The sequence below is a fragment of the Verrucomicrobiota bacterium genome, assembly GCA_037139415.1.
GTDB lineage: Bacteria > Verrucomicrobiota > Verrucomicrobiia > Limisphaerales > Fontisphaeraceae > JBAXGN01.
Genome location: JBAXGN010000015.1, coordinates 1 through 57,671 on the forward strand (window position 1 = coordinate 1; position 57,671 = coordinate 57,671).

Genomic DNA, 57,671 nt, shown 5'->3' on the forward strand with positions numbered 1-57,671 from the left:
GGCCAATCCGTATTTCGGCACCGTCGTTTCGGAGAGCGGCGGCGCCTACACTTGGGTCGAGAACAGCCACGAGTTTCGGCTGACGCCTTGGAACAACGACCCGGTTACGGACGCCACCGGGGAGGCCTTTTACATCCGGGACGAGCAGACGGGACAGTTCTGGTCGCCCACCCCGCTGCCCGCGCGCGGCGCGACGCCCTACGTCATCCGCCACGGTTTTGGCTATTCCGTGTTCGAGCACACCGAGAACGGCATTGCCTCCGAATTGACCGTGTATGTGGCCCTGGATGCGCCGGTGAAGTTTGCGGTTTTGAAACTGCGCAATCTCTCCCGTCAGCCCCGCCAGCTTTCCGTCACCGGCTATTGGGAATGGGTGTTGGGAGATCTGCGCTCCAAAAGCCTGTTGCACCTGCAAACCGAAATGGACCCCAAAACCGGGGCGCTCCTGGCGCGTAATCCTTACAACTCTGAGTTTGCCGAACGAATTGCGTTCATTGATGTCAACGACGCCAACCGCACCTTCACGGGAGACCGCAAGGAGTTTCTCGGCCGCAACGGCAGCCTGTCCCATCCGGCGGCGCTCAAGCGCGTGCGGCTTTCCGGAAAAATCGGGGCCGGGTTGGATTCCTGCGGCGCGGTGCAGGTCACTTGCGAAGTGCCGGACGGGCAGGAGCGCGAGATTATCTTCCGCCTCGGCGTCGGGCGGAGCGCTGCGGAAGTGCAAACCTTAATTCGTCGTTTTCGCGGTGCTGACGCCAGCCATCTGGCGCTCGAAGGCGTCTGGCAGTATTGGAAGCAGACCCTCGGCGCGGTGCAGGTTGAAACTCCCGATCCGGCGGTGAATGTGTTGGCCAATGGCTGGCTCTTGTATCAGACTTTGAGTTGCCGGTTGTGGGGGCGGACCGGGTTTTATCAATCTGGCGGGGCATACGGGTTTCGCGATCAATTGCAGGACGTGATGGCGCTGGTGCATGCCGCGCCGGCCCTTACACGTGAGCATCTGGTGCGCGCGGCCGCCCATCAATTCCGCGAGGGGGATGTCCAGCATTGGTGGCATCCGCCAACGGGGCGCGGTGTGCGCACCCATTTCTCGGACGACTATTTGTGGCTGCCTTACGCCACCTGCCGTTACGTCGGGTGCGTGGCGGACACCGGCGTGCTTGACGAGGCGATTCCCTTTCTCGAAGCCCGGACGGTCAAGCCGGAGGAGGACGCCTACTATGATTTGCCGAACCGCTCGGAGGATTCGGCGACGCTTTACCAGCATTGCGTGCGCGCGATTGAGCGCGGGTTGAGCTTCGGTGCGCACGGCTTGCCACTGATCGGCTGCGGGGATTGGAATGATGGCATGAACATGGTGGGTAAGGATGGACGCGGCGAAAGTGTCTGGCTGGCTTTCTTCCTCTACGATGTGCTGACGCAGTTTGAGGTGCTGGCGCGTGGCCACCACGATCCGGTCTTCGCCGAACGCTGTCTTGTGCAAGCCAGCCAACTGCGGCAAAACATCGAACAACATGCCTGGGACGGCCAGTGGTATCTGCGGGCCTGGTTCGATAACGGCGAACCGCTCGGTTCGCGGACCAATTCGGAGTGCCAGATTGATTCCGTGCCGCAAACGTGGTCGGTCCTCAGCGGAGCCGGGGATCCGCAGCGCTCACGGCAGGGCATGCAGTCGGTGCAGGAGCGACTCATTCATCGCGAGGCTGGCCTGATTCAAGTGCTGGATCCGCCGTTCGATCATTCCCACCTTAACCCGGGTTATATCAAAGGCTACATTCCGGGTGTTCGCGAGAATGGCGGCCAATACACCCATGCCGCGATCTGGACGGCCATGGCCTTCGCACAATTGGGAGAAAATGAAAAGGCCTGGGAGCTATTCGCGCTGCTGAATCCCATCCACCATGGCACCACGCCGGCGCAAATCGCCACCTACAAGGTGGAGCCGTACGTCGTCGCGGCGGACGTTTACGCCGTCGAGCCGCATCAAGGCCGCGGTGGCTGGACCTGGTACACCGGGTCCGCCGGTTGGATGTATCGGCTGCTCCTGGAAACGCTGTTGGGCTTGAACCTGGAGGGAGAGCAATTGCGGTTGACCCCGCGTCTGCCGAAGGCTTGGCCCGCCTTCAAGATTCACTACCGCTATCGGCAAACGTCGTACCATATTACCGTCACCCGGCAACTCGGGGATCAGCCCACTACCGATCAACTTTCCCTCGACGGACAGGTGCTAACGGGGAATACGATTCCTTTGCGGGACGACCGCAGCGAACATCTGGTTGTGTTCAAAGTCCAATGACCATCGCTGATGCTGGCAGCAGACTTCGGCAGGGCCCCGCACTCATCTCTCTGGCCAAACTCAAGTAGGGTTACACCCCATAGCAAAGACCTGCCGGAAGGCCTATTGTAAAAGGTTCAAACGTATGAAATCGAACAAACACTTTCAGGGTTAGAATGCGTTGAAGGACGCGCTCTGAAGTGGGGAAGATAATTTTATGAATCGAACAAAGTACTCAAAAATCGGATTGGTATCAGGCGTTGTGCTCTTGGGAACCCTGACCGGATGCATCGGCTACGTGGATGGAACACGCGCCAGGCGTGTGTATGTACAGCCCCCATCGGTTCAGGTGGAGACCGGGGTCATGGTGCAGGATGACTATGTGTATTATCCTGGTTACGAGGTGTATTACAGCAGCAACCGGCGTCAATACGTATATTTGGAAGGTAATGCGTGGGTATGGCGACCCGCGCCACCGCGGGTCTCGGTGGACGTGCTGTTTGCCTCGCCGTCGATCCGGCTTGGCTTCCACGACTCCCCGGCACTTCATCACACAACGGTGGTCCGGCAGTACCCGAGGCATTGGGCACCACCGGGATCGGGCCGTGGTCACAAGGGTGGCCGCGATTAAAACCACGTTCAAAATCGAAGGTAGGGTTACACCCTATTGTGCGGCGACTGCCCAGGGCGTAGTGTGGATATATTAGGTAATACAAAATTTTTAATTTTCTAAAAACATGAAGAATAATGTAAAAAGCAGTAAACTGGCTAAAACTTTAAAGGAAATGGGATGGCTGATCGCCTGCGGCGCCTTGGGGTTTAATGCACTCGCCGCAGAACCACCTTCCCATGAACAATTTCGCGCAAAGCAACGATCGGTATTCATCATTGACATGCCGGTCAAGGATTCGCAAAACCAAAAACTGGGGCGGATCACGGATCTCGCCCTGGACTTGGAACAGGGACGCTTGGTGGAGGTGCTCGTCACCTCAGGCGGCTTTCTGGGTTTTGGCCAAAGGACTGTCGCCGTGCCACCCGGAGCATTTACGCGCGACGCAGCAGGTAATGGATTCCACCTGAACGTGGACCGGGAGATGTACCAGGCCGCGCCAGATTTCAAAATATCAAAGTGGGCCGAGGAATGCCAGAGTTTGCCCGTGGCGAAAAATTATCGTTTCTTCGGTCAGGAACCATATTTCGCCGCCGACGGCGCGAATACCAAGTCTGGCAACACGGACACCGAGCCGTTAGGCTATGTCCAAAGCGCCAGCAAACTACTGCACTTCCCCGTCAGAAACCTGCAAAACGAGCCGCTTGGGGTCATCGACACCTTCCAGTGCGACCTGACGAGTGGCCGGGTCTTCCACCTGATCGTCCTATCGGCCGGATTTCCCCAAACCAGGAGCGTCATTCCGGCGAGTGCGCTACGCTTCAATGCCGCTCACGACGCGCTGCAACTGGATATGACTCTGCAGGCGTTCAAAAACGAGCCGCGGTTCAAGTGGACCGATCGTGACAGTGGGGACTTCCGGCAGGAAACTTACTCCAATGCGAAAGTGGCGGCTAATGATGGGGTTAATACGCGACAAAATGTTCATGAAGGGACCGTTAACAGCTATATTCCGCTCGGGCAGGGTGCCAGTTTTGCCGATGTGGACATCACCTACCGGATTTATGCGGCTATGCGGGCCGACGTCAGCCTGTCACAAAACGCCCAGAACGTGGAGGTCGGCACCCTCAACCGCCGAATTACCCTGCGCGGACATGTCAACACAGCCGCGGGGAAACGGGTCATCGGCGAAATCGCAGGCAAGATTGGGCGACCGGAGAACGTGAGTAACCTGCTGGAAGTGAGGCTGGATCCAGGCACGATTAACTTGGCTGACCAAGAGGCCAGTCAGAATCGAGATGCTTCATTCTTAAAGAAGAAATACATCGGCGACAAATAACACCCTCACAGAGAAGAGTGAACGCGAGCGTGCAAGGTGCGCCTGTTTAATAATTTTATCGGAATAACCAAAACGAAACAACCAACCAAAAATATATGGCAAAAGTACTCGGCATTGATTTAGGAACAACCAACTCCTGCATGGCGGTCATTGAAGGCGGCGAGCCGGCGGTGATCGAAAACTCGGAAGGCAAACGCACGACGCCTTCGGTGGTGGCATTCACCAAAACCGGTGATCGGCTCGTGGGAGAGGCCGCCAAACGGCAGGCCGTGACCAACTCCCGCAACACGATCTATTCGATCAAGCGGTTTATGGGGCGCAAATTCGACGAAGTGCAGGAAGAAATCAAACGTGTCCCCTATAAAGTCGTCCGAGCCGCCAACGGTGACGCCGCCGTGGAAGTGGAAGTGGACGGCAAGCCCAAGCAATTCACCCCGCCGGAAATTTCGGCCATGATTCTCGCAAAACTCAAAACAGATGCCGAAACGCGGCTGGGGGAAAAGATCACCCAAGCGGTGATCACCACCCCGGCCTATTTCAATGACGCGCAACGGCAAGCCACGAAGGATGCCGGACGGATTGCGGGGCTCGAAGTGCTCCGCATTATCAACGAGCCCACCGCCGCCTCCCTGGCTTATGGTCTGGAAAAAAAGAAAGATGAAAAAATCGCCGTTTACGACCTCGGCGGCGGCACCTTCGATATTTCGGTGCTGGAACTTGGCGACGGCGTGTTCCAAGTCAAAGCGACGAACGGTGATACGCACCTTGGCGGGGACGACTGGGATAATCGCCTCATGGATTGGATGCTAGACGAGTTCAAACGGGATCAAGGGATGGATTTGCGCAAGCATCCGGATGCCTTGCAACGCATCAAGGAAGAGGCGGAAAAAGCCAAGATCGCCCTCTCCAGCGCGCTGCAATACGATATTAACCTGCCGTTCATCACCGCCGACGCCAGTGGTCCCAAGCATCTCAGCCTGAAACTCACGCGCGCCAAGATGGAGCAGCTCTGTGAGGCGTTGTTTGAGCGCACGATCGCGCCAGTGAAAGCGTGTTTAAAGGACGCTGACATCGCGGCCGCGAAAATTGATGAATTAGTGTTGGTCGGGGGCATGACCCGGATGCCACGGGTGGTCGAAACGGCGCATACGCTGGTCAATAAGCCGCCGCATCAGGGCGTCAACCCGGATGAGGTTGTGGCGGTGGGCGCCGCGATCCAGGCGGGCGTGCTCAAAGGCGAGGTCAAGGACGTGGTGTTACTCGATGTGACGCCGCTGTCGCTTGGCATTGAAACACTGGGCGGGATATTCACCAAGCTGATTGAGCGCAATACTACCATCCCGTGCCGCAAGTCCCAAACCTTCTCCACCGCCGCGGACAACCAGTCCGGTGTGGAAATTCATGTTTTGCAGGGTGAACGCCAGTTTGCGCGCGACAGCAAGACCATTGGCAAATTCAAACTCGAGGACATTCCGCCCGCCCCGCGAGGCGTACCGCAAATCGAAGTCGGGTTTGACATTGATGCCAATGGCATTCTGCATGTCGGCGCCAAAGACTTGGGAACCGGCAAGGAGCAGAAGATCACCATTACGGCCAGCAGCGGTCTCTCCAAGGCGGAGATCGAAAAGATGCGCCAGGATGGGGAACTCCATGCTGAAGAAGACCGGAAGCGGAAGGAAGAACTTGAAGCGCGCAATGAGGCTGAAAACGCCGTGTATCGCACGGAAAAACTGTTGAAGGATAATCAGGCTAAAATTTCCGATGCCAACCGGAACAAAATCGAAGCCGCCCTGAACGAGGTGAAGGAAGCCCTCAAGGGCAGCGACGCTGCCGCCCTCAAGACGGTCAGTGAAAAGCTGAACGAAACCTGGCAGGCGGTTTCGACGGAGCTGTATCAGGCCGCTTCAGAAAAGGCCCACGCGAGCCAGGGCCCGACCGGCAGCCAACCTGGACCGCAGCCGGAAACGAGCGGCGCACCGGAAGGTGGCAAGAAAGCGGATGGCCCGATCATTGATGCGGAAGTGGTGGATGACAAGAAAGCGGCGTAAGGGGATGGGATTACCTACCGCATAACCGGCGGATATTTCCGGCGCGCACAATCATGCGCGCCGGATTCAATAGACTTGTTTGACAATGAAAAATAATCGACATGCGGGTTCAGAGGCGCGGCTGGTTGCTCCAGAGCACGATTGGGCTCGCATTCAAAAGCACCTGGCGCTTGTCGCGCTCCTGGCAGTCGCTGCGCTGGCCAGCGGTTGTGCCGCAGTGGCTGCGTTGCCCGTGGCGTCGCTGATCGGGTCACCCAATGCGTCGTCCCTGGAGATTCACACTCAGACCGACATCCGGTTGCAAGCGGCGAATTTCGTGGTGACCAAAACCAACGTAATCGGAGAAAGCAAAGGGTTTTCGCTGCTTGGTATTCTGACGATTGTCCCTGCAAAATTTACTACCGCGATGAACCGGCTTTACACGCAGGCCGAAATGCAACCGGGGAGGGCGCAGACGCTGGCGAACCTGATCTTGGAAAAAAACAGTGCGTATTACATTCTATTTTCCTTTCCGCGAACCGTGGTCCGTGCCGACGTTATCGAGTTTATTCCGGCAAACACCACGAATCCCCCTTCACAGCCGCAGTTGACTGAGTAGTCAAAGGGTAAATTGAGAGGAATCATGCTTCCGGGTTGTGGGTGTGACGGAGAAAAACTTTAGTCGGAAGATCCGGCGAAACGTAGCGGTAGTGCCGTCGTCTTTGTCAAAACTCCAGGTTACATCTTTGCGTGTGCCTATCCGCTGCACGTCAAATGGGGTCAACACCCCATAGCGATCAGATGGCCTCGGCGCGTATTATATGGGTATTGGGATCAGAAGACTTTTTCCCAGAGGGGAAACTCGGGGACACATGGAATCAGAGGTGTCGTTGTCTGGTTTCGATGGCAGCTCGCGCAATAAACAAAAGGAATTAATTATGTTACAAAGTATCAAGCAGTTATACGGTGTCAAACTCGGTGCGACCGATGGTGAAATTGGCCACATCAAGGATTGCTATTTTGACGATCAAACCTGGGCGGTTCGGTATGTGGTCGCGGACACGGGTTCCTGGTTATTAGGGCGACAAGTGCTTCTCTCGCCCTATGCCTTCGGCAAGTTTTATCAGGCGGGGAAACTTCTGTTGGCGAACCTGACCCGGAAACAGATTGAGAATAGCCCTTCCATTGAGTCGCATAAACCGGTGTCGCGACAGTACGAAGAAGAATATTATCGGTATTACAGTTGGCCCTATTACTGGGAAGGTACCGGGCTGTGGGGCACAAGCGGATATCCGATGTTGGAGGTGGCACCTCCGCTAGCGGCCGCACCGGATGGCGAAACCAGCCCGCAACCCGAACGCGCCGATGCGCATTTACGCAGCACGCAAGCGGTGAACGGCTACCGCCTGGAAGCAACAGATGGGCCAGTCGGTCATGTGTGTGACTTTATGATGGACGACCAGAACTGGGCGATACGTCAACTCGTCATCAAAACCGGGCACCGACTTTCTGGAAAAGAGGTGCTGATCACGACCAAAAACGTGACCCGGATCAGCTATGAAGAATCCACCGTGTTTGTAAGTTCAACTGCGGCGGAGGTTGAGCAAAGTCCTGAACACCATTTAGTTCCAGTCGGTGTGACCAGTTGACGTCGTCGGAAAAAATCCACCACAAATACACATAAACAAATTCGCAGTACGCTGCAGATTCACCACGATCTCTCGTTCCACCAGGGGGGCATGATGAATGCGATGCAAGTCAAATACAGAATACGGCGGAATAGATATGAAACAAAAAGCCATTCTTGATGGGGCTCCCGGTGCCGTGGGGAACGTTACCGAAGTCCGGCGCGAAGAGGTACTGCTCGAGGCAGGGGCCCTACAGAGCGCCATCTTCAACAGCGCCAATTTTTCGAGTATTGCCACGGACGCCAAGGGTGTCATCCAGATCTTCAACGTCGGCGCGGAACGCATGCTTGGCTACGCCGCCGCTGACGTGATGAACCAGATCACCCCGGCCGACATTTCCGACACGCAGGAAGTGATCGCACGCGCCAAAGCCCTAAGTGTCGAACTGGGAACCTCGATTACGCCGGGCTTCGAGGCCTTGGTGTTCAAGGCCTCTCGCGGCATCGAGGACATCTACGAACTGACCTACATCCGCAAAGATGGCAGCCGCTTCCCGGCCGTGGTCTCGGTCACCGCGTTGCGCGACGCTCAAGGTGGAATCATCGGCTACCTGCTGATCGGCACCGACAACACCGCTCGCAAGCAGGCGGAAGCAGCGCTGCTCAAGGCTGGAGCCCTGCAGAGTGCAATTTTCAACAGCGCCAATTTCTCAAGTATCGCCACGGACGCCAAGGGTGTCATCCAGATTTTCAATGTCGGCGCGGAACGCATGCTTGGCTACGCGGCCGCTGACGTGATGAACAAGATCACCCCGGCCGACATTTCCGATCCGCAGGAAGTGATTGCGCGCGCCAAAGCGCTAAGCGTCGAACTGGGAACCCCGATTACGCCGGGCTTCGAGGCCTTGGTGTTCAAAGCTTCTCGCGGCATCGAGGACATCTACGAGCTGACCTACATCCGTAAAGATGGGAGCCGCTTCCCGGCCGTGGTCTCGGTTACCGCGCTGCGCGATGCTGAAAACGCGATCATTGGCTATCTCCTGATCGGCACCGACAACACTGCGCGCAAGCAGGCGGAAGCAGCGCTACTCAAGGCTGGAGCCCTGCAGAGCGCGATCTTCAACAGCGCCAATTTTTCGAGTATTGCCACGGACGCCAAGGGTGTCATCCAGATCTTCAACGTCGGCGCGGAACGCATGCTTGGCTACGCCGCCGCTGACGTGATGAACCAGATCACCCCGGCCGACATTTCCGACACGCAGGAAGTGATCGCACGCGCCAAAGCCCTAAGTGTCGAACTGGGAACCTCGATTACGCCGGGCTTCGAGGCCTTGGTGTTCAAGGCCTCTCGCGGCATCGAGGACATCTACGAACTGACCTACATCCGCAAAGATGGCAGCCGCTTCCCGGCCGTGGTCTCGGTCACCGCGTTGCGCGACGCTCAAGGTGGAATCATCGGCTACCTGCTGATCGGCACCGACAACACCGCTCGCAAGCAGGCGGAAGCAGCGCTGCTCAAGGCTGGAGCCCTGCAGAGTGCAATTTTCAACAGCGCCAATTTCTCAAGTATCGCCACGGACGCCAAGGGTGTCATCCAGATTTTCAATGTCGGCGCGGAACGCATGCTTGGCTACGCGGCCGCTGACGTGATGAACAAGATCACCCCGGCCGACATTTCCGATCCGCAGGAAGTGATTGCGCGCGCCAAAGCGCTAAGCGTCGAACTGGGAACCCCGATTACGCCGGGCTTCGAGGCCTTGGTGTTCAAAGCTTCTCGCGGCATCGAGGACATCTACGAGCTGACCTACATCCGTAAAGATGGGAGCCGCTTCCCGGCCGTGGTCTCGGTTACCGCGCTGCGCGATGCTGAAAACGCGATCATTGGCTATCTCCTGATCGGCACCGACAACACTGCGCGCAAGCAGATCGAGGCCGATCAAAAGCAGCTCGCTCAGCGCCTGCGCGACCATCAATTTTACACACGCTCCCTGTTTGAATCAAACATTGACGCATTAATGACCACTGATCCGTCCGGGATCATCACCGACGTCAATAAGCAGATGGAGGCACTCACCGGCTGCACCCGCGATGAACTGATCGGCGCGCCGTTCAAAAACTACTTCACTGATCCGGAGCGGGCGGAGACGAGCATCAAATTGGTTCTGAGTGACAAAAAGGTTACCGACTACGAACTCACCGCGCGTGCCCGGGATGGTAAGGAAACCGTGGTATCCTTCAACGCAACCACCTTCTACGATCGTGACCGGAGGCTGCAGGGTGTGTTCGCCGCTGCGCGCGATGTTACGGAGCGCAAACGCCTGGACCATGTGCTCCAGGAAAAGAACGTCGAACTGGAGAACTCCAAATTTACGGCGGAGAAAGCCAATCTTGCAAAATCGGATTTCCTTTCCAGCATGAGCCATGAACTGCGCAGCCCGCTCAATGCGATTCTCGGCTTCGCCCAACTGATGGAGTCGGCCTCCCCGTTGCCGACGGCTGCCCAGGCGGAAAACATTGCCCAAATTCTCAAAGCGGGCTGGCATTTGCTAAAGTTGATCAACGAAGTGCTCGATCTCGCGGTCGTCGAATCCGGAAAAGTGTCGCTTTCTACGGAGCCGGTGTCGTTGGGCGAGGTCATCTCCGAATGCCAGGCCATGATGGAGCCACAGGCGCAACAGCGTGGCATCTGCACGAACTTTCCCAGATTCGACACCCCCATCTTCGTCAAGGCCGATCGGACTCGCTTGAAGCAGATTCTCATCAACTTGCTTTCCAACGCGATCAAATATAACAAGGAGCAAGGAACCGTGGTCGTAAACTGCACGCTGAGCACCGCAGAACGCATTCGCATCAGCGTCGCAGACACTGGCGAGGGTTTGGCACCGGAAAAATTGGCACAACTATTCCAGCCGTTTAATCGCCTCGGCCAGGAAGCCAGCAGTGTGGCCGGCACTGGCATTGGTCTGGTGGTGTCAAAACGATTGGCGGAACTGATGGAGGGTGTTCTCGGCGTGGAAAGCAGCGTCGGGGTGGGCAGTGTTTTCTGGATCGAACTGCCATTGACTTCAGTACCAAAACTTGAGGTTGCAAGCGCTGATTTCATGATCGTTGACCAGGTGCCATCGCCAATCGGCACACGGCAGCGTTCCTTGCTCTATGTCGAGGATAATCCGGCAAACATGAAGCTGATCGAACAACTCATCGCGCGATATCCGAACATTCGGCTGCTAGCCGCGGCAAATGCAACGCTCGGCATCGAGATGGCACGTGCCTCTCAGCCGCAGGTAATCCTGATGGACATCAACCTGCCGGGCATAAGCGGGGTCGAAGCGCTCAAAATTCTGCGCAAAGACCCGCTGACGGCGCACATCCCTATCATTGCCCTCAGTGCCAATGCGATGCCCCGCGACATCGAAAGGGGGCTAAAGTTAGGCTTTTTCCGCTACCTCACCAAACCCATCAAGGTTAACGAGTTTATGGGGACGCTGAATGAGGCGATGGAGTTCTCGGAAAAACACCGAAAAACCCATAATGGAGGATCCCTGCCATGATCAGTTCATCCGACATCCTGCAAGCCAGTATTCTGATTGTTGATGATCAGGATGCCAATGTGGTACTGTTGGAGCGAATACTGCGAGGCGCTGGCTACGTTTCCATTGAGACAACCAGTGATCCTCACGCGGTCTGCATCCTGCATCGCAAGAACCGCTACGCGCTGATCCTGCTCGATCTGCAGATGCCCGGCATGGATGGCTTTCAAGTCATGGAGGGACTGACCGCCATCGAAGCCAACGGCTATCTGCCAGTGCTGGTGATCACTGCGCAGCCGGATCACAAACTGCGTGCGCTCAAAGCCGGGGCAAAGGATTTCATCAGTAAACCGTTTGATCTCGCAGAGGTATTGCTGCGCGTGCGCAACCTGATCGAAGTTCGCCTGTTGCATCGGGAAGCGGAGGCACGGACGGAACAGGCGGAGCGGCAGTTTATCCAAGCACAAAAGATGGAAGTGATTGGCCACCTGGCCGCCGGCGTGGCTCACGATTTTAACAACATCCTGATGGTCATCCTGGGGCAAAATGAGATGATCACCGCGATGCTGGGTGCGGACCATCCGCTACTTAAAAAAACCGAGCAAATCCGACATGCGGCAGAACGCGCTGTTGGGTTGACCCGGCAACTGCTCATCTTCAGCCGCAAAGAAACGGTGCAACCGGTGGTGCTCGAACTCAATCTGGTGTTGAAAGATTTGGCGGAGATGTTGCGTCGGCTGATTGGCGAAAATATCGAATTGGTAATTATTCCAGGAAAACAAATTCACCGCGTCAAAGCCGATTCTGGCCATGTGGGGCAGGTGCTCATGAACCTGGCTGTCAATGCTCGTGATGCCATGCCTAACGGTGGCAAGCTCACGATCGCCACCGAAAATGCGACGCTGGATGAAAACTACACACGTATGCATCCGGGTGCAATTCCCGGCGATTACGTGATACTTAGTGTCAGCGACACTGGAACCGGCATGACCGAAGAAGTCAAAGCACGCCTGTTTGAAGCATTTTTTACCACGAAACCCAAGGGCACAGGTACTGGTTTGGGCCTGGCGATCTGCCAGACCATCGTTCAACAATCCGGTGGCCACATCAGTGTTCATAGTGAATGGGGCAAAGGCACAACCTTCAAGGTATATTTTCCGCACGGCAAGCAGACGCGGGAGGTCGCAACCAGAGCGAGCCTGACCGGGCCGCCGCCACGCGGAATGGAAACCTTGCTGTTTGTGGAAGATGATCCGTTCGTGAGGCATCTGGCCTGTGAGGTGTTGGAAGCACAAGGCTATTCCGTGTTACGCGCTGGTAACGGCCAGGAAGGATTGCATATGGTTCACGGCCACAAGGGATCACCGATCCGTTTGGTGGTCACCGACGTCATCATGCCACTGATGGGCGGAAAAGTGATGGTGGAGTGGCTGAAAACAATTTATCCCGGTCTGAAAATCCTCTTCACATCGGGATACACCGATCATGCAATTGCGCAACTGGATACACAGGAGCCGGGAGTTGCATTTCTGCCGAAACCTTACACTCCAGCCGACCTCGCCCGCAAAGTGCGCGCGATGCTGGATAATTCTCAAGCGCCCATCACGTCGTCCACATAGCCAACTCACGTCGCCATGGAAATCTCCGACGAGATAACGACACCCAAACTCTAACCATGGGAAAAGCGTTCACGCATCAGAAACTGACGACCTTCACGCGCGTGGTGGAATTCATGGCGTTATACTTCGTCGGGGGATTGATCGGCAAAGAGACCACGTTTCTTTCTGGGAGCATGGCCTTGGTCTGGCCGCCGGCGGGCATTGCGCTTGCCGCCATCCTACTGTTCGGATACCGGTTTTGGCCAGGCGTGGTTTTTGGTGCGGTGCTTTTGTCGTTCATGAACGGGCTACCGCTGGGAGTTTTCACGCTCGGAACGGTCATTGGCAATACGATCGGGGCAATCGCTTGTGCTTACCTGCTTAAGAAGTTCATCACCTTCGACAATGCCATGGAGCGCACTCAGGATGTGGTCGGTTACGTTGCCTTGGCATGTTTCCTGGGTTCGACGGTCAATGCGGTGTTCAATGTGGTGAGCCTGGCGTACAGCGGTGCGGTGGCGTGGGACGATTTATTTGGAAACACCCTGGAGTGGTGGGTGCCGAATGTGCTGGGCAGTTTGGTTGTGGCGCCATTGATCATCACGTGGGCAACGCCATCCACCACGCGCTGGAATGCCCGGCTGATAACCGAAGCCATCTTCTGCGGTGCTGGGTTGGTGGGCGGCACGTTGATCTCTTTCAATTCCTGGTATGTGTACGGGATTCAAAATTACCCGATGGCCTATCTGCCTTTTCCTTTTCTTGTCTGGAGCGCATTGCGGTTTGGTCAGCGTGGCGCAACCACGGGAACCTTGCTCGTGGCGGTGCTCGCCATCTATTCCTTGCTCCATGGGACCGGACCATTCGTTACGAATTCCGTTAAGGACAGCTTGATGCTCATGGGCAGCTACATAGGCATTCTGGCAATCACCAACATGCTGCTAGCCGCCGCTGCCGCGGCCCGACGCACCGCGGAGCGGGCGGTTTCGGAAAGCGAAAAACGCTTTCGTGCCGTGGTGGAAAACCAGACTGATTTGATTTGCCGCTTTAATCCCGATGGATGCCTCACGTTTGTCAATGACGTATTCTGCCAGTCCCATGGTAAAAACAGTGCTGAATTACTCGGCACAAATTTTTTTCAAACTCTTTCCGATCCGCATGCTGCCTTGGCGTTAAACTACATCAATTCATTGCCAGCGGATGAATCGGCCGTATCGTTCGACCTCAGCTCGCAGGTGATGGCTGGTCAGGTAGTATGGCAGCAATACCGGGTTAGGCGGCTGTTTCAAGAGCAAGGCGACACGCGCGAGTATCAAGCAGTGATTCAAGACATCACCAAGCGCAAACAACTTGAAAGCCAGTTGTTACAATCTCAGAAATTGGAAACGGTCGGCAGACTCGCGGGCGGGGTGGCGCACGAATTCAACAGTATCATGACAGCCATCATCGGCCAGAGTGAATTGCTCCTCAAGGATCTTCCTGCGGGAAGTCTCTGGTGCAACAACGCAACCGAAATCCGCAAGGCCGCTGAGCGCGCGGCGATTTTGACACGGCAGCTTCTGGCGTACGGACGCAAACAAATGCTGCAGCCTGAAATTCTCGACCTGAATACCGTCCTCGCCGGCATGGAAAGCACCCTGCGCCACTTAATGGGCCGCGGCACGGAAGTGAGCCTGGCACCCGCCGTTGGGCTTAAAGCAGTAAAGGCGGACGCTGGGCAGATTGAACAGGTGATCATTAACTTGGCCATCAACGCTGCCGATGCCATGCCCAAGGGTGGCGCACTCACTCTTGAAACTGCCAACGTCACGCTGAATGAGGAATATGTCAGCCACATTCCAGAATTGAAGGCGGGAGAATATGTGATGCTCGCCATCACTGATACCGGCACCGGCATGAGCGAGGACGTCAAAGCGCGTGTCTTCGAACCCTTTTTTACGACTAAGGGCGTTGGTCAGGGAGCGGGATTGGGATTGCCCACCTGTTACGGCATCATCAAGCAAAGTGGCGGCCATATCAGCATTCATAGCGAGCTTGGGCGGGGTACGACAGTCAAAATTTATATACCGCCTGTGGAACTACAAACGTCGCGTTCCGGTCAGCGTCTTGCGGTGCCTGATTTAACGCGTGGGACGGAAACCATTCTGCTGGTCTTGGATGATCTTGCCTTGCGTGAAATGGCGGCGGCAATGTTAAGCAGGCTGGGTTACACGGTTTTCGTGGCTGCCAATGGCACGGAAGCCTTAAGCTTAGAACGACTGGCTGACCTCGAGCGCATAGATTTATTGTTCACCGAGGTCCAGATGCCGCAAATGAGTGGCAAAGAATTGACTGAACGTGTGCTGGCGTTGCATCCACAGACCCGGATTCTTTTCACTTCCGGTGACACCGAAAATGCCCGTATCCAGCCAGGCTCACATATTAAAGGCGCGGGATTTCTACAAAAACCGTTCACGCCCTCCGCGCTGGCCCTCAAATTGCGGGAAATGCTGGGTGAATCGGATATGCTGAAATCGGATCCTGTGGTTACAACCTCCGGTAGCCATGGAGACTCGTTGGGGTGAACACCCCATAGCGGCTTGATAGCTTCAACGCCTATTATAGCCATTGGGATCAGAAGCCCGTTTTCCAATTGGAAAACTCAGCGATAACGAAATTCAAGGGCATGGTGGTTTGGTCGTGGTGGCGGCTCACGCCGTGAACAAGTTAAGCGGTTTGATATGACAAAGAATTCTATTATTATGAACAAAAGCGAAGACTCGAAGGAACAATACCAAAAATCGGTCAGTGCATCACCGCAAACTGCGGTTATGGACTTGAAACCAAGCGAAACATATTTTGTGCCATCGTCAGATGAAGTGGCCCGCAGGGCATATTTCTGCTATGTGAACGATGGCGCGCAGCCCGGGCACGATGTGCAGCATTGGTTGGCGGCCGAGTCGGAACTGATCGCAGAGCGCAACCGCACCCGGATTCACGGTTTTCACAACCGGACGTAAATGACATTCACACGCAGCCTAAACAGAAAGAATTTAAGTATGAAAACATCCATCGCTAGCAAAACGGAAACCTCACCAACTCCCGCGTTCCGCACCGGCATCCAAAAGCAGGCTGAGAACCTCAAGGCAGCCATCCCGAAGTCGAAATCACCAAAGCGGGATAACAATTTCTCGCAATCCCGTGACACGCGGGAAGATCGGGGCGCGCGCCAGATGAAGACAACGCACAACGCTCAAACGTTGCCACACCCGCACTGAATTTTGTTGCATGAAAACCAATCCATTAAAAGAAGGCATATTGACTGAAAATGCCATCGGCATCGGTACCGTGACCCGAAAGATGGTTCGGGAGCGGGCGGTTGAACTGGCAGTCATCAACGGTCGTTCCACGTTGGACGTGTCGAAATCCGATTGGGAACAGGCCAAAATGGAATTAACGGGTGATCCTGATACGGACTCGAACGAGACCGTCATTGAGTCGTTGCCCGAATCCGAGCGTTGGGACCCAGTACATGGTTCGACTGGCCGCAAAGTGCCAGCGGCATCCAGCGACGATGAGGATGATGAAGGCCGGAGCGATAATGAACGGCTAATCGAAAAAGGCATCGCTGGAGCGGAACATGACCAAATGCTCCAAGCCAACCGAAAAGGCATTGCCGAGGCGTCGCAAGATGTGGCGTTACACCCACCCAAGCGAATCTCCAACCGCCCATGATTTTGTCTCCGGCTTGGAACCGACTAAAGCCACCAATGGTTCAGGAGGGGGAGGTATGGACGAATTGAAACCGAGCGACATGCCAAATTTAAAACCGATGATGGGTGTGCGGCTACTGGGCGGATTTCAAAAATTCGCCCGGACAGTTACGCATTCCAGCGGTCATCCCATGGCGTTTACCGTCGCGGTCGCCACGATTTTGATTTGGGCGATGACTGAACCGTTGTTTGGCGATGGCAACACTTGGCTGCTCGCCATCAACACGGTCGCCACCATCGTCACCTTTTTGATGATCTTCCTGATTCGCAACGCTCAAAATCGGGAGAGTGAAGCGGTGCAATTAAAACTTGATGAATTGATTCGGGCCACGAAGTCGGCGCAAAACTCACTGCTGGACATTGAGGAGTTGTCGGTGGAAGAGCTGGACCGAATCAAGGCACGATTCGAGCGGCTTGCCCGAAAGGCGCGCGCAGAGTCCAGTCCTGGCGAGACCGATATTATTCTCCGGGAAGAGCGCCAGACCGCACGCGAAAACATCTCGCTCAAGCTGGGTGGGCGGTCTGGTGAGGGGGCAACGCAACGGAGCACGGTCGGCGCAGATTCAAAGGACTAACCCACCCGTAGCGGCAACAAGGTGACCCAACTCAAACTTGTGCCTTACGATCAAGAACTTGAGTCCCACCGTATTCACGGTAGGGTTACACCCCATAGCGAAGCCGGGCCCGCTAATGCATTGTGGAGTATCGGTTCCAGGGTTGTTCGCGGCGAAACCGGAATTTTACAAATGCGGTCCGCCGTCCGCCAACCGGAATATTGACTAAATCAAAAAACACAAACATCTATTATGCTAAGCACGGCGAAAATGCTAAAGGATTATAAATTGAACAGCCTCGATGGGGAGATCGGGAAGGTTGAAGAATTCTATTTTGATGACCGGCACTGGACCATTCGTTATCTGGTGGCCGATACCGGGAACTGGCTTACGGGCAGGCAGGTGTTGATATCTCCGTATGCGCTGGGCACCGTGAATCGCGAAGCGCAACACATCGCCATTGATTTAACGCAAAAGCAGATTGAAGAGGGTCCCTGCTTGAACAGCGACAAGCCCGTCTCGCGCCAATTTGAGGAGGCCTACCATGGGCATTACCGGTGGCCGATGTATTGGGGCGGGCCGTACGTGTGGGGGGCGAATCCCCACCTTGTGCGTGACCGGAAAAAATGGCGGAAAACAACCCCGGATGAGAAACCATGGGATCCCTATTTGCGCAGCACTGACGATGTGAATGGTCATCTCATCGAAGCCACCGATGGGGAGATCGGCCACGTGGAGGATTTTATCATTGATGACGAAACGTGGGCGATTCGGTATCTAATCATCAATACCCGCAACTGGTGGCCGGGAAAAAAGGTATTACTTTCACCGCAATGGATTGAGCATGTTAGTTGGAGCCAGTCCAAAGTCTTTGTCAATCTTTGCCGAGCGACCATCAAGCAGTCACCGGAATTCGTGGCCGAGACGTTGCTGACTCGGGATTATGAGGTCGGATTGCATCACCATTACAACCGCCAAGGATACTGGATTGATGAACGACCTGGTATGGCCAAAACCGTTTCCACCTCGTGACTGCACCCTTGAGCGGCTGCCGCAGATTGGGGACAAGGCGATTGAACACAAGCATTACTCTGCCTCAATTGAGGGGCTATCGAGTGGGGTGAACACCCCATAGTCAAGGGGTAGTCCATGGCTTAGGGTGTCATCTGCGGTAAAACCAAAAACGCAACGATGAAAGAAAAACTATTATGGCCAAGCACAATGCAGTCGAGGCGATTTACCAATCCCACGCTGAAGCCGAAGCTGCGGTCAAGGAATTGCAGCGCTCTGGTTTTGACATGAAGAAACTGTCGATTGTCGGACGCGACCAGCACACGGAAGAACACGTGGTCGGCTTCTACAATGCTGGGGATCGTATGAAATACTGGGGAAAACTGGGAGCCTTCGGCGGCGGGATGTGGGGGATGATGTTCGGGTCCGCCACCTTTTTGATTCCAGGTCTCGGTCCGTTGCTGGTGACGGGGCCACTCGCCGGCTGGATCACCATGGACCGTCTGCCCGAGACCGGCGACCAGGGCTTCTACCTGAAGCAGCAGCTCAATAACAAGCTCATCGAGTACAAGCAATACATCGACAAAAACGGCAAAGACCTGCCAGAAGTTCGCAGCTGGAAATGGAGCAACTCCAAATGAACACGCAACACCTCATCGACACCGCGAGGGCGCTGGTCGCCGGTGACAAGGGCCTGCTGGCGATGGATGAAAGTACTCCAACCTGTAATAAACGATTTGCCAAATTGAGGATTCCTCAGACCGAGGAAGCCCGGTGCGCCTATCGGGAGATGATTGTCACCACGCCCGGTCTCGGTGAGAGTATCAGTGGTGCGATCCTGTGCGATGAGACGATCCGCCAGCGGAGGAAGGATGGCACTTCTTTCGTCAAAATCCTCGCTGATGCAGGAATCATTCCCGGCATCAAGGTTGATACCGGCGCGAAGGCCATGGCCGGTCATCCCGGAGAGAAAATTACCGAAGGTTTGGCCGGATTGCGCGAACGCCTGAATGAATACTCGCAACTGGGCGCGTGCTTCGCCAAGTGGCGTGCGGTGCTTGCCGTGAGCGATGAAAATCCCAGCCGGAGTTGCATCGAGGCCAACGCGCAGGCGTTGGCTCGCTACGCTGCGTTGTGTCAGGAAGCCGGGCTGGTGCCAATTGTCGAACCCGAGGTGCTCATGGACGGTGGACATTCGCTGGAACGTTGTCGCAAAGTAACCGAGGAAGTCCTGCGAAACGTGTTCATTCAGCTTAATTGCCAGCGCGTGCTGCTGGAAGGCATGATCCTCAAGCCCAACATGGTGCTCGCAGGCTTAACCTGCCCCCAGCAGGCAGCGCTGGACGTGGTGGCCGATGCCTCGGTGAGGTGCCTGCTGCGAACCGTCCCGGCTGCCGTTCCGGGGATAGCGTTTTTGTCAGGAGGGCAATCCGCTGAACTGGCCTCGGCCCGTTTGAACGCCATGAATGTTCGATTCAAGTCGCGACTGCCGTGGGCGTTGGCGTTTTCGTTTGCCCGCGCCATCCAACAGCCGGCTTTGGAGATTTGGCAAGGCGAGAAGGCCCACGAGGCAGCGGCGCAGCAAGTGCTGGCTCATCGAGCCAGATGCAATCGGGCAGCGCGCCGTGGTGAATACTCTGCCGCCATGGAGGGGACATACGTTGGGGTGAGTTCGTCAATCATTTCACCTATGGATTTGTCAGCGATGGCGACTTCATGAAGGGCGTAACGGCCGAAGCCGCTTCGTAGGCGGACCACCTAAAACTCGGCAAGCTCAGTTATCTTTACGATGAGAACCGTATCACACTCGCAGCCTCGACACAGCTCAGCTCCACTGAAGACCACGCCCAGCGTTTCGCGGCGTATGGCTGGCACCCACGTCCATCGCGGAGGGCAATGACTTGGAGGCCATCAGTCGCGCCATCAGCATAGCCCGCCAGGAAACTGGATACCCCTCGCTGATCCTGGCACACACCCACCTTGGTTAGCAGGCACCGTTTTCGTCGAACGATGCCCTCAAAAATCCATGGTAGGGTTACACCCCATAGGCACAAACCGGTTGATGAACTAATGTGTCTCCTTGATGGCAATTGAATTGCCGTCAAAAACACAAAAAAATCAAAATGAAAACTAATGCGGAATTACAACAAGACGTTCAGGATGCCATCAAATGGCAACCGTTATTGAACGCAGCAGAAATTGGTGTGACTGCCAAAGATGGTATCGTTTCACTCACAGGTGTTGTTGACAACTACTCCAAAAAATCAGAAGCGGAAGACGCCGCTAAGAACGTAGCAGGAGTCACTGCCGTGGTCGAGAAAATTGAGGTAAGGTTTCCGAACACGTGGAGTAAAACCAACACTGAAATCGCCACAGAAGTGTTGACTGCTTTGAAGACGCGTTGGGACGTTCCTAACGACAAAATCAAAGTCAAGGTCGAAGCAGGATGGATTACCCTGACGGGTGAATTGAATTGGAATTACCAAAAGGACGCTGCTGAAGACGCGATCAAGTATCTGATGGGCGTTAAAGGGGTAACGAACGACATCACCATCAAATCAGAAACAAATAACGCCGTTGAAAAAGCGGCGATTGAAAGTGCGTTAAAACGCAACTGGTCAATAAACGAGAAGGATATTCGTGTGCAGGTATCCGGTCATAACGCAACCCTGACTGGCAAGGTTGCTTCATGGTATCAAAAGGACGAGGCTGGAAATATTGCCTGGGGTGCCCCTGGTGTTTGGACCGTGAATAATGAATTGGTTGTTGCATGTGCGTAACTAAGACGCGAGAGGGCTTTCTTCACGCTACATTCGTCCCATTTTGAGACGGATGAATAGACCTTCTAGCAATTGGGATTAACCAATCGACCCGAATGGGTTTCATGTGAGCGCCTAAACCAATCGTTCCCTTGAAGCCCATTCAATCTGTCGTTTCTGTGGTGGGTCATCGTTCTGACGGGAAGATGAAGATGCTTAGCGCATTTCGATTCCACAGTTGATGGTGTTCTTGAGAGATGACCACCTTCTAAACCGCCCGACAGAAAGCCATGAGCTGGGGTGAACACCCCATAGCGTCCGCGAGATTGGCAGGTTACTTTCTTGGCCACGGATAATACAATTTGGATTGTCGAAGTGGAGGTTACGGTTAGCCGTCGAAACCTCTGGCCGTTTCAATCGGCAGCTTCATTTTTGATCGGCACAATTTTAGCGTTTTGCATATTAGTGGCATCAAAGGGATCACCAAAAGTGACTCTTGACGTTGAAAAAGACAACTATGATCGTTAAATAATGATGAAAAAGCCCGGCATTTTTCTTGGAGTCGTTGCGTTGATTGGCGTGTCTGTTTTGATCCTCATCGCTGTCGCGGGTGGAAGCTACAATCGCCTGGTTAAGCTTTCACAGGGGGTGGACACCCAATGGGCGCAGGTACAAAACGTGTATCAACGCCGCGCGGATTTGATTCCCAACCTCGTCGCTACCGTTTCCGGCGCAGCAAAGTTTGAAAAATCTACGCTGACGGAAATCACCCAGGCCCGAGCGTCCGTCGGTCAAGTGAAAATGGATTCCACTACCGCACCGACCGATCCGGGAAAACTAGCAGCTTTTGATCAAGCGCAGGGACAACTTTCTTCTGCCTTGTCGCGTTTGTTAGTGGTTGTCGAACGTTATCCTAATTTGAAGGCAACCGAGAATTTTCGAGAATTGCAGGCGCAACTTGAAGGCACAGAAAACCGCATCAGTGTTGAACGCCGGGACTTTAATGGCGCGGTTCAAAACTACAACACGGCCATCAAATCATTTCCTGCAGTTATTTATGCGTCAGCCTTGGGCTTCCAATATAAACCGTATTTTGCCTCCGCGCCCGGCGCTGAAATTGCGCCCAAGGTTCAATTCGACTTTGGCAATGTCGTAACTAACAAGCCCTGATTGATGAAACATTATTGGATCGCTCTGGTTGTGGTATGTTGCTTCCGCACTTTTGCGGTTGAAGGGATTCCGCCGTCACCGACTCAATATTTTAACGACTATGCCAAGGTTGTGTCGGCAGCCACCACGGCGCACCTGAACCAAATACTTGAAGAATTTGAGCGCCAAAGTTCGGATCAAATTGTGGTGGCAGTATTTCCAAAATTGCCGCCGGATTCCTCGCTTGAAGATTACACGCTCCGGGCATTTCGGTCGTGGGCGGTGGGTCAAAAAACAAAAAATAACGGGGCCGTACTTTTTGTCTTCGTACAGGATCACAAGCTATTTTTGCAGGTCGGCTACGGATTGGAAGGTGTTCTACCCGATGCGCTCTGCAAAAGGATTATTGACGACCAAATTTCTCCGCGCTTCAAGGTAGGTGATTTTGACAGTGGACTCACCGCTGGTGTTCAGGCAATCATCGCTGCGGCCAAAGGCGAATACAAAGGAACCGGTGCTACCGTGGCCGATAATCGAACCTCACACGGAACGGGAAGTTCCTTAATTGGCATTGGATTGATCGTGTTGATTATTGTTTTTGCTGTATTCAGCAGACGATCAGGAATGTTTTGGCCATGGTTATTACTTGCCAGCAGCGGTACAAGTTGTGGCAGGGGTGGGGTCGGGGGCAATTCCGGCGGCGGTGGATTCTCTGGTGGCGGTGGCAGCAGTGGCGGCGGTGGGGCGGGAGGTTCATGGTGACTATGCACCCGAAGGCATTCATAAACCAATTGCTGCACGCCACGCTGGTAAGCGCGATTCGCGACGTGGAGAAACAAACTTCCGGCCAAATCCGCGTTTTGATCAGTCATAAATCCGTGGCGGATCCGGTGGGCTTCGCACAAAAGGAGTTTTCGCGGCTCGGCATGGCCAGTTTGACGGAACGAAATGGCGTGCTGATTTTTGTGACTCCGCGCAGTCGCAAATTTGCGGTGATCGGTGGCGCTGCCGTTCACGCAAAATGCGGCGATGTTTTTTGGCAGGAACTGGCGCAAGCCATGACGGTCTATTTCCGAAAATCCGAGTTCACTGAAGGCATTGCTTACGGCGTCAGAAAAGCTGGTGAACTGCTGGCCAAACATTTTCCACGCCGCTAATGGTGCTGACTGAACAAGCTGAACGGTTTTGATGATTTAATCTTATGAAGCCAATCCTTTCCGGTCTCGTCTCGGTGACAGTGAATGAAAACCCATTTCGCTTATGAAAAAACACAAATTATCCAAAACTCAACAAGCGGTCATTGCACCGGAGACAACGTCAACTGGAGGCAGGGCTCCAGATGAAATTAATTTTACGCCTGCGCCGGACGAAGTGGCCAGAAGAGCTTACTTCGCCTATGAAAATCACGGTTCGCAACCTGGGCACGAGGTGCAGCATTGGCTGGCGGCCGAGTCGGAATTGATCGCGAAACGCAACCAGACGCGCGTCCACGGATTCCACAATAAAGCATAAATACTTTTCCAAACAACAACCATAAAACGAAAGCATAAACATTATGAAAACCATGCACAAAAACAACACGGAAGCGCCGAAAATGTACGAAACTGAAAATGACATTTCGCTCCAGCGTCGGACTCAATTGAATGCCCTAATGAACCAGCGATTGGCATCTGCCGTGGATTTGCAGATGCAGATGAAGCAGGCGCATTGGAACGTGAAAGGTCCTAGCTTTATCGGTCTGCACGAATTGTTCGATAAGGTGGCCGAAGCGGTCGAAGGCTACGTGGATCAGATCGCCGAGCGCATTGTTCAACTCGGTGGCGTGGCTGAAGGCACTGTGCGCATGGCGGCGGCGCGCACTCGGCTTTGCGAATATTCACCAGAGATTTCTGATGGCATGGCACATGTCGAAGGCGTGGCACGCGCACTTTCGACTTTTGGCCAAGAAGTTCGCAATACGATCAATGAAGCGGACGAACTTGATGACGCCGACACGGCGGATTTGTTCACAGAGATTTCCCGCGGCATTGACAAGTGGCTGTGGTTTGTCGAAGCCCACTCCCAAGCCACGAAATAGTGAATCTGAAAATACCCATTACCGGGTTCGCAGCAACCGAGCTGATGCCGATTTTCCCAAAAACGTTGTGCTAATTTCGGGCTTCACCCGAGTCCACCGCGCGTCCAAAGCCATCGGAAATACGTTTATGTCTTTACGTTTGTTTTCTACGCACACTTTGTCCCTGCCTTGTCTGGTATGGGCTCGGCGTCGCTAACAAGTATCAGCGTCATCACGGTGATTGTCGGTCTGTCGGCGCAAAAGGCCAACAGCGAGCATACCCACCTGCCGCTGGGCGCGGTGCCGATGGTCTATGTGCTGTAGACGCAGTGTTCTATGGTGGGGAGATACAGATGCAACGAAACGCTAACCTAACAATTCACCATGCTTCAAAGCGATAAAGGTAGTTACACGGACCAACAGAAGCGTCAGGCGGACTCACGCAGCGCGACTGGTCACGCCCTCCCAAGCAAGAGGAACGACCGAGGCATCCTCGCCGCAATTGCGCACCGCGCGATGATCGAGCGTGGCCTTGAGCCGGATTTTCCGCCAAAGGAACTGCAAGAGTTGGCGGCCATCCAAAGGCCAGCCGATGCGGCCGCCGGAATGCGCGACCTGCGTGATCGGCTCTGGGCATCCATTGACAATGACGACTCCTGCGACCTCGACCAGCTCACCGTCGCTGAGCCACTTGAGGCCGGGATCGTCAGGATTCTTGTAGCCATCGCAGATGTGGACGCACTGGTCCATCGGGAGTCGGCGATTGACGATCATGCGGCGCACAATACGACCTCCGTTTATACGCCCGCCGTCATCTTTCCAATGTTGCCGGTGGCGTTATCTGCCAATCTGACGTCTCTCAACGAGGGCCAGGATCGGATTGCCGTGGTGACCGATATGGTGTTCGCAGCCGATGGAGGGCTCGCCACGTCCGATCACTACCGGGCGCTGGTCCGCAACCATGCGAAACTCACTTACCATAGCGTTGGGGCATGGCTGGCTGGCGAAGGCGTGACACCGCCACAAATTTCAAGGGTTCCGGGACTCGACGCAAACCTTCGTCTTCAGGACAGCCTCGCCCAGCGTCTCGCTGCCCGGCGTCAAGTGCACGGTGCGCTAAGTCTGGAGACGATTGAACCAAATGCAATCTTCGATAGGGACACCATTTCAAAGCTTGAGCCAAATTGGAAGAACCGGGCGACGCAATTGATCGAAGACTTTATGATTGCAGCGAATGGAGCGACCGCGACCTACCTGGCTACGAAGAATTTTCCGTCCATACGAAGGGTTTTGCGACCTCCGGAACGCTGGGATCGCATCGTGATGCTCGCGGCTGAGTTGGGGGAGCAACTCCCTGACAAGCCGGATGCCGTGGCGCTTGAAGCCTTTCTCGCGCGGCGGCACCAGACCGCTCCGGAAAAGTTCACTGACCTGTCGCTAGCCGTGGTCAAGTTGATCGGTCGTGGAGAATACGCGCTGGACTTACCTGGTGACGAACCGCCCGGACATTTTGCGCTGGCAGTCCAGGACTATACCCACTCCACCGCACCGAACCGGCGCTTTCCCGATCTCATTACGCAACGCCTTCTGAAAGCAGCGGTAGCCGGGACACCTTTGCCTTACACAATCACTGAACTGGCTGAACTCGCGAAGCGTTGCACACAGCGGGAAGACGATGTCACGAAAGTTGAGCGTCGGATGCGAAAATCGGCAGCAGCGCTGCTTCTGTCTGGACGGATTGGCGAGACATTTGACGGCATCGTCACCGGAGCATCCGAGAAGGGCACTTGGGTGCGGCTCTTTCAGCCGCCCACCGAGGGCCGACTAGCGCGTGGGTTTCAAGGTTGCGACGTGGGTGATCGCGTCCGCGTCAAACTGGTTCACACCGACATTGAGCGCGGTTTCATCGACTTTGTGCGCGAGACTGATAGCGGGTCAGCAGTAGCTAAATTATGAACATCTTTGATCAAATCAGACATGGAGGATTTACCGATCCATCCACCTTTCACGGTGCTCTAATTTACGCCATTATTTTTGCGTTCTTTGCTTGGCTCGTCGGTCACACATTGCGCCTGGCCGTCCAAAGAGTGCTGTTGCATGACAAAAATGATCGCATTGACCGGATGGCTGTTAAATTCCTGGCAAAATTGATTCGATACTGCGTTTATGTTTTCGCGTTTGTTTTCTACGCACACTTTGTCCCTGCCTTGTCTGGTATAGGCTCGGCGTCGCTAACAAGCATCAGCGTCATCACGGTGGTTGTCGGTCTCGCGGCGCAGAATACTCTCGGCAACCTTGTCGCTGGAATCTCCCTTTTGCTATATCGGCCTTTCAAGTTAGGTGACCGGTTGCAGGTGCTGGCACCAACTGGCATCGAAACCGGCATGGTTGAAAGCCTTACTCTTGGTTACACTCTACTGAAAACGGATGACAATCGGCGGGTTGTAATTCCCAACAGCCTCATGGCCAGCCAGACAACCATCAACCTGACTACGAACGACCCCCGCGTGATTTGCTCAGTGCCGATCGGCATCAGCTATGACGCGGACATTGACAAAGCTCGCGGCATTCTGCTCGATCTGGCCGGCAAACATCCAAAAACCGAGAAGGTTTGCGGGTGCCCCCTGACGCAGTTGGGCATATCTGGCGTCGTCTTGACAGTTGAGGTGTGGTGTGCTGATGCTTTAATCGCCACAACGCTGAGATGCGATTTGCTTGAACAAGCAACGAAACGTTTTGCCTTGGAAGGCATCGGTATTCCACTTCCGCAGACGACGGTGATCTTGAGAGATGATCGAACTTTTAGCGCGAAGCAGGAAAAGGAACCCAGGATCCCTGGCAAAAATCCCCTAGGAAAAGCCGAATCATGAAAACCGCTATTGAAGCACTGCTTGAGAATGGAAAATCTTTGGAAAATGGTCAAATCGCTCACACCTCAGGAGGTGGCAAACAAGTCGGCAAACAACAATGGCTGATTGCAGCAGGAAGAACCTATGGCGCTTGCCCCCAATAAAACTAAGCTTGTGTGTACGATCGGACCGGCGTCCGCGTCGCCCGAGGTCCTGCGGCAAATGCTGCTAGCCGGGATGAATATCGCCCGGCTCAACTTCTCGCACGGTGAATTTGCCTGGCATCAGACCGTAATCGCCAATCTGCGCCTGGCCGCTCGCGCGACCGGCAAACGCGTAACGATCATGGCCGACCTTCCGGGCCCGAAGATACGGATTGGGCAACTGGTCAACGAACCGATCGAGTTAAAACGGGGCGATACCTTCACGTTGACTGCGGATGAAATCCTGGGAGACACACACCGTGTCTCCGTGAGTTTTCCGCGCCTGTCCGCTGTGGTAAATCCGGGGGATGGCCTTTTTCTCAATGACGGTAATATTCAACTGAAGGTGGTCAGAGTCGCAGGCAACGACGTTGAGTGCCGGTTAATGGTCGGAGGTGAGCTACGCTCGCGCAAGGGGCTGAATCTTCCCGGAATCAACCTGGGCATCAGTGCGTTTACCGAACACGATCATGCATGCCTGAAGTTCGCGCTGGAACAAGGTGTGGATGCGGTCAGCCAGTCCTTCGTCGAGACGGCTGCCGATGTTGAAGCTGTGCGGCGGGCGGCCGCAGAATTGGGACATCATCCGTTCATCATTGCCAAGATCGAAAGGGCGGGCGCCCTGGCTCACGTGAACGAGATTCTGAAAGCCGCCGACGGCATCATGATTGCGCGCGGCGATTTGGGGGTGGAAACCCCTATGGAGCGAATTGCCGTGGTCCAGAAGCAACTGATAAACCAGGCCAACTTGCTAGGGAAACCGGTGATCACGGCCACGCAAATGCTGGAGTCAATGGTGGATCATTACCGCCCTACCCGGGCGGAAGCCACCGATGTGGCTAATGCCATTCTTGACGGCACTGATTGTGTGATGCTTTCCGAAGAATCGGCGATGGGAAAATTCCCGGTCGAGGCAGTTAATATGCTGGCCAGGATCGCGACCGCGACCGAGCCGTATCGCACCGATGCTCGCGCGCAAGCGGGCCTCGCGGACTACGATCGCGCTGGCGACGTTCATCTCGTGGACCTCCTTTCGCGCAACCTCCAGCATATCGTGGCGCAACTCGCCCCGACGGCGGTCATGGTCCCCACGACTGCGGGATACGCTGCGCGGATGGTCGCCCGCTTCAAGCTGCCCGTGTGGATCGCGGCGGTCAGCCCGCACGAAGCAGCCTGTCATGGGCTGCAGTTCTCATACGGAGTAGCTCCGATTCACGCGCCGGAACTGCCTGGAGATTGGAGCGCATTTGCCAGGCGATGGGTGCGAGACGAAGGGTTGGTCGAGGGACTGGTGGTGCTGACTGAAGGTCCCTCCCGAGATAATCCTGAGGCCAACCCACGTCTGGAAATATTTAATCTGAACAGCAGGCAGCTCGCGCTGCCTCAGTCCACAATATACTCCGAGGAAAAACCATGAAAAAACCAGCAAACGCCTTAAACCGCAAAGCAACTATGAAGGCGCTCGTCTTCCATGGGCCTAACCGTCTGGCATTGGAGGATAGGCCCAAACCGACGATTATTGAGGCAACGGACGCGATCGTTCGGATCACGACGACCACCCTCTGCGGGACCGACCTGCACATTCTCAAGGGCGACGTGCCGAGCATCACCGACGGACGTATTCTCGGTCATGAAGGAGTGGGGATTATCGAAGAGGTGGGCATGAACGTATTGGGTTTTCACAAGGGGGATAAAGTACTCATCTCACTAATTACCTGCTGTGGCAGGTGCAGCTTTTGCAAGCAAGGGATGTTTTCCCATTGTGTCGCTGGCGGCTGGCGGCTGGGCAACAGTATTGACGGCACGCAGGCTGAATATGTCAGAATCCCGTTTGCCGACACCGGCTTGTACCTGCTGCCACCTGAGGTTGATGAGGAAGCAGCGGTCATGCTCAGTTGCGCTCTCCCTACCGGCTTGGAATGTGGAGTATTGAACGGACAGGTAAAGCCGGGGGACATCGTGGCCATCGTTGGCGCCGGGCCGGTGGGCCTCGCCACCCTGCTTGCGGCACAACTATATTCGCCCGCTGAGATTATCATGATTGATCTTGACCGCAACCGATTGGCGGCCGCCCGGTCGTTCGGCGCGACAAAAATTGTGAATAGCGCGGACGGGAAAGCAGTGGAGCGGGTCATGGCGTTGACGCAAGGCGCTGGTGTTGACGTGGCCATCGAGGTTGTCGGCCTTTCCGCGACCTTCGACATCTGCCAAGCGATTATCGCCCCTGGCGGGCACATTGCGAACGTGGGGGTCCACGGTAAACCGGTCGCACTCCACCTCGAAAAGCTGTGGGGTTCCAATATCACGATCACGACGCGTTTGGTAGATGCGGCAACCACGCCCATGCTGCTTAGGATGGTTCAGTTGGGACGGTTGGAGGCAAAGAAGCTCGTGAGCCATCGGTTTGAGCTATCGGAAATCATGAAGGCATACGACATCTTCGGAAACGCTGCAAAAGAACGGGCATTAAAGGTGGCAATAACAACCGGAGCCAGGGCACGGCAGTCTTGAAGGGAAACCCCTAAACAACAGAATACACATTTGTCCCGAATAATATGTTAATTTCACAGATCACCGTTGCTGAATACCTACTACACCGACTGAAAGAGATCGGTGTAGATCACCTCTTTGGCGTGCCGGGAGATTTTGTCCTGGGTTTCCTCAATCAGGTACTGAAGAGTGACGTAAAGTACGTTGGCACCTGTAATGAACTCAATGCGGCCTATGCCGCCGACGGCTATGCACGTATCCGGGGCATCGGTGCATTTGCCACGACTTATGGCGTCGGAGAACTGAGTGCCATTAATGGCGTGGCAGGAGCCTTTGCTGAACGAGTGCCGGTGGTGGTGATCACTGGATCGCCAGCGACGATTAATTTTCGTACCCGCCCGCTGTTGCATCATACCTTGGGCGATTATCAGATTCCTTTGAGGATCTATGAGAAAATTACGGTTGCCTCAACCCAACTCGTGTTTGCCGAAACGGCCCCGCAAGAGATTGACCGTGTCTTGGCAACGTGTCTCGCGCGTCAACAACCGGTGTACATCAGTCTCCCTGCGGATGTGGTGATGATGAAATGTAATCCGCCAGGAGCTTTCCATTTTACAACGCCCGCCCATGGTGATCCGGATGCGCTCGGAGAAGCGCTCAAGGAGGCGCTTGGAATGCTGGATAAAGCGCAGCAGCCGGTGGTGATCGGGGATGTGGAGTTGATCCGCTTTAAGCTGCAGAAGGAATTCGCCGGTTTGCTTGCCAAAACAGGTTTCCCGTATGTCACCATGATGTTGGGCAAGACGGTCCTTTCCGAGCATCACCCGCAATTCATTGGCCTCTTTGAGGGAGATCGGAGTCGCGACTACGTACGGACTCGGGTCGAGTCCGCTGATTGCATTCTTCAATTGGGGGCTTTGATGACTGATTTTAACACGGGCGGCTTTACCACGAATCTCGACGACTCCAGGACGATCAGTGCCAACATCCGAACGGTAAAAATCAAACACCACTACTTTGAAAACGTGTACCTTCCTGATTTCCTCCTGGGGTTGACCGCAAAGCTTTCCCAGCGAAATTCCGCCACGCTGGAGATCCAATCTGCTGCGGATGGCTGCGTACATCGGCATACCGAGGCGTACCAACCGGAGGCGGCGAAAGCGCTTACGATCAAGCGGTTTTTTGATCGCATGAGTCACTTTATAGGAAACGATTCCATCGTGGTTGCAGAAACCGGCGTAGCTCTCTTCAGCGCGGCGGAGATGCTCATGCCGGAGGGCGCGACGTTCATCGGGCAGACGTTTTACGGGTCGATCGGATATACGGTCGGGGCAACCCTGGGTGCGGCCATGGCCGCGCCGGCCCGACAGACCATTCTATTTATCGGCGATGGTTCTTTTCAGGTGACTTGTCAAGACCTCTCGACCATGATTCGCAATCAGCTCAAGCCGGTCATCTTCCTTATCAATAATGATGGCTATACGATTGAGCGGGTGATTACGGATCGCCCCTACAACGACATCCAACCCTGGCACTATCACAAGCTGGTGGACGTGTTCGGCGGCGGGCTGGGGCTGGATGTCCGCACGGAAGGGGAACTGGAAGACGCATTGGGCAAAGCTGCCACAGCGGATGGTCTCGTATTCATCGAAATTCACACCGGGCGGATGGATTGTCCGGAGTCCCTTCGCAGTGCCGGGCGGGCGATGGCAAAAACCAATCAGCTCGACTGAGGCGGAGCTAGGCTCCGATGCGGCAATCGGCGGCGGCAGGGAGAAGGTAAAGCGAATACCTGCGGTAGGGTTACACCCCATAGCGAAGGACTTACCAATGTCGTAGAGTAACTAAAGCGAAAATAAAAAAGCGCGAAATTGAAAGAAAATACATGATGACCCAGCACGCAGAGGTCGAGACGAATAGCAAGAGCTACACAAAAGCTACCGACAAGAAACTACTGGGTTGCCAAGTTCAGGCGGCACGCCAACAAGTGAAGGACCAATTTGCGCGTTAAACGCGCAGCGACGGAAAATCTAAAACAAACAACAGAATAACAAGAAACATTATGGAAAAAACAAACAACAACACGGGTTCTTCCCTGAAGGTATTGGCATTAATCCTCTGCATCAGCGCGATGCCGCTGGTTTGCGCAACGGGCTGTTTCACCAGCAGCCGTTACCAGCAAAGCACGGGCGAATACACGGACGACAGTGGGCTTTCAGCCAGTGTCAAGAAAGCTTTGAACGATGACCAGGTGTACAAGTACGACGGCGTTAACGTGGTTACGTTTAAAGGTGTGGTGCAATTAAGCGGTTTTGTGGTCTCGAGGGACCAGATGAACCGGGCTGGTGAACTCGCTAAAAAAGTCGGTGGCGTAAATGAACTCCAAAACAATATCACCGTAAAAGAATAGGCGCATTACACTAGTAGCAATGCAAAAAACCAAAACAAAACCTAAAAATAAATATAATATGAAACAAAAAACCATACTCATTACCTTTCTGGCCGCCGCTGCGTTCGTGGTGGGTTGCAATAAAGAAGAAACCACCGCGCAACAACTCGACAAAGTGAAAAAGGAAACCAAAGAAGCCGCGCAGGACATGCAGGATTACAAATTCGCACAAAAGGCGGCCTTCGTGGAAAAAATGCAGGGCCAGATGAACGAGATCAACAAAGATTTGGACCAACTTATGGTCCGCGTCGAAAAGTCCAGTGACGCGGCCAAAGCCGAAGCCAAACCCAAACTTCAAGCCTTGCGCAACCAGGCGGCGAAGTTGAACCAGCAGCTTGAAGAGGCCAAGAACGCCACGGAGTCCACCTGGGACGACGTCAAAAACGGTTTCAAGAAGGGCTATAGTGAGTTTAAGGACGGGGTGCAGACGGCGCGCCAATGGGTGAGCGATAAAATCGCTCCGTAAACGCGAAGTAAACAACAGAAACAAACCAGACAAAATACATTATGAAAACAACAACAGATAAATCAAATCGTTCCTTAAAGGTAGTGGCGTTAATCCTCTGCGTCAGCGCGTTGCCGCTGGTCTGCGGTGTGACCGGTTGTACGACGGGTAGTCGCTACCAGCAAAGCACCGGGGAATATATTGATGACCATGGGCTTTCTTCCAGTGTCAAAAAAGCCCTCGGCGACGATCATCAGTACAAATACAACGATGTCAACGTTGTCACGTTTAAAGGTGTCGTCCAGTTAAACGGCTTTGCCAACAACAAGGAACAGAAGAGCCGGGCCGGAGACATAGCCAAGAAAGTCGCGGGCGTGACCGAAGTGCAAAACAACATCACTGTTAAAGAGTGATCCAGCGTGTCTGCAGAACTTGATGAATCAGGCGCGATAGCGGGGAGATGAACCATCGTGCGTTAACGCCAAATGCCGAGCAGCAACATAACAATTATGGAAATTCCAATTGTACGACAAGGACATCCCATGACGGGATTGGCGTTGATGCTCTGTGTCGTGACCGGCTGCTTTAGCGATACTCGATACAAACAAGGCACGGGAGATAAGCCCAGTCAGGTGACCAGTATCAATAGTGGTCCGCTCATTGGTAGCCAAGGATTGGTTACTCGGATTGACACTCGTACTGTGCAATCCAAAGTGTTTGAGACTTCCGATTTGCCACAGGCGCTGGTTCTCTCGGTGCATGGAAAGTGCGAATTCTCCACCAACCACACTTCATTCGCCGTATTGAAAGCCGGTCAGGTCTTTTTGGAAGGGGCCGTCATCCGGACGGGCGAAGGAGCGCGCGCTGATCTATTTTTCAGGCGCATCGGAACCACCGTCCGTCTGCAAGCGGATACCGAAATCGGACTGGCGAAAATGACTCGAATTATGAACGGCAGCACCCCGGTGTTCGAGACTTTGTTGGACGTCCGCGCCGGCAGAATCTTCACCGTGGTGCGCTCGCTTGTCGCTGGCAGCACCTTGGAAATCAAGAACGCGGCCGGTCGGGCCGTGGTCGAGGGCGGCGGCGGCAAAGGCAGGTACATTATTACGGCCGACGGCACGCATGTGACGGATAAAAATTCGGCTGTACCGCTCAAGGTCATTGGGGAAACGGGCGTGACCATAATTACACCTGGACAGCGATTCAGTGCGAAGGACGGCAAAGTGTTTTCGCTTAACCCTTCGGACGCCGTGCAGGAACTGATCCACTTTGACGAACTCGACGCTTTAACGGAGCAATTAATGCCGCCCGAAAAGTGACGAATAAGTAGTAACCAAACAACAAACAAAAACAGTATGAACCAAACAAAAACAAATACGGGCCACTCCTTTAAGGTGTGTGCGTTAATCCTTTGCGTCGGTGCGTTGCCGCTGGTCTGCGGTTTGACCGGTTGTTTCACCGGCACACGCGACAAGCAAAGCACGGGCGAATACATTGATGACCACACGCTATCGTCCCATGTCAAGAAGGCGCTGGGCGAGGACCAGCTCTACAAGTACGGCGACGTTAATGTGGTCACGTTCAAGGGTGTGGTGCAGCTAAACGGCTTTGTCAGCACGAAGGACCAGTTGAACCGCGCGGGCGAACTTGCCAAGAAAGCCGAAGGTGTGAAAGAGGTGCAAAACAACATTACGGTCAAAGAGTGAACAATAAGTTTGGGCACCATCCATGGGGAATGGCATGTCAAGGGATCCCGTGACGTCCAACTGATTGGACGACACGGATCTCGGCGTAGTTAAAAATTCCGTAAATAGAAAGAAATATTATGTTGTGGACCATTGCCGTAATCCTCTTGGTACTGTGGTTACTGGGGCTGGTGAGCAGTTACACGATGGGCGGGTTTATCCATATTTTGTTGGTGATTGCCATTGTCGTAGTGCTCGTTAGGGTAATTCAGGGGCGCCGGTTATAGTAACGGGCGGGAATTAAGAACGCGGACCAACCATGATTCCCAATCATAAACAGTTTATCGAAGCCATCGGTGAGATGAAGAAGGTAAGTGTGCGCTTCTATTCCAAAGCCGACAGCGGCGTGCTGGACCGAGTCTGTGCGCCGATGGATTATGGCCCGGGCGGCGAAACTCAAGACGGATTGAATCGGTACTGGTTTTGGGATTACTCCAGCAATATCGGCACTCATACTCTGGGCTTGGTGCCGCAGCAGATTGTGGACTTGCAGGTGCTGGGTGAGGTGTTTAACCCAGCCGAATTCGGCGTCAGGTCTTCGCCATGGTTTATTCCGCGGCTTTGGGGAACGCCGAGCCCTGCTCCAGCAATGAACCGATCAAAGGCACAGACATGAAAACAATCCATACCCTCGCCATCGCGGTCAGCTTTGCACTCGGAGTTGGCGCACTGCCGATCCAAGCCGAGGACACCGTGGCTGTGAATGAAGTCCTTCGGCTTAAAAATGCAGGCGTCTCTGAGGAAACCATCGTCATCTTCGTTCGGAGCCAGAGTAAAAACTATGACCTAACCGCCGAGCGGGTAATCGTTCTGCGCGAGCAGGGTGTATCGTCTGCCGTGATCCACGCCATGCTGGAGAGCGGAAAAAATACCGGCGCGCCGCCGCCTGCTCCTGAATCGCCAACGCAGCCGACGGTCTCGCCGACCGCCTCGGACCAGGATGTGGCGTACTTCCATCAGGAACTCAGCCCGTATGGGCGGTGGATTCTTAGCGAGGAGAATCAGTGGTACTGGCAGCCCACGGTGGCGGTAGATAACCCGAATTGGCGCCCATATTGGGACCAAGGGAGCTGGGTCTATACCGATCATGGCTGGTATTGGTCTTCCGATTACCCGTGGGGCTGGGCTGCGTTCCATTACGGGCGTTGGAACCTGCACCCGCATCACGGTTGGATCTGGTATCCAGACCGGGAATGGGCACCGGCTTGGGTTACTTGGAGGATGGGAAGCGATTATTGCGGTTGGGCTCCGCTTCCGCAATACAGTCACTATGATTATGCCGGTGGGGGCCTGAGTTATCACGGTAGCCACGTCGAGGCGAGTTTCGGCTTTGGCTTGGATTGGAACCAATTCAACTTCTCCTATCTGCGCGATATGGGTGAGCGTCCGCGTGCGCGTTTCCGCAAGGAAGCCGACGCTCGCAAAATGTACAACCAGACAACCGTCATCAACAACTACAGTGTCAGTAAAACCATTGTTCACAACGAGACGCATCCCCGCCTGGTCAACCAAGGCATTAGTCTTGACCGGGTCACCATCGCAAAAGGTAAGCCGGTTGACACGGTTAGGATACAAGATCGGCGGATGCCCTCTCCCAGCCGGGTGCCCGAGCGCGTGGATACCCGGGCCAAAACGCTGGATGTCTATCGTCCGCGACTCACTGAACCCAAAAACCCGTTGCGTATTCCACCGGTTGCTGTTCCCCCGTCCAGGCCTAGCGTGCCACCTGCCCAAGCTGAACATGGAAAGGTGCTACCACCAAAAACACACTCTGCGCCCGAAGTGCCGGCAACGAGCCAGCGGATTGTCACCCCGCCCCCACGCCTTCCTCAAGAATCCCGGCCCAGCGCGCCGCCTCCGAAAACTGAACCCAGAAAGACACCGCCGGCGGCACCGCAAGCCCCGCCCACCAAACCAGCAGGCCCCCCACGGAGCCTCCCGGGAAAGCCACAGGAGGACGCCAAGTGAGAGACCGGGGCCGAGGGTGACCAAGAGCGTCGCCGCCCGACGAGATTAACAGAATAGCCAAAACTTATGCCTCCTGAATTCAATGATCTGCCGCCGACTGAATCGAAGCCCACTGCCTTCAACGCTGATGTCGCTGCCGCAGAGTTAATCTCGCTCCACAAGGAACTCGTCGAACAGAAAGAACAAAATTTGCACTTAGCCGCCGATTTTGAGAATTTCAAACGGCGTACCCGCCAGGAAGCCGAGGCTCGGGCGGCGGCGCAAAAGGACTCGTTCATTCATGAGTTGTTGCCCGTAATTGACAACCTCGAACGTGCCTTGGACTCGGACGCTGCCTCTGGCTCCCCGCAGCTTCACCAAGGTGTGGAACTGACGTTGCAGCAATTGCGCCAGTTGCTGCGCCAGCACGGCATCGAAACCCAAGAGAGTATCGGTCAGCCGTTTGACCCGCACCAGCATGAAGCCGTTTCCCTTCACCACGACCCGTCCCAACCAGACCATGCCATCCTCGAGGTGTTTCAGCGCGGTTACCGGCGGGGTGAAAAGGTGTTTCGACCGGCCAAAGTGGTGGTTAATGATCTAAGAAAATTCAACCAAACCCATCATGCCCGTTGAATTTAAAGACTATTACCAGGTCCTCGGTGTCCCGCCCAAGGCGACGGACGAAGACATCAAGAAGGCCTTCCGCACGCTCGCGCGCAAGTATCATCCCGATGTCGCCAAGGACAAAAAAACAGCGGAGGAAAAATTCAAGGAACTCAACGAGGCCAATGAGGTTTTAAGCGATCCGGAGAGTCGCAGGAAGTACGACCAGTTAGGTGCCGATTGGAAAACGGGAGCGCAATCGCGTCCAACGCCGGGCCGTGCAGGGGGCCAATCCACTGGACGGGAGGCGGGGGGCGAAGAATACGAATTCCAGTTTGAGGGTACGGGTTTCAGTGATTTCTTCGAACAGTTTTTTGGCGGACGCGCCAACCGATCGCGTGGCACTTCATCGTTTGACCCTCGCGGTGCCGCGGGTTGGACTGAAGCGCCAGAGGGGCAATCCGCCGCTGCCCTGCGCGGTCAGGATATCCAGGGCGATATTCTTATCACGCTCGATGAAGTGCTCAAGGGAGCCATGCGCGCCATCTCGGTGCGGCGAACCAACGCCCGCACGGGACAGGAGGAGACGGAAACCCACCAGGTGCGAATTCCGGCCGGCGTGCAGGCTGGCCAGACGATTCGGGTTCCAGGAAAAGGTGGCGAAGGGTTGGGTGGCGGTAGCGCCGGCGATATCTATCTGCGGGTCCGCTATGCCCAGCACCCGGATTGGCAGGCACGCGGAACGGATCTGGTGGGCCATCTGGAGTTAGCGCCGTGGGAAGCGGTGTTGGGGGCGACGGTTCCAGTGCGAACGTTGGAAGGCTCTGTTTCAGTGAAAATTCCCGCTGGCACTCAGCCGGGGCAGCAATTGCGGATCCGCAGCAAAGGGATGCCTGCTGGCGCGGGTAAGCGCGGCGATCTTTACGTCGGCATCTCAATTCAGGTCCCGTCCCGCATCAGCAAGGAGGAAGAGCGCTTATGGAAACAGTTGGCGGCCCAATCCACCTTTGATCCGCGAAAGACCTCCTGAATTTGCCATTAGAAAATGAAAAGACGATTGATTAGGGGGATTTTTCTTTTGATTATTGGATTCCCTCTCCAATCCCGGTCGGCAACCACAAACGATTTCAGCACCTCAACCAACGGCTGGTTGACGGATCGCTTTGCCTCGCACACGTTTACCTATGCGCCGGTTTTTCAGGTGCGTACCCATGTGCTTCAGATCGGCATGGACCCGGCGGAAAGTTCGACTAATCGTCCCGCGCCTTATCAGGCTGATTTCTTCGATGTGCAAGGGTTTGCAATCCAGGCGTTGATAAGCAGTAATACTCACTGGGCTGTTTATGGCTCTTTGTGGGTTCCAGCGGAAGTTGCCGATGGCTCGGCGGCTCCGTTCGGTTCTGATCTGTGGGCGAGAACCGGGCCACTGCTCGACCAAACCTCCGCTGATTATTTCATGATTGGGCTTTTCGCTGGGGATACCAATAATCCCACGAATCCGAACCCGGTTAATCCCACGGTGTCCTGGCGAGTTTGGAGTGATGACATCGTTGGTGCATGGACATACCTGCCAGTTCCTGTGAATGTTGGCTGGAACGATGTTCGCATTTCTTTTAACAATTTTGTCGTGGCTTACTACTTGAATAGCCAGCTTGTCCATACCCAGACCAGCGCAAATATGGCTCATCCGGACCATACGACGCAACTGTCCACAGTCTTCCTGCAGGCATATAACTTTGGAAATGTGTACACCGCGTCGTGGAGCAATGTGGGAGACACCGATGCCTCGGTGGAGGTTTTACCGCTGCCGCTGTGGTTGCACATCGTGCTTGGCGGGCAGCCTGAAAAAACCGTGGTCTTATCTTGGTCCACCAACAGCGCGGGCTTCGTACTGGAGCAGAACGGTGACTTGGTCATCTCCAATGCCTGGGCAAACGTCTTGGAAGACCGCGTCACGAACAATGGCCAAATTTATGTAACGGTCCCAGTGACTCTGAGCAGCTCGTTTTATCGGTTGCGCAAGCCATAGGAAACAGTACCGATTAGCGACGCGCGCTCAAGGTTGCTGAGAACGGACAAACCCGTTATCTCGCGATGTGGTAGGGCAAGCCGGGAACACGTGACCGTGTCAAACCGAATCATCATCCGAGGTAGGGTAATACCCCATAGCAAATCACGCCCCGTGGGCGTACCGTGAGCAGCAGTTAAATTATAAAGACAAAAATGAACCCTATGAACAAAGAAACACAAGCAATCAGTAATGACTTGGGCCAATTGGCCGACGACGCACGCGCCTTAATGACCGCTACGGCGGATGTCGCCGGAGAAAAAGTCGGGGAAGCCCGCAAACGCCTGGCCGCCGCACTGGAACGTGGCAAGGAAATGTATGGCTGCGTTCGCGAAAAGGCGGTGGCCGGTGCAAAAGTGGCCGACGAGGCCGTGCATGAGCATCCCTATCCAGCCATCGCCATCGCGTTTGGGGTTGGTGCGCTCGCCGGTTATCTAATCGCTCGCCGGGGCAACCGTGACTGATCCCGCCATGGAACCAACCACCTTCAGCCTTGGACAACTCGGTGCGACCTCAAAACAGTTCGCCCGGAGGTTGTTGACGATCGGGGAAAACCGCCTCGAATTGTTGATGGTGGAAGTGCAGGAGGAGCGCGAACGCCTCCTGCACGCCTTCCTGTTGGCCCTTGGCGTAGCGGTGTTTGGTCTGCTCGCGAGCGGGGCGCTTAGCGGCGTCATCGTGGTTTTGTTGTGGGACCTGTCGCGGGTTGCGGCGTTGCTGGTGCTGACCGGCCTCTATGGGGCAGCGGCGGTTTGCCTTTACCGACGGCTTGCCAAACTGTTGCGTGACTGGCAGATGCTTTCCGCCACGCTCGATCAACTCCGAAAGGACCGTGTATGTTTGGAAACCACCCTCGCTTGAACCCGCTGGCACCGCGGAAGCAACTGTTGCTCGCAGAGAGCGAACTTAACCGCGCCCAACTGGTCATTGATATGGCGGAGGTGACGATCAGCGTGCGCACACTCATCGCCCGCGCCAAAGGCATCGGCGTATTTACCTCCGTGACGGCGGCGTTGGTGGCCGGGGTGACGGCATTTCAGGGCGACAAGCCTGTGGAAGCTGAGGCGAAACCGTCCTGGATAAAAACCGCGATTAAAGGTGCGGGACTGATCTCTACTCTCTGGCTGGCGTTTCGCAGGAGGCCAAGATGAAAGTAAAGAGTATAACCATCAACTCACTGAAGGCCGGCAACCCATGTCGCCAAAATGAACCAACGCGAAATCAATCCAACTGCGGTTCCCGCCACGAACGACTGGGATTTACGCAGCCATATCCAGACGCTCGTGCTGATGGTGGTAACCGCTGGCGGAATCTATCTCTGCTACCGGCTGGCACTGCCGTTTTTGTCAGCGCTCGCTTGGGCTCTGGCGTTGGCAGTCTTGTTCAGTCCATTACAACGGTGGCTTGAGTTAAAACTCAAGCGACCCAATCTGGCCGCGGCAGTCTCCGTTTTGGTGGTCGGCCTGATTGTGGTCATCCCAGCGACCTTCGTGGGACAACGGCTCGTCCAAGAGGCAGCGAAAGGCGCGGAACTCATTAAGGCGAAGGCCGAGTCCGGCGAGTGGCGAATACCCCTCAAAGCCCAGCCGCGCCTGGCCTCTCTTGCCGACCGAATCGAACGGCAAATTGACCTGCCGGGGACGGTTAAGACGGTTGCTGCATGGCTTACCGGCGCCGCTGGGGCGATCGTCAAGGGTTCCGTGGTTCAGGTGATTGGTTTTTGCATGACGTTCTACCTGCTTTTCTTTTTCCTCCGTGATCGTTGTTCAGCGCTCCAGTCACTTCAATCTCTGTCGCCACTCTCGGAAATCGAAATGGACCGGCTGTTTGGGCGGGTTAATGACACCATTTACGCCACAATCTACGGAACTCTGGCCGTGTCCGCCGTGCAGGGCCTATTGGGCGGATTGATGTTCTGGTGGTTGGGGTTGCCGGCGCCGTTGCTCTGGGGAATGGTGATGGCGTTGCTGGCGGTGGTACCGGTTTTGGGAGCCTTTGTCGTTTGGATACCGGCAGCCCTGTTTCTGGCGTTGGAAGGCAGTTGGGGACAAGCCCTGATGCTCACCTTGTGGGGCATGATTGTTGTCGGTGGCATTGATAATCTGCTTCGTCCCATTTTGGTGGGAAATCGGTTGAAACTCCACACCATCCCTGTCTTTATGTCGTTGGTCGGAGGCTTGATTCTGTTTGGCCCGTCTGGGCTCATTCTGGGCCCCGTGATCCTCACGGTTACCACGGTTCTATTGGAAATCTGGCGCAGTCGAACCGCGACTGACGCCGTGGTCTGTGCAAAGCCTGTGGAGCTGTAAACTGCGAAAACATCATTTGCCCCGGTGTTCCTCCGCGCTCTCTGTTTTCAACCCGAGCCCTACCTGCGCGTCAAGGATGGTTTTATGAAATTCACCGGGTAGGGTTATACCCCATAGCTTCAGGCCGGCTGATCGTGTACTGTCTGCAATCAGTGATGGTGAACACTTTGCCATCCATAACGAAAACAAACCAAACTATCATGAACACACTCGAAATTAAGGGCGACTGGAACATCACCAAGGGTAAGCTCAAACAGAAGTGGGCCAAGCTCACGGATGACGATCTCCAATACATCGAAGGCAAGCACGATGAACTATTGGGCCGCATTCAGAAGCGCACTGGTGAAACCCGTGAAACGATCGAAAAGGTCATCAAAGAATCCTGCTCATCCTGCTGCTGTAAATGAGCATGGAACGGATAAACGAATATCGAAAGAACCAAACATGAAAGACCACGTCTATAAACTCATCGAACTCACCGGCACCTCAACCACTTCCATTGAGGACGCGGTTGAGAAGGCCATTAAACGTGCGCACAGCACCATCAAGAACCTGGCCTGGTTTCAGGTGGTCGAAACGCGCGGCAATATCACCAAGGGAAAAGTGGATCACTGGCAGGTGACCATCAAAGTCGGTTTCACCGTGGAAGACTGAGCGCGCCAGCCGTTGGGTGCGGGTACACAACCGAGCGCAGCCGGATGCAAAAACCGGCTGTCAGCTTAACATTTACTTGTATGCCTCAAGGCGATAAATCCAGCTATACTGACAAGCAAAAGCGTCAAGCGGAGCACATTGAAGCCGGTTACGAGAAAAAGGGGGTCAGCACGAAAATCGCAGAAGCACGGGCTTGGGCCACCGTAAACAAACTCAGCGGCGGTGGAAAAAAAGCGGTTCTGGCAGGAAGCGATCCTGATTCTATTCTCCTGCGCCTCCGGTGATCAAAGGAAAAAAGGAAAATATGAACCTCAAAATTGAACCATTGCTCACACTGTTCGCGAGAATTCTGCTGAGTCTGATCTTTATCCTCAGCGGATTCGGAAAAATCGGCGACTGGTCGGGCACCACCAAGTATATGGCTTCGAAAGGGATGGTCGCCATCCCGTTCTTTCTCGCGATGGCCATTCTTTGCGAACTTGGAGGGGGCTTGTCAGTTCTGTTTGGGTACAAAGCTCGCTTTGGCGCCTTGGTGCTGATTTGCTTTCTGGTTCCCGTCTCGCTTATATTTCACAACTTTTGGTCATTTTCCGGCATGGAGCAGCGCATGCAGATGATTCACTTCCTGAAAAACCTTGCGATTATGGGTGGACTGCTATTGGTCGCGCGCCGGGGCACGGGTATGCCGAGTACATGAGCACACTAGAAATTATGGGGGCATACTGTTGCAAAAAACACAACCTGTCGTGTGAACGGACTAGGGGAAAATGGAATCGGTAAATATCAACTCGGCTGCCCAATCCGCTTTGGAAGCCCATGTTAAACCTGCAACTCTTTTGAAGCGACGCAGTCTCTGGTTGATTGTTGCACTTATCGTCGTCGGTGCCGGCGCGTTTGGATATCACTGGGCGTTTGGCAAAGCCAAGATCCTCTATGTCACCGCTACGGTTGAGCGTGGTGATGTCGAAAGCACAGTCGTAGCGGCCGGTATCGCCAAATTCATTGCCTGAGCTGCCGTGGTTACTGACCATCAATCGGTCCGGACACCGCGGGCCTTCGGCTGGGTTGACCTGGCTGTCGTCGGCCTGCTGGCCGCGTTCATCTATGCGCTCGTCACGGTGGCCCGCGAGTGGAGCGGCCCGTTGCAACAAGTCCCGGAGATTCATTTGGAAGCGCGTTACCTGCCACTCTACGCATTGCTCAGCCTTTCGCGTGGTGTCATTGCCTACGGGGTTTCATTCTTGTTCACCGTGGTCTATGGCTATGCCATGGCGCGGGTGACCGGTGCGGAGCGGGTGATGTTGCCCTTGCTCGATATTCTACAAAGCATCCCGGTGCTGGGGTTCCTACCGGGATTCGTGCTCGGACTGGTGCACCTGTTTCCTCATCAAAACTTCGGTCTCGAAATTGCCTCGGTGCTGATGATATTCACAGGACAGGTGTGGAATATGACGTTCTCATTTTACTCGTCGTTGAAGTCCGTGCCGCCGGATTTGGTGGCGGTCGCCCGCTTGGCCCGAATGTCGTGGTGGGAACGGTTCTTTAAACTCGACCTCTCCTTCGCCGCAACCGGGCTGCTTTGGAACAGCATGATGTCCATGGCTGGCGGCTGGTTCTTCCTGATGGTGAGTGAAGCGTTCGTGCTGGGGGAACACGATTTCCGGCTGCCGGGACTTGGTTCATACATGAGTCTTGCCATCGAGCGAAGCGATGGACTAGCCCAACTGCTCGGCGTGCTGGCGATGCTCGGCATGATTGTATTCGTGGACCAGATGGTCTGGCGTCCATTGGTGGCATGGTCGCGCAAGTTCAACGATGAAGAAACGGTTGCCGCCTCTGGTTCGTGGCTTTGGGAACGCATTCGCCGTTCGCGGGTTTGGTATGCGGGATCGCACGCGCTGAGTTTCCTCCAGCGGCGGATCAGTTCCCCCGCAGCCGCGCCAGTGACGCGCGTCGAAGTGCCCGGCTTCCGGGCGATGAGCTTGCGGCGTTGGACAAAACGACTGCTGGTTGCCGCCATCGGCGCGGTCGTTGTGTTCGGTGTGGTGAAGTATTTTCAACTACTGCTGAACCTTGCGGGCAGTGAATGGCTTCATCTGCTTCGCAGCACCGCGGCGACTTTTCTGCGCGTCCTCCTTGCCGTGGTGTTGGCCTCGCTTTGGACGATTCCGGTGGGCGTCATGATTGGCCGTCATCCGCGTTGGTCGCGCGCCTTGCAACCCGTCATTCAGATGGCGGCGAGTTTCCCGGCACCGATGATTTTCCCGGTGGTCGTCGGTGGCATGCTGGCCTTCGGGGTGGGCTTGAAAGTCAGCTCCGTCGTATTGCTGCTGTTGGGCACGCAGTGGTACATCCTCTTCAATGTCATCGCCGGCAGCAGCGCGATTCCGCGTGAACTCTGGGAAGTGTCTCGCTTGGCGCGGTTCTCGTGGTGGCATCGTTGGCAGAAGCTCATTTTACCCGGCATCTTTCCGAGCTTGCTCACCGGCTGGATCACCGCGATGGGCGGCGCGTGGAACGCCAGTATTGTCGCCGAATACATGAAGTATCACGGCCAGATACTCAGCACGACCGGGTTGGGCGCGGCGATCAGCCAGGCGACGGAACACGGTGACTTTCACGTTCTTGCCGCCGCTGTGGGTATCATGGCGGCGACAGTCGTGGGCTTCAACCGGCTCGTCTGGCGTCCGCTCAGTCACTGGGCGCAAACCCGCTTCACCTTGGAGACCTGATTATGACTACGCCCCTTTTGGAAATTCGAAACGTGTTTCAATCCTTCCCCGGCGCGGGGGGAGGAAGTGTGGAGATTCTCCACGACATCAACCTTGAGATTCGCGAGCATGAAGTCGTCGCTATCCTGGGGCCGTCGGGCTGTGGCAAATCCACGCTTCTGCGCGCCATTATTGGTTTGGAACAGCCGACTGCGGGTCAAATCTTTTATCGTGGTCATGTGCAGTTGGGCTTGAATTCGTCGGTTGCCTTGGTATTTCAGAATTTTGCGCTGTTCCCATGGTTGACTGTGCAACAGAACATTGCGGTCGGATTACCCCATTTGGCGTTGGCCGCCACCGAGTGTGAAAAGCGCGTGCGCCAGGTGATTGAGACGGTGGGCTTGGCGGGTTCGGAGGAAGCCTATCCAAAGGAGTTGTCCGGTGGCATGAAGCAGCGCGTTGGCCTGGCACGCGCGCTGGCCGTCGAACCAGAGATTCTCTGCATGGATGAACCGTTCAGTGCCCTCGACGTGCTCACCAGCGAGACGTTGCGCAACGAAGTCATAGACCTCTATACCCGCAAGGTTTCCACGGTAAACAGCATCCTCATGGTAACGCACAGCATTAGCGAAGCAGTTTTCATGGCGACGCGCCTGGTGGTGATGGGCGCTCATCCGGGTACCATTCGTGCCGTGCTCGACAACCCCTTGCCGTACCCGCGCGACGAGCATCATCCGGATTTCCTGGCACTCAACCAGAAGCTCCACGCGCTTATTACCCAGACGGTGTTGCCGGCCGAACCAGCTCTTACCGCGGTCGCCGGCACCGGTCGGTTGCCCATCCAGTCCATTCCGCCCGTCTCGCTCAGTCGCGCCATCGGCTTGCTCGAGGTCCTTGAGAACGAAGGCAGTCTGGAGCTGTTCGTGCTGGCGCGCCATGTAAATATCGAATTAACCCAACTCCTCCTCGTGGTGAAAGCCGCCGAGTTGCTGGGCTGGGTCATCACTCCGGGCGGCAGCGTTGAAATGACTGCCGTTGGCCGCACGTTTCTCGCTGCCAACATTGGCGCGCGCAAGCAACTGCTTAACGCGACTCTGCGAAACATTTATATCTTCGATCTCCTTGTCCAAGCTCTGAAACACTCGGCGAACAACGAAGTGGATGAAACCGTGGTCTTGAGCCAACTTGCCCTGACCTTCCCGCACGAGCGGCCACTGCGTCTCCTGCGCACAGTCGTCGCCTGGGCACGCTACGCGGAACTGTTCAAATACAGCAGCATTCGCAGGGTGGTTCACGGACTCCAACTGCCTCCTTTGACACCTTAAGCCCTCTTACTCAGGGAGAATAGTCGGCCTCGGGAACATTGCCGGTAGGGTTACACCCCATAGCACCTGCACGGATTATGAGCGATGTTCCTCATGTCATGAATAACCGACGACTCAACCGAAACGGAAAACCAGACCGCTAACCATCGTTGCTGGCGGAGCGTATGGATTCATTCAGACCATGAAAGAAATATTATGTTAGGAACTATATTGATTGTGTTACTCGTTCTGATGTTGCTCGGCGCACTTCCCACTTGGCCGCACAGCCGGAGTTGGGGGTATTACCCGAGCGGCGGACTGGGATTGGTTCTGACCATTTTGATTGTCCTGCTGCTGCTGGGCAAGATATGAGCAGGAAGCGCGCGATCACGGACGCGCCGACTGTCATCGGTCCCCCCGCCGGGTGCCGATGGCGGAATTTGGATGTGATTGGCACACTGAACGTCTGTGCTGGTCGAAGCAGTATTAATACACAAAGGATAAAACTATGATTCAATTGGAACTTACCAACGAAGAGGCACAACACCTCAAAGAAGAAGTGAAAAAGCGCCTTACCGATCTCGATCATGAGATCGCCCATACGGAAGCTTTGAATTTCAAAGCCATGCTAAAAGAGCGTCGGACGTCGGTCCAGAAATTCCTGGATAAGCTGCCGAATTCCGTATGAATTGCCGCCTTCTCCTCCGGGCGGGACGGTTCTCGACGCCATAAGCTTCTGGATTGTAACTGGGGGGGGAACTTGCGCAGGCTCTGGTCCATGCCGCACGGTCAAAATGAAGCCTTTTCACGGATGCTGATTGATAAGGCGTTGGAGTTCAGCGGGTGGAACCTGCTTACTGCCTGGAACATCTGCACCGCCCACCCACCGTCACCCGCAGCTTGCGGCTAAGCCGGTCCCGCTGGAACATCGAGCAATATTTTCAACGTGGGAAAGACGACTTGGGGCTGGACCACTTTGAAGGGCGCAGTTGGTTGGGCTTCCATCACCACTTGGTCATGGCGGTGCTGGCGTACCTGTTTGTGGTGGTGGTTTTCCTGGACGCAATAAAAACTTCCAGTGTGACGTGGGAGCAAGTGTTGACGAGGATGCGGCCGTGGCTGCTGAAGTCGGTCGGCTTATGTTTTTGCTGCGGTCGCAAGTTTGAGGATGTGAGCGTTGTTATAACTTAATATAGTAATACTAGATGGTGTTAGCCAGTCGGTTACCTGCGTTCGGTTGCATGACAGACTTAGGATCTGCTGCCGCGAGATTCACTTGCTGGTGATGCGAAAGCCTTCTTAGTTGCGCATGCGGCATTCCTGTTATGGACTCGCAATCCGGCTTATAAGAGTGTTCAACGGATATTTTGGAGGTTGATGACGGAATGCAGCTTAAATGTATTTTTACTGAAAATAGCATTTCTTACTGTTCGGTAAAATATTCGCATTCCAGTAAAAATTCAAACTTTACTCCAAGTTGGGCCAAATGTGCTTCATTAATCAGTCATTCCCGTCTTGGCCGTCGCAAAAGCCTCTTTTTTCCGTTTTACTTGCCACTTTTTATCGCTGCCCCGGACCACTTCCACGAGCCCGTAGTGCGATTCTGGATTATCCTTGCCGAAGTAGGGCTGATCCAGCAGTTCATAAAAAAACACGGCCTCAATGCCCGGTGTGGCGCGTAATTGGGTGGCCACCTTGCGGACGTATTCCGCCTGCTCCGCTTCCTTGCCGCCTTTGCTGCCATCTCGCCGGTTGATTTCCGTAATCCACAGCGGTTTGCCAAACCCTTTCAGCAGCTCCACCAGATTCAGTTTGCCTTGCACCTTGGTCAGGTCGCCCATTTCCGAATACCAATGCCACGCCAGAATATCGAACGGCACGCGATCCTCCCGCACCAGCCGCTCAATGAATCCAAAATGCAGCCACCCGGCCGTATCCACAATCGTGCGCGCATTCGGGTCCGCCGCCTTTACTCCCTCCTGTAATCCAAGGATCTCCGCCTTGGCCCGCTGATACCGGGTTTCCTCATAGTGATCCGGGCTGCTGCCGTCCGGATCGCCGTCCCATTTCCAAAGCTTCCCGCTGCGGGAGGTTTCCCCCTTGCGAATCATGGCATGGGCTTCGAGTTCGTTGCTCAATTCCCAATGCGTGATCTTGCCCTTGTAATGGGAAACCACCGCTTGGGCATAGGTGGTGGCTGCCGCGCGAATCTGCTCGGGAGTCGCCTGCTTGCTACGTCCTCCGGGCGACGCAAACAGCACCGGCAATAACTGGATCTGCCGTTGGCCGGCTTCCGCGACCAGTTCATCCATCCGGGCGGTGCTACCCTGGAACGTTTTCGCCCCCCAATCCATCCGGTACCAGCCCGCCCCGAGTTCGGATACCAGGTCCAACTGCGTTGTTATTGGCACATGGAAATACGCCTCCTGCGACACCGTGTGGCCGTTGATGCCCCATTGGAAGGGAGCAGCCACCAGGGACGTACCCGCAAGCAGACCCATCAAGCTGACCGCATAGAATGATTTCATAAATTTTTGCATATCATAAGAGAGCCTCGATTCTCGGCAAGGTGCGTATTTTAATGACCGGTTGTTGGTTGGTAAAAGTTCATGTTCTGAGGGTATTTTAAAGGCGGTCCACCGCTCATGCTTTCTCGCTGCCTTCCACTAGCGCGATTTCCTCCGGCGTGAGGCCGTACAATTCATATACCAGCGCGTCAATCTGTTGATCCGTGGCGGTGACGGCATTCTGCAACGACGCCCGCTCCGCGTCCGTCCTGGCCGCGCGCAACTTCGGCGTCAACGCCAGCATCTTGTCCACCAAACCCACCAACTTGTCGTGATGGGCTTTGTCGGTGGGGGTGGCAAAGTCAATCTTTCGGAAAGGAAGTTGGGAAAGAAACTGCCGGTTGGCGCTCATCCATCCGCCACGGAATGGCGCGCTGACGTTAGGAAAAAACCAGGCCAGAAGTTTGGAGTTGAGCAGGCCGGTGAGATAACGAAGATCGTGCCGTTCGTTCCCCGGCTTCCAGGTCACCCCCCCGACGTCAACATTATCGAGGTAGTTCCTACCCGTGGCATCGAAGGCAGCACAAAGACGGTCCACTAAACGAGGCACACAAACTTTTGTCCGCTCCTGAATGCCCAAGTTCTGGCTTCTTCCGAAGCGATACCACTCTGAGTCCGCGAATTTTCCTCGTTCTCTTCCTTCGAGCCGCTTGCGGTTGGCTTCAAGATATTTCGCTGTTTTCGGCGCTCGACGTCTGATTTCCGCGAATGGAACGAGGGTCGCATTCTCGTTGGAAACCGAATACGGAAATAGAATGAACTGCCGGCCATCAAAGCGATCGTATCCTTGGATATCCGTTCCACTCACCAGCGGATGAAGGAACTCCTGTTCAAGCTCGATTTCTACGCCCAGCGCCTTGGATTTTAAAGCAAACAGATTGCCGCGCTTCGCCACAAACTCCAAGACGAGCACATCGTCCGCGCTGGTTTGGAGGCCGACAAAGATGTCCGCAATGTTTCCAAGTCGGGGGGAGTAGGCTTTGAGTCGGTCAACCAGTTTGGCGCTGCGGCCTACGCTAAACGACCATGATTGTGCCGTGACTTTTGCCATCTCAATAGCGGCATCGGTTGCCGTATGCTTCTCAATCCATTCCTTCAGGTTATCCACCCGCACATAGTGGAAGGCATCCGGCCCTTTTCGCCGCAGGAACATCAGGCATGTGTAGGTGGTCGCGCCTTCAAAGACTTGTTGTGCACCGAAGTGAACAAGTTCCGTCAAATTTCTCCCGTTCGCAATGATATCGCGGAGTGGTTGGCCATACTCAGAGTTGGTAAACTTGTGTGGCAGGATGAATCCAAGCAGGCCGTTTTCATTTATTAAACCGAGACCCCGTTCAACAAAGCAGACGTAAATGTCGTAGTTTCCTTTTTTCGCTGCTGCATAAGCTTGATTTAAATAGGACACGGACTCTGCATCACTCTCTTGCATTGTCTGAATGCGGATATAAGGCGGATTCCCCACCACCGCATCAAACCCGCCCGCTTTCATGATGGCGGGGAATTGGACGGGCCAGTCGAAGGCGCGCACGCGCACGAGGTCCTCGGGCATCATCGAGAAATCGGAGGCAATGAGGGAGTTGCCGCATTTGATGTTGTCTTGTAACGGTGGCAGGATGGCTTCCTCGCCCCCGAATAGATCCTGCTCGCGCTGGAGCGTGGCACTGGTCTCGCCTTCCAGCATTTTCAGGTAGAGGGAGAGTTGGGTCACTTCCACTGCCTGTGGGTCGAGGTCCACCCCGTAAATGGTCTCTCGCAGAATTCGCCGTTTGAGTCGGGCGGTCAGGTGGAGCGCGTTGGTCGCTTCTTCCACCCAACACCAATCCGGCTTGCGCTTGCCGGGATGGTCCATGAGCCATTGCTGCCAGTGTTCGCACACCCGCTCGAACACCCGCAGCAGGAAACTGCCGGAGCCGCACGCCGGGTCCAGAAAACGGAGTTGCAGTGTTTCCTCCGGCTTCTTGTCGGCGAGCAGTACACCCACGGTCTGCTCCACAATGTATTCCACAATGTAGCGCGGGGTGTAATAAACCCCGCCCGCCTTGCGCACCTCCGGCTTTTCCTCGATGACCGCCCCGCGACCATGCGGGCGGACGATTTTGCCGAGGAACCGCTCGTAGATGGTGCCGAGGATTTCCACCGGGACATAGCCGAACTTGTACGCGGAGTAGGCGTTGCAAATTTGATCGAGAAAATCCGCGAGCCAACCATCGTCCACGACCAGTTCCTCGCTGAAATGGGGCTTGAACAGATTGCCGTTGAAAAACGGCACGTGCGAGGGCGGCCGCCGGTCCAACCCGCGAATGTGCCGGACGACCGAATGCCAGAGTGTCCCTTTGGGAGTAGCCAATCCCGCACTACCCCAGTTGGCGGGCGGTTCCTCGCGAAGCCCGCTGGGAGCGTCCTGCTTTGCCTGGCGTCGTCGCCAGGTTTCCAACAACGATTCCAGCTTGGTGCCCATGTCAATGCCGCGCGCCTCGGAGATGCGGATGAACAGGAGCCGGTCCAGGATACACTGGACGGCTTCATTGAGCCGCGTGCCTTCGAGCAGGTCGGCACGGTCATTATGGCGGATGAGGTCGGAGGCCAGGGAACGGCGCATGCCGTCCAGAAAGTCGAGAAACTTTTTATCGAAATTCTGCGTTGGATCGGGACGAATGACGAACTGGCCTTTGCCCAGTTTTAAGGGCTTCTTTGGCAGCGATTGAATCAGCCGTTCAATGCTGCCACTGGCCACCTGATCGCGCGCGAGCAAGTCCCAGAGTTCACCCGTCTTGGCAACGTAGTCCCGAAAGTGATACGTTTTCCAAAGGCCAATCAATGGTTCGTCCAGCTTGGGTTCACCGCCAACGATGTAAATGTTCAACTCCTCGAAATCGCTCAACACCACGAGTGGCACGCCGATGGTCCACGCATAACCCTTGGCTTGGTGGGCGTGCGGGGGAAGCTCCTCGGCGGGACGTTTGGCCTCGCAAACAAAACGCGGTTGAGCCTTGATGCGGAAGAGGTAGTCGGCGCGACCGCTATCCGTGCGGCTCTCCACCTCGACTTCGCGGCGCTGGGGGATCAGACCGGCATTATTCTCCATGTCCCAGCCGAGGGCGCGAAAGAAGGGGTTGAGGAATTCCTGCCGCAGGCTGGCTTCGTCGTAGCCTGAGCCTTTGTACGCGACCAGGTTCCGTCCGAACGTGTCAACCAGACGGTTCAGCTCGCGTTGGAACGACTCAAACGTGGCGGTATCAGACATGGCGGGGAGCGTAAAGGAAACCGGCAATCGGAAGAAAGCAAAAAACAAGGCATTGCATTCTCGCATTTCGCTCGACAGCCGGTCGGCGCTGCCGTAAGCCAATCGGCATGAATGTGGATGATCTTTTTGAGAGCGCCCCGCCAGTGAGGCCAGCCGAGTCGGCGGGTTTCAGCGATCTGGGGTTGTCCCCGCACGGACTGCTGTTGCTCACGCCGGTGCCAGTGAATTCTCCCTGGCAGGATGCTGCCGCCGCGCGACGCTTGGAAACCGCGCTGGGGAAGTCCCCGGCGCATGGGCTGCTGCATCTGGCCACTCAGGAATTGAATACGGTGTTGCCGGTGGCGGCGACTTGGTGGCGGGAGTTTGGCCGGAATTATTTTACGCGTTTGTGTCACACGCCCGGATTGGAACAGGCGCGGGACATCGTTCCGCTGCCGCCGCCGTCGGACTCAGAGTTGCTGGCGTGGATGGATACCGCGCCGCTCATGACCGGTGGTGAATATTTGAATCCCGATGGGCTGGTTGCGTTTTGGACCGGGCTGGATGAATTGGCCCGGGGCGAAATGCTGCGGCACAAGGAGGGGGCCGCCGCCTGGTTACGGGAACAGCATCCGCTGTGGCGCATGGTGGGGCGGGTGACGTTTCATCTGGCGGAAAATAAAAATCACCCCACGCATCCCTTTGCGTTCATGGCCAGTTATGCGTCGCGCTTATCGAACCAAGCGCGGGTGCAACACTTGCCGTTGGGGCGAGCCCTTCAAGAATATGCCGGGACACAAAACAAACCGGCGTTGTTAAATTTGCTCTCGCCCATTCAAAAAGCGTCCGAAAAAAGCGCCTTAGCCAAAGAATTAGTCGAGTCGGGCCGGATCTTCAAACCGTTGCCGTGGTCGCCCGCCGAGGCGTACCGGTTTTTGAAAGATGCGGCGTTGTTCGAGGCGTCCGGGGTGATTGTGCGGCTGCCGGATTGGTGGAAAGGCGGGCGTCCGGCGCGTCCCCAAGTGAGCGTGCGGGTGGGGGAATCCAAAGGGGCGGGCTTGGGCACGAAAACGTTGCTGGATTTTTCGGCCAGCCTGACGCTGGAGGGGGAACCACTCACGGAGAAAGAGTGGCAGGAGTTAATGAAAGCCAGTGAGGGGTTGGCCTTCGTGCGCGGCAAGTGGGTGGAAGTGAACCCCGAAAAACTCCAAGCGGCGCTGGCGCATTGGAAAAAGGTGGAAAGCATGGCTCGCAACGACGGCCTGACATTTTTTGAAGGCATGCGGCTGCTGGCTGGGTTTCGTCCCGGTGAGAATGCCACCGCAGCGGCTCAGAATACCGTTGCCGACACGGAGTGGACGGGCATTCAAGCGGGGCAATGGCTGGATACGGTGCTCAAGGAATTGCGCGATCCCACCCGGATTCCCGCCGCTGGAACCATTCCGGGGCTGCACGCGGAGTTGCGCCCCTACCAGGCCACGGGGGTGAACTGGCTTTGGTTTATTTCACGGTTGGGTTTGGGCGGTTGTCTGGCGGATGACATGGGCTTGGGAAAAACCATCCAGGTGCTGGCGCTGTTGCTCAAACGCAAGGCGGAGTTCGTGGAAGCGCGTCTGCCCAGTCTCTTGGTGGTGCCGGCTTCGCTGCTCGCCAACTGGCGTGCCGAAATTCTCCGGTTCGCTCCCTCGCTCAAGTTTTGCATTCTGCATCCCTCGGAAGACGCCTCGCTTTCCCTCGCGGCCAGCCGGCAATTTGAGCTGGTGATTACGACCTACGGAATGCTCAACCGGCAGGAGGACATGTTGAAAGAAAAATGGGATCTGGCCATTTTGGACGAGGCACAGGCCATAAAAAATCCCGGCACCAAACAAACCCGGGCCGTCAAAGCCATCCAGGCCGTCAGCCGTTTCGCGCTCACGGGCACACCGGTGGAAAATCGGGCGGCGGATCTGTGGTCCATCTTTGATTTCTTAAATCCCGGCTTGCTCGGGAATGCCTCCGCCTTTACGCAATTTATCCGCACCCAGGAGAAGGCGGGGCGTCCCGATTACACCCCGGTGCGCACGGTGACGCATCCATACCTCTTGCGCCGGCTCAAGACTGATAAACGGGTGATTTCCGATCTGCCCGAGAAAACCGAGGTCCGAGCCTGGTGTTCACTCACCAAACCGCAGGCGGCCTTGTACGCGCAATCCGTACAGACGCTGGCGGAAGCAATCGAAAACACCGGTGGCATCCAGCGCAAGGGCTTGGTGCTCGCGGCGATCATGCGGTTTAAACAAATCTGCAATCATCCCTCGCAATGGCTGGGGGATGGCGGTTACTCGCCGGAAGCCAGCGGCAAGTTTGCGCGGGTGCGGGAACTGGCGGAGGAAATTGCCGCGCGGCAGGAAAAGGCGCTGATCTTCACCCAGTTTCGCGAGATCACCGATCCGCTGGCGGAGTTCCTGGCCGGGGTGTTCGGCCGGCCGGGATTGGTGTTGCACGGGGGCACAGCGGTGGCCCAGCGGCGCAAGTTGGTGGAAGCGTTTCAGCGGGATGACGGGCCGCCGTTTTTTCTCCTGACCGTCAAGGCCGGAGGCGCGGGGTTAAACCTGACCCAGGCGGCGCACGTGATTCATTTTGACCGCTGGTGGAATCCGGCGGTGGAGAACCAGGCCACCGACCGCGCGTTTCGCATTGGCCAGAAACGGAATGTGCTGGTGCATAAATTTGTGTGTCGCGGCACCATCGAGGAGCGGATTGACCAGTTGATCGAGGATAAAAAATCGCTCTCGAACGAATTGCTGGAAGGCGGCGGCGAGCGGATGCTTACCGAGATGAACAATGACGAACTGATGCGCTTTGTTGCGCTTGACTTGCGCCGGGCAACTGAAGCATAAAGACAAAAGCATGAGCTGGTACAGTTTCAGACCCTACGTATCCGTCGCCGCACGCCGCATCAAAGCGCAGCGTGAAATGGCTAAACTCGCAAAAAAAGGCCAAACCATCCGCCCGGTCACCATCGGTGGTCGTACCATTGCCCATAGCTTTTGGGGCAAGTCTTGGTGTGATAACCTGGAATCGTACATGGATTACGAGAATCGGCTGCCGCGTGGCCGCACGTACGTCCGCAATGGTTCCGTGGTGCATCTGGATATTTTCCCTGGCAAAATCGAAGCCATCGTCAGCGGGTCGGAGCTTTATCGCATTAACATCGATATCACTCCGGCGGCGCAAAAGAAGTGGCAAGCCCTGTGCCGGGAATGTGCCGGTGGCATCGGCTCGCTGGTGGAACTGCTGCAAGGCCGATTCTCGGACAGCGTGATGAACGTGATCACCCGCCGGGAGACCGGGCTTTTCCCCTCCCCTCAAGAGATCAAGTTAAAGTGTTCCTGCCCCGACTGGGCCAACATGTGCAAACATGTCGCCGCCGTGTTGTATGGCGTGGGCGCGCGTTTGGATGAAAATCCGGAATTATTGTTTGTGCTGCGCTCGGTAAATCACGCGGACCTGCTTACCCATGCGGCAACCGCCACCGACCTCGCCGCCAAGACCGCCACGGCAGGCGCAGAATTGGCGGAAAGCGAAATTGGAGCCGTATTTGGCATCGAATTGGACACGGAAACCAACTCCGCTCCAGTTCCGACACCTACTGCGGAATCCGTGCCCGCCAAACCGGCCGTGCGCAAGAAGACCAAACCAGCATCCATTCTCCCGGCCAAACTCGGCGGAAAGGCGAAGAAAAAAGCCGCCAAAACCAAACCGGTCAAAAGTAAAAAGACGTTAAAATCCAGGTTCCCATGAACGAGACCAAATGGAGCGTTGCGGTTCAGCCGCTAACGGGCGCCACCGATAATTCCGGGGTGTCGCTATGTTTGAGCAAAGCGCCGACGTTGTTCGAAGGAGAGCCCGCTCAGGAAATTCGCGTTAATCTGACGCGCGGACAAGCGTTTCACCTTGCAAATTTGTTGAAGAAAGCTTTGGCGGGAAGGGACGGCACAGAAGGCGACGACCAGCATCGGTGCAGCCTGCCAACGGTAGCAGTGCGACCTGAGCCCAGTGCAAACGCGACCCCATTTTTCACCAAAACGCAGGGAAACTACTTGAGATTCATCTACAAATACCAGCAACGATTTGGCGGCTCACCAGCGGAATCAGATATTCAACGCCACTTCCTCGTCTCCGCTCCCTCGGTCAACAATATGATACAGCGGCTCGAAGCAAAACAATTAATTTCCCGGGTTCCCGGCCAGGCGCGTTCCATTCGTCTGCTGGTCACGCCCGAAATGCTTGGAGTGGAGTAAGAGTGTAATCGAATCTAATTTTTACCGGATTTTCAGCGCATGGCGCACTTCCATAAACATTTGGTGGACCGGCAATGTTTTGCTGACAAAACCCTTGGCCCCCAATGCCTTGGCTCTTTGCAGTAGGTCTTCCCGAAAGCCCAAGCCCGTCAAAATGATTACCGGCAATTCGGGAAGTTGCTGGTGGATTTCCTCCAGAAAGTCCAGACCGTCGCCATCCGGGAATTGGACGTCCAACACCACCAGATCAAAGGACTTGGTGCTCAACACTTGCTGTGCGGCTTGCACACTCTCCGCAGTTGTGGTGTCAAATCCTTTACTCCCGAGGAATTTCGCGAGAACCGTGCGGATGGATTCCTCATCGTCAACGATCAATATGTGCTGCCGTTTTTTTGTTTCCATAAACTTCACCTCTAATTTTTCCCATCAGCCGGTCAAGGTCAAAGCAATTATTTGGTAATTTTTCAGTTTTACACGCCGTTGTATGCGGGTGTAACCGAAGCGTTTGATGCCGCCCCGTCATCAGCCCGGCACTAAAATTGTAACCTCTGCTTGTTGCGCAACGTCAACAATAGTATGCCATACAATGGTTGCAGGCAGGTTATTTTGGTGGTTTAAGCAAACCACGGCAAGACATGTGGCCATTAGTGGCGTAAGGCCAATTATGAATATGGAACCAACTTTCGACGCGAAGCCGATGTTTGTGGATGTGAATCGGATGAGCCAATGTTTGCCGATGTCCCGGCGGGAGGCTGCCCGGCGAGGGCTGCTGGGCGCAGCGGGGTTGTTGCTGGCGGGTTCGCTTGGGCCGACGGCGCTGGCGGCTCCGGGGTTGGGCCGGGCCAGGCTGCAAGCGGCTGCCAATGGCAAGGCCAAGTCAGTTATCCAAATCTGGCTGTGGGGCGGCGCGTGTCACATTGATACGTTCGATCCAAAGCCGGCCGCTGGCAACGATATTTGCGGGCAGTTCGACAAACCCATCGCCACCAATGTCAGCGGCATCCAGATCAATGAGCTGCTGCCGTTGTTGGCCAAGCAAGCGGACAAGTATTCCCTCATCCGCAGCATGACGCACGGGGTGAATGCGCATGAGACCGCCTCTTATACAACGCAAACCGGGCGAATGTCCGGGGATCGGTTGGTGTTTCCCAGCATGGGGGCGGTGGTGTCGCTGTTCAAAGGGTATGAAGCCGGCTACAAGGGGCTTATCCCGCCATATGTGGTGTTGACCGAATTGCAGGGGCGTTTTTCCGAGGCCGGCTTTTTGGGCACGCGTTATAAACCGTTTGCCACCGGTGGCGACCCGGGCCAATCCCGGTTCGTGGTGGAGGGGGTGATCGCGCCCGGCATCAGTGATCGGCGGCAACAGGAGCGCCGGGATTTGCTGAGCAAGCTGAATTTCCTGGAGCACGGCAATCCTGGTGACGCGCAAATGGCCGCTTTGGAGCAATCCGAGAAGCAGGCGTACGATTTGATTTTGGGCGACGCCGGCAAGGTGTTTGATCCCTCACAGGAGAAAGACTCG

The 57,671-nt window shown here is 55.3% G+C and carries 62 protein-coding genes (1 of these 62 running past the window's edge); 59 read left to right on the top strand and 3 right to left on the bottom strand.

From position 1 onward, the window contains the following. The 55 genes from WCO56_04150 to WCO56_04420 all read left to right on the top strand — a co-directional run. A partial coding sequence (locus WCO56_04150; GenBank protein ID MEI7728734.1) for a glycosyl hydrolase family 65 protein occupies positions 1-2,296 on the top strand: 2,296 nt, incomplete at its 5' end. A gap of 196 nt (positions 2,297-2,492) precedes the next feature. Then, on the top strand, positions 2,493-2,906 hold the full coding sequence (locus WCO56_04155) for a hypothetical protein (GenBank protein MEI7728735.1): 414 nt from the start codon (positions 2,493-2,495) through the stop codon (positions 2,904-2,906). 106 nt (positions 2,907-3,012) lie between these two features. Next, entirely contained in the window at positions 3,013-4,224 is a 1,212-nt protein-coding gene (locus WCO56_04160) for a PRC-barrel domain-containing protein (protein MEI7728736.1), read from the top strand. 95 nt (positions 4,225-4,319) lie between these two features. Beyond that, positions 4,320-6,272 (top strand): molecular chaperone DnaK, encoded by a 1,953-nt coding sequence (dnaK, locus tag WCO56_04165; protein ID MEI7728737.1) that lies wholly within the window; start codon positions 4,320-4,322, stop codon positions 6,270-6,272. 85 nt (positions 6,273-6,357) lie between these two features. Then, complete coding sequence (locus WCO56_04170; GenBank protein MEI7728738.1) at positions 6,358-6,870, top strand: DUF6567 family protein; 513 nt, start codon at positions 6,358-6,360, stop codon at positions 6,868-6,870. Positions 6,871-7,123: 253 nt separating this feature from the next. Continuing rightward, positions 7,124-7,900 (top strand): PRC-barrel domain-containing protein, encoded by a 777-nt coding sequence (locus tag WCO56_04175; GenBank protein ID MEI7728739.1) that lies wholly within the window; start codon positions 7,124-7,126, stop codon positions 7,898-7,900. A 136-nt stretch (positions 7,901-8,036) separates the two neighbouring features. After that, positions 8,037-11,429 (top strand): PAS domain S-box protein, encoded by a 3,393-nt coding sequence (locus WCO56_04180; GenBank protein ID MEI7728740.1) that lies wholly within the window; start codon positions 8,037-8,039, stop codon positions 11,427-11,429. Continuing rightward, complete coding sequence (locus WCO56_04185) at positions 11,426-13,027, top strand: response regulator (protein ID MEI7728741.1); 1,602 nt, start codon at positions 11,426-11,428, stop codon at positions 13,025-13,027. The genes WCO56_04180 and WCO56_04185 overlap by 4 nt, the downstream gene beginning before the upstream one ends. A gap of 173 nt (positions 13,028-13,200) precedes the next feature. Next, complete coding sequence (locus WCO56_04190; protein ID MEI7728742.1) at positions 13,201-15,570, top strand: MASE1 domain-containing protein; 2,370 nt, start codon at positions 13,201-13,203, stop codon at positions 15,568-15,570. Between the two features lie 177 nt (positions 15,571-15,747). Further along, positions 15,748-16,005, top strand: coding sequence for a DUF2934 domain-containing protein (locus WCO56_04195; protein ID MEI7728743.1), 258 nt, complete (start codon positions 15,748-15,750; stop codon positions 16,003-16,005). 39 nt (positions 16,006-16,044) lie between these two features. Next, a complete protein-coding gene (locus WCO56_04200) occupies positions 16,045-16,263 on the top strand; it encodes a hypothetical protein (GenBank protein MEI7728744.1) in 219 nt (72 codons plus the stop codon). Between the two features lie 10 nt (positions 16,264-16,273). Then, the gene (locus WCO56_04205; GenBank protein MEI7728745.1) at positions 16,274-16,720 is read left to right on the top strand and encodes a hypothetical protein; all 447 of its coding nucleotides are present in this window, start codon (positions 16,274-16,276) and stop codon (positions 16,718-16,720) included. Positions 16,721-16,799: 79 nt separating this feature from the next. Beyond that, positions 16,800-17,333, top strand: coding sequence for a low affinity iron permease family protein (locus tag WCO56_04210; GenBank protein MEI7728746.1), 534 nt, complete (start codon positions 16,800-16,802; stop codon positions 17,331-17,333). Positions 17,334-17,564: 231 nt separating this feature from the next. Then, positions 17,565-18,344, top strand: a complete 780-nt coding sequence (locus WCO56_04215; protein ID MEI7728747.1) for a PRC-barrel domain-containing protein — start codon at positions 17,565-17,567, stop codon at positions 18,342-18,344. Positions 18,345-18,520: 176 nt separating this feature from the next. Next, positions 18,521-18,964, top strand: coding sequence for a general stress protein (locus tag WCO56_04220; protein MEI7728748.1), 444 nt, complete (start codon positions 18,521-18,523; stop codon positions 18,962-18,964). Beyond that, the gene (locus WCO56_04225) at positions 18,961-20,043 is read left to right on the top strand and encodes a class I fructose-bisphosphate aldolase (GenBank protein MEI7728749.1); all 1,083 of its coding nucleotides are present in this window, start codon (positions 18,961-18,963) and stop codon (positions 20,041-20,043) included. The genes WCO56_04220 and WCO56_04225 overlap by 4 nt, the downstream gene beginning before the upstream one ends. 80 nt (positions 20,044-20,123) lie before the next feature. Further along, complete coding sequence (locus WCO56_04230; GenBank protein MEI7728750.1) at positions 20,124-20,255, top strand: hypothetical protein; 132 nt, start codon at positions 20,124-20,126, stop codon at positions 20,253-20,255. A 191-nt stretch (positions 20,256-20,446) separates the two neighbouring features. Next, positions 20,447-21,103 carry a BON domain-containing protein gene (locus WCO56_04235; GenBank protein ID MEI7728751.1) on the top strand — a complete coding sequence of 219 codons (657 nt, stop codon included), beginning with the start codon at positions 20,447-20,449 and terminating at the stop codon, positions 21,101-21,103. 513 nt (positions 21,104-21,616) lie between these two features. Next, positions 21,617-22,252, top strand: coding sequence for a LemA family protein (locus tag WCO56_04240; GenBank protein ID MEI7728752.1), 636 nt, complete (start codon positions 21,617-21,619; stop codon positions 22,250-22,252). A 3-nt stretch (positions 22,253-22,255) separates the two neighbouring features. Continuing rightward, positions 22,256-22,993, top strand: a complete 738-nt coding sequence (locus WCO56_04245) for a TPM domain-containing protein (protein MEI7728753.1) — start codon at positions 22,256-22,258, stop codon at positions 22,991-22,993. A 2-nt stretch (positions 22,994-22,995) separates the two neighbouring features. Beyond that, positions 22,996-23,388 (top strand): TPM domain-containing protein, encoded by a 393-nt coding sequence (locus tag WCO56_04250; GenBank protein MEI7728754.1) that lies wholly within the window; start codon positions 22,996-22,998, stop codon positions 23,386-23,388. A gap of 103 nt (positions 23,389-23,491) precedes the next feature. Then, entirely contained in the window at positions 23,492-23,743 is a 252-nt protein-coding gene (locus tag WCO56_04255) for a DUF2934 domain-containing protein (protein MEI7728755.1), read from the top strand. A gap of 43 nt (positions 23,744-23,786) precedes the next feature. Further along, a complete protein-coding gene (dps, locus tag WCO56_04260) occupies positions 23,787-24,308 on the top strand; it encodes a DNA starvation/stationary phase protection protein Dps (GenBank protein ID MEI7728756.1) in 522 nt (173 codons plus the stop codon). A gap of 168 nt (positions 24,309-24,476) precedes the next feature. Next, a complete protein-coding gene (locus WCO56_04265) occupies positions 24,477-24,611 on the top strand; it encodes a hypothetical protein (protein MEI7728757.1) in 135 nt (44 codons plus the stop codon). Positions 24,612-24,803: 192 nt separating this feature from the next. Beyond that, complete coding sequence (locus tag WCO56_04270) at positions 24,804-26,243, top strand: RNB domain-containing ribonuclease (protein MEI7728758.1); 1,440 nt, start codon at positions 24,804-24,806, stop codon at positions 26,241-26,243. Further along, entirely contained in the window at positions 26,240-27,157 is a 918-nt protein-coding gene (locus tag WCO56_04275; protein MEI7728759.1) for a mechanosensitive ion channel family protein, read from the top strand. The genes WCO56_04270 and WCO56_04275 overlap by 4 nt, the downstream gene beginning before the upstream one ends. Continuing rightward, complete coding sequence (locus WCO56_04280; protein ID MEI7728760.1) at positions 27,154-27,300, top strand: hypothetical protein; 147 nt, start codon at positions 27,154-27,156, stop codon at positions 27,298-27,300. The genes WCO56_04275 and WCO56_04280 overlap by 4 nt, the downstream gene beginning before the upstream one ends. After that, on the top strand, positions 27,281-28,756 hold the full coding sequence (gene pyk, locus WCO56_04285; GenBank protein MEI7728761.1) for a pyruvate kinase: 1,476 nt from the start codon (positions 27,281-27,283) through the stop codon (positions 28,754-28,756). Before WCO56_04280 ends, pyk begins: the two co-directional genes overlap by 20 nt. A 35-nt stretch (positions 28,757-28,791) precedes the next feature. After that, the gene (locus WCO56_04290; protein MEI7728762.1) at positions 28,792-29,850 is read left to right on the top strand and encodes a zinc-dependent alcohol dehydrogenase family protein; all 1,059 of its coding nucleotides are present in this window, start codon (positions 28,792-28,794) and stop codon (positions 29,848-29,850) included. 44 nt (positions 29,851-29,894) lie between these two features. Further along, the gene (locus tag WCO56_04295; protein ID MEI7728763.1) at positions 29,895-31,562 is read left to right on the top strand and encodes a thiamine pyrophosphate-binding protein; all 1,668 of its coding nucleotides are present in this window, start codon (positions 29,895-29,897) and stop codon (positions 31,560-31,562) included. Between the two features lie 329 nt (positions 31,563-31,891). Further along, complete coding sequence (locus tag WCO56_04300; protein MEI7728764.1) at positions 31,892-32,239, top strand: BON domain-containing protein; 348 nt, start codon at positions 31,892-31,894, stop codon at positions 32,237-32,239. A 58-nt stretch (positions 32,240-32,297) separates the two neighbouring features. Beyond that, the gene (locus WCO56_04305) at positions 32,298-32,744 is read left to right on the top strand and encodes a hypothetical protein (protein ID MEI7728765.1); all 447 of its coding nucleotides are present in this window, start codon (positions 32,298-32,300) and stop codon (positions 32,742-32,744) included. Between the two features lie 41 nt (positions 32,745-32,785). Continuing rightward, positions 32,786-33,136 carry a BON domain-containing protein gene (locus WCO56_04310; GenBank protein ID MEI7728766.1) on the top strand — a complete coding sequence of 117 codons (351 nt, stop codon included), beginning with the start codon at positions 32,786-32,788 and terminating at the stop codon, positions 33,134-33,136. Positions 33,137-33,232: 96 nt separating this feature from the next. Then, positions 33,233-34,045 (top strand): hypothetical protein, encoded by an 813-nt coding sequence (locus tag WCO56_04315; GenBank protein ID MEI7728767.1) that lies wholly within the window; start codon positions 33,233-33,235, stop codon positions 34,043-34,045. A gap of 36 nt (positions 34,046-34,081) precedes the next feature. Continuing rightward, positions 34,082-34,432, top strand: coding sequence for a BON domain-containing protein (locus WCO56_04320; GenBank protein MEI7728768.1), 351 nt, complete (start codon positions 34,082-34,084; stop codon positions 34,430-34,432). 119 nt (positions 34,433-34,551) lie between these two features. Next, a complete protein-coding gene (locus WCO56_04325) occupies positions 34,552-34,698 on the top strand; it encodes a lmo0937 family membrane protein (GenBank protein ID MEI7728769.1) in 147 nt (48 codons plus the stop codon). Between the two features lie 32 nt (positions 34,699-34,730). Beyond that, complete coding sequence (locus tag WCO56_04330) at positions 34,731-35,087, top strand: hypothetical protein (GenBank protein ID MEI7728770.1); 357 nt, start codon at positions 34,731-34,733, stop codon at positions 35,085-35,087. Continuing rightward, positions 35,084-36,439 (top strand): DUF6600 domain-containing protein, encoded by a 1,356-nt coding sequence (locus tag WCO56_04335; GenBank protein ID MEI7728771.1) that lies wholly within the window; start codon positions 35,084-35,086, stop codon positions 36,437-36,439. The genes WCO56_04330 and WCO56_04335 overlap by 4 nt, the downstream gene beginning before the upstream one ends. 66 nt (positions 36,440-36,505) lie before the next feature. Then, positions 36,506-37,054, top strand: a complete 549-nt coding sequence (locus WCO56_04340) for a nucleotide exchange factor GrpE (GenBank protein ID MEI7728772.1) — start codon at positions 36,506-36,508, stop codon at positions 37,052-37,054. After that, the gene (locus tag WCO56_04345) at positions 37,044-38,054 is read left to right on the top strand and encodes a DnaJ C-terminal domain-containing protein (GenBank protein ID MEI7728773.1); all 1,011 of its coding nucleotides are present in this window, start codon (positions 37,044-37,046) and stop codon (positions 38,052-38,054) included. The genes WCO56_04340 and WCO56_04345 overlap by 11 nt, the downstream gene beginning before the upstream one ends. A gap of 48 nt (positions 38,055-38,102) precedes the next feature. Beyond that, positions 38,103-39,053, top strand: coding sequence for a hypothetical protein (locus tag WCO56_04350; GenBank protein MEI7728774.1), 951 nt, complete (start codon positions 38,103-38,105; stop codon positions 39,051-39,053). 203 nt (positions 39,054-39,256) lie between these two features. After that, positions 39,257-39,556, top strand: a complete 300-nt coding sequence (locus WCO56_04355; protein ID MEI7728775.1) for a DUF883 family protein — start codon at positions 39,257-39,259, stop codon at positions 39,554-39,556. After that, positions 39,549-39,953, top strand: coding sequence for a phage holin family protein (locus tag WCO56_04360; protein MEI7728776.1), 405 nt, complete (start codon positions 39,549-39,551; stop codon positions 39,951-39,953). Before WCO56_04355 ends, WCO56_04360 begins: the two co-directional genes overlap by 8 nt. Beyond that, positions 39,950-40,243: a hypothetical protein gene (locus WCO56_04365; protein MEI7728777.1), complete on the top strand. Its 294-nt coding sequence runs from the start codon at positions 39,950-39,952 to the stop codon at positions 40,241-40,243. The genes WCO56_04360 and WCO56_04365 overlap by 4 nt, the downstream gene beginning before the upstream one ends. 54 nt (positions 40,244-40,297) lie before the next feature. Then, a complete protein-coding gene (locus WCO56_04370; GenBank protein ID MEI7728778.1) occupies positions 40,298-41,401 on the top strand; it encodes an AI-2E family transporter in 1,104 nt (367 codons plus the stop codon). A 200-nt stretch (positions 41,402-41,601) separates the two neighbouring features. After that, positions 41,602-41,808, top strand: a complete 207-nt coding sequence (locus WCO56_04375; protein MEI7728779.1) for a CsbD family protein — start codon at positions 41,602-41,604, stop codon at positions 41,806-41,808. Positions 41,809-41,845: 37 nt separating this feature from the next. Continuing rightward, positions 41,846-42,055: a dodecin gene (locus tag WCO56_04380; GenBank protein MEI7728780.1), complete on the top strand. Its 210-nt coding sequence runs from the start codon at positions 41,846-41,848 to the stop codon at positions 42,053-42,055. 44 nt (positions 42,056-42,099) lie between these two features. Further along, a complete protein-coding gene (locus WCO56_04385) occupies positions 42,100-42,339 on the top strand; it encodes a hypothetical protein (protein ID MEI7728781.1) in 240 nt (79 codons plus the stop codon). 20 nt (positions 42,340-42,359) lie between these two features. Further along, a complete protein-coding gene (locus WCO56_04390; GenBank protein ID MEI7728782.1) occupies positions 42,360-42,752 on the top strand; it encodes a DoxX family protein in 393 nt (130 codons plus the stop codon). A gap of 70 nt (positions 42,753-42,822) precedes the next feature. Further along, positions 42,823-43,065: a hypothetical protein gene (locus WCO56_04395; GenBank protein ID MEI7728783.1), complete on the top strand. Its 243-nt coding sequence runs from the start codon at positions 42,823-42,825 to the stop codon at positions 43,063-43,065. Positions 43,066-43,071: 6 nt separating this feature from the next. Next, complete coding sequence (locus WCO56_04400) at positions 43,072-44,787, top strand: ABC transporter permease subunit (GenBank protein MEI7728784.1); 1,716 nt, start codon at positions 43,072-43,074, stop codon at positions 44,785-44,787. A gap of 2 nt (positions 44,788-44,789) precedes the next feature. Then, positions 44,790-46,091: a nitrate/sulfonate/bicarbonate ABC transporter ATP-binding protein gene (locus tag WCO56_04405; GenBank protein MEI7728785.1), complete on the top strand. Its 1,302-nt coding sequence runs from the start codon at positions 44,790-44,792 to the stop codon at positions 46,089-46,091. A gap of 195 nt (positions 46,092-46,286) precedes the next feature. Beyond that, positions 46,287-46,442 (top strand): DUF3309 domain-containing protein, encoded by a 156-nt coding sequence (locus tag WCO56_04410; protein MEI7728786.1) that lies wholly within the window; start codon positions 46,287-46,289, stop codon positions 46,440-46,442. A 136-nt stretch (positions 46,443-46,578) separates the two neighbouring features. Beyond that, positions 46,579-46,758 (top strand): hypothetical protein, encoded by a 180-nt coding sequence (locus tag WCO56_04415; GenBank protein MEI7728787.1) that lies wholly within the window; start codon positions 46,579-46,581, stop codon positions 46,756-46,758. Positions 46,759-46,913: 155 nt separating this feature from the next. Continuing rightward, the gene (locus tag WCO56_04420) at positions 46,914-47,261 is read left to right on the top strand and encodes a transposase (protein MEI7728788.1); all 348 of its coding nucleotides are present in this window, start codon (positions 46,914-46,916) and stop codon (positions 47,259-47,261) included. A gap of 305 nt (positions 47,262-47,566) precedes the next feature. Here the strand turns inward: WCO56_04420 and WCO56_04425 are convergent, their stop codons facing one another. After that, a complete protein-coding gene (locus tag WCO56_04425; GenBank protein MEI7728789.1) occupies positions 47,567-48,598 on the bottom strand; it encodes a glycosyl hydrolase in 1,032 nt (343 codons plus the stop codon). 115 nt (positions 48,599-48,713) lie between these two features. Beyond that, a complete protein-coding gene (locus WCO56_04430; GenBank protein ID MEI7728790.1) occupies positions 48,714-51,881 on the bottom strand; it encodes an N-6 DNA methylase in 3,168 nt (1,055 codons plus the stop codon). Between the two features lie 107 nt (positions 51,882-51,988). Between WCO56_04430 and WCO56_04435 the strand changes: the two genes are divergently transcribed. Genes WCO56_04435 through WCO56_04445 form a run of 3 tightly spaced genes read left to right on the top strand, consistent with a single transcriptional unit; the run spans position 51,989 to position 56,146 of the window. Continuing rightward, positions 51,989-54,742 carry a DEAD/DEAH box helicase gene (locus WCO56_04435; GenBank protein MEI7728791.1) on the top strand — a complete coding sequence of 918 codons (2,754 nt, stop codon included), beginning with the start codon at positions 51,989-51,991 and terminating at the stop codon, positions 54,740-54,742. A 10-nt stretch (positions 54,743-54,752) separates the two neighbouring features. Next, on the top strand, positions 54,753-55,646 hold the full coding sequence (locus WCO56_04440; protein ID MEI7728792.1) for an SWIM zinc finger family protein: 894 nt from the start codon (positions 54,753-54,755) through the stop codon (positions 55,644-55,646). After that, the gene (locus WCO56_04445; GenBank protein MEI7728793.1) at positions 55,643-56,146 is read left to right on the top strand and encodes a hypothetical protein; all 504 of its coding nucleotides are present in this window, start codon (positions 55,643-55,645) and stop codon (positions 56,144-56,146) included. Before WCO56_04440 ends, WCO56_04445 begins: the two co-directional genes overlap by 4 nt. 21 nt (positions 56,147-56,167) lie before the next feature. On the opposite strand, the gene WCO56_04450 is transcribed toward WCO56_04445, so the two are convergent. After that, complete coding sequence (locus tag WCO56_04450) at positions 56,168-56,548, bottom strand: response regulator (protein MEI7728794.1); 381 nt, start codon at positions 56,546-56,548, stop codon at positions 56,168-56,170. Positions 56,549-56,810: 262 nt separating this feature from the next. On the opposite strand from WCO56_04450, the gene WCO56_04455 reads away from it, so the two are divergent. Further along, positions 56,811-57,671 carry the 5' portion of a DUF1501 domain-containing protein gene (locus WCO56_04455; GenBank protein MEI7728795.1) on the top strand. The gene runs 549 nt beyond the window's last position, so the window shows 861 of its 1,410 coding nt (coding positions 1-861); the start codon lies at positions 56,811-56,813; the stop codon falls past the right edge of the window.

Excerpts from the sequence above, each read along its gene's own strand:
- WCO56_04155 (MEI7728735.1), top strand. The coding sequence starts at position 2,493 with ATGAATCGAACAAAGTACTCAAAAATCGGATTGGTATCAGGCGTTGTG.
- WCO56_04160 (MEI7728736.1), top strand. The coding sequence starts at position 3,013 with ATGAAGAATAATGTAAAAAGCAGTAAACTGGCTAAAACTTTAAAGGAA.
- dnaK (MEI7728737.1), top strand. The coding sequence starts at position 4,320 with ATGGCAAAAGTACTCGGCATTGATTTAGGAACAACCAACTCCTGCATG.
- WCO56_04170 (MEI7728738.1), top strand. The coding sequence starts at position 6,358 with ATGAAAAATAATCGACATGCGGGTTCAGAGGCGCGGCTGGTTGCTCCA.
- WCO56_04175 (MEI7728739.1), top strand. The coding sequence starts at position 7,124 with ATGGAATCAGAGGTGTCGTTGTCTGGTTTCGATGGCAGCTCGCGCAAT.
- WCO56_04180 (MEI7728740.1), top strand. The coding sequence starts at position 8,037 with ATGAAACAAAAAGCCATTCTTGATGGGGCTCCCGGTGCCGTGGGGAAC.
- WCO56_04185 (MEI7728741.1), top strand. The coding sequence starts at position 11,426 with ATGATCAGTTCATCCGACATCCTGCAAGCCAGTATTCTGATTGTTGAT.
- WCO56_04190 (MEI7728742.1), top strand. The coding sequence starts at position 13,201 with ATGGCCTTGGTCTGGCCGCCGGCGGGCATTGCGCTTGCCGCCATCCTA.
- WCO56_04195 (MEI7728743.1), top strand. The coding sequence starts at position 15,748 with ATGAACAAAAGCGAAGACTCGAAGGAACAATACCAAAAATCGGTCAGT.
- WCO56_04200 (MEI7728744.1), top strand. The coding sequence starts at position 16,045 with ATGAAAACATCCATCGCTAGCAAAACGGAAACCTCACCAACTCCCGCG.
- WCO56_04205 (MEI7728745.1), top strand. The coding sequence starts at position 16,274 with ATGAAAACCAATCCATTAAAAGAAGGCATATTGACTGAAAATGCCATC.
- WCO56_04210 (MEI7728746.1), top strand. The coding sequence starts at position 16,800 with ATGCCAAATTTAAAACCGATGATGGGTGTGCGGCTACTGGGCGGATTT.
- WCO56_04215 (MEI7728747.1), top strand. The coding sequence starts at position 17,565 with ATGCTAAGCACGGCGAAAATGCTAAAGGATTATAAATTGAACAGCCTC.
- WCO56_04220 (MEI7728748.1), top strand. The coding sequence starts at position 18,521 with ATGGCCAAGCACAATGCAGTCGAGGCGATTTACCAATCCCACGCTGAA.
- WCO56_04225 (MEI7728749.1), top strand. The coding sequence starts at position 18,961 with ATGAACACGCAACACCTCATCGACACCGCGAGGGCGCTGGTCGCCGGT.
- WCO56_04235 (MEI7728751.1), top strand. The coding sequence starts at position 20,447 with ATGAAAACTAATGCGGAATTACAACAAGACGTTCAGGATGCCATCAAA.
- WCO56_04240 (MEI7728752.1), top strand. The coding sequence starts at position 21,617 with ATGAAAAAGCCCGGCATTTTTCTTGGAGTCGTTGCGTTGATTGGCGTG.
- WCO56_04245 (MEI7728753.1), top strand. The coding sequence starts at position 22,256 with ATGAAACATTATTGGATCGCTCTGGTTGTGGTATGTTGCTTCCGCACT.
- WCO56_04250 (MEI7728754.1), top strand. The coding sequence starts at position 22,996 with ATGCACCCGAAGGCATTCATAAACCAATTGCTGCACGCCACGCTGGTA.
- WCO56_04255 (MEI7728755.1), top strand. The coding sequence starts at position 23,492 with ATGAAAAAACACAAATTATCCAAAACTCAACAAGCGGTCATTGCACCG.
- dps (MEI7728756.1), top strand. The coding sequence starts at position 23,787 with ATGAAAACCATGCACAAAAACAACACGGAAGCGCCGAAAATGTACGAA.
- WCO56_04270 (MEI7728758.1), top strand. The coding sequence starts at position 24,804 with ATGATCGAGCGTGGCCTTGAGCCGGATTTTCCGCCAAAGGAACTGCAA.
- WCO56_04275 (MEI7728759.1), top strand. The coding sequence starts at position 26,240 with ATGAACATCTTTGATCAAATCAGACATGGAGGATTTACCGATCCATCC.
- WCO56_04280 (MEI7728760.1), top strand. The coding sequence starts at position 27,154 with ATGAAAACCGCTATTGAAGCACTGCTTGAGAATGGAAAATCTTTGGAA.
- pyk (MEI7728761.1), top strand. The coding sequence starts at position 27,281 with ATGGCGCTTGCCCCCAATAAAACTAAGCTTGTGTGTACGATCGGACCG.
- WCO56_04290 (MEI7728762.1), top strand. The coding sequence starts at position 28,792 with ATGAAGGCGCTCGTCTTCCATGGGCCTAACCGTCTGGCATTGGAGGAT.
- WCO56_04295 (MEI7728763.1), top strand. The coding sequence starts at position 29,895 with ATGTTAATTTCACAGATCACCGTTGCTGAATACCTACTACACCGACTG.
- WCO56_04300 (MEI7728764.1), top strand. The coding sequence starts at position 31,892 with ATGGAAAAAACAAACAACAACACGGGTTCTTCCCTGAAGGTATTGGCA.
- WCO56_04305 (MEI7728765.1), top strand. The coding sequence starts at position 32,298 with ATGAAACAAAAAACCATACTCATTACCTTTCTGGCCGCCGCTGCGTTC.
- WCO56_04310 (MEI7728766.1), top strand. The coding sequence starts at position 32,786 with ATGAAAACAACAACAGATAAATCAAATCGTTCCTTAAAGGTAGTGGCG.
- WCO56_04315 (MEI7728767.1), top strand. The coding sequence starts at position 33,233 with ATGGAAATTCCAATTGTACGACAAGGACATCCCATGACGGGATTGGCG.
- WCO56_04320 (MEI7728768.1), top strand. The coding sequence starts at position 34,082 with ATGAACCAAACAAAAACAAATACGGGCCACTCCTTTAAGGTGTGTGCG.
- WCO56_04325 (MEI7728769.1), top strand. The coding sequence starts at position 34,552 with ATGTTGTGGACCATTGCCGTAATCCTCTTGGTACTGTGGTTACTGGGG.
- WCO56_04330 (MEI7728770.1), top strand. The coding sequence starts at position 34,731 with ATGATTCCCAATCATAAACAGTTTATCGAAGCCATCGGTGAGATGAAG.
- WCO56_04335 (MEI7728771.1), top strand. The coding sequence starts at position 35,084 with ATGAAAACAATCCATACCCTCGCCATCGCGGTCAGCTTTGCACTCGGA.
- WCO56_04340 (MEI7728772.1), top strand. The coding sequence starts at position 36,506 with ATGCCTCCTGAATTCAATGATCTGCCGCCGACTGAATCGAAGCCCACT.
- WCO56_04345 (MEI7728773.1), top strand. The coding sequence starts at position 37,044 with ATGCCCGTTGAATTTAAAGACTATTACCAGGTCCTCGGTGTCCCGCCC.
- WCO56_04355 (MEI7728775.1), top strand. The coding sequence starts at position 39,257 with ATGAACAAAGAAACACAAGCAATCAGTAATGACTTGGGCCAATTGGCC.
- WCO56_04370 (MEI7728778.1), top strand. The coding sequence starts at position 40,298 with ATGAACCAACGCGAAATCAATCCAACTGCGGTTCCCGCCACGAACGAC.
- WCO56_04375 (MEI7728779.1), top strand. The coding sequence starts at position 41,602 with ATGAACACACTCGAAATTAAGGGCGACTGGAACATCACCAAGGGTAAG.
- WCO56_04380 (MEI7728780.1), top strand. The coding sequence starts at position 41,846 with ATGAAAGACCACGTCTATAAACTCATCGAACTCACCGGCACCTCAACC.
- WCO56_04385 (MEI7728781.1), top strand. The coding sequence starts at position 42,100 with ATGCAAAAACCGGCTGTCAGCTTAACATTTACTTGTATGCCTCAAGGC.
- WCO56_04390 (MEI7728782.1), top strand. The coding sequence starts at position 42,360 with ATGAACCTCAAAATTGAACCATTGCTCACACTGTTCGCGAGAATTCTG.
- WCO56_04395 (MEI7728783.1), top strand. The coding sequence starts at position 42,823 with ATGGAATCGGTAAATATCAACTCGGCTGCCCAATCCGCTTTGGAAGCC.
- WCO56_04405 (MEI7728785.1), top strand. The coding sequence starts at position 44,790 with ATGACTACGCCCCTTTTGGAAATTCGAAACGTGTTTCAATCCTTCCCC.
- WCO56_04410 (MEI7728786.1), top strand. The coding sequence starts at position 46,287 with ATGTTAGGAACTATATTGATTGTGTTACTCGTTCTGATGTTGCTCGGC.
- WCO56_04415 (MEI7728787.1), top strand. The coding sequence starts at position 46,579 with ATGATTCAATTGGAACTTACCAACGAAGAGGCACAACACCTCAAAGAA.
- WCO56_04425 (MEI7728789.1), bottom strand. The coding sequence starts at position 48,598 with ATGAAATCATTCTATGCGGTCAGCTTGATGGGTCTGCTTGCGGGTACG.
- WCO56_04430 (MEI7728790.1), bottom strand. The coding sequence starts at position 51,881 with ATGTCTGATACCGCCACGTTTGAGTCGTTCCAACGCGAGCTGAACCGT.
- WCO56_04435 (MEI7728791.1), top strand. The coding sequence starts at position 51,989 with ATGAATGTGGATGATCTTTTTGAGAGCGCCCCGCCAGTGAGGCCAGCC.
- WCO56_04440 (MEI7728792.1), top strand. The coding sequence starts at position 54,753 with ATGAGCTGGTACAGTTTCAGACCCTACGTATCCGTCGCCGCACGCCGC.
- WCO56_04445 (MEI7728793.1), top strand. The coding sequence starts at position 55,643 with ATGAACGAGACCAAATGGAGCGTTGCGGTTCAGCCGCTAACGGGCGCC.
- WCO56_04450 (MEI7728794.1), bottom strand. The coding sequence starts at position 56,548 with ATGGAAACAAAAAAACGGCAGCACATATTGATCGTTGACGATGAGGAA.